Here is a 56,323-nt window from a genome sequence, read left to right on the forward strand (position 1 = left end):
CCCATTGCCGCCGAACGGTTAAAACAGGTTATCACCCAGTCGGCACAGCGCGCATGGGACATGAAAACGATCCGATGGCGGTTCTCGATGCTGACCTGAGGGTTCGTGGGGTCACAGGGCTACGGGTGATTGACGCAGCACTGATGCCCAACATCGTTTCAGGCAATACTAATGCAGCTGTGATGGCCGCCGCATCACTTGCAGTCGAACGTATTCTTGGCCAGAGCAAAGCCAGAACGGAAAAAGCATGAAAATAACGGCACTCAAGACATATATTGTCCCGCCACGTTGGCTATTTCTGAAGATTGAGACCGATGAGGGCGTCTTCGGCTGGGGAGAGCCGGTTGTCGAGGGCAAGGCGCACACTGTTGAGACCTGTGTTCACGAGATGGGTGATTACTTGATCGGCAAGGATCCGTTCCGGATTGCTGATCACTGGCAGGCTCTTTATCGCGGCGGCTTCTACAGGGGCGGCCCGATTCTGATGAGCGCCATTGCTGGCATTGATCAGGCGCTTTGGGACATTAAAGGGCGGGCGCTTGGTCAACCGGTTCATCAGCTTCTGGGCGGGCCATGCCGTGATAAGATTGACGTATATTCCTGGATCGGCGGTGACCGGCCCTCAGAAGTCGCTGCCAACGCCAAAGCAGCGGTTGCTTCGGGGTTTCGTGCACTGAAGATGAACGGTGCTGAAGAGCTTCAGATCGTTGATAGCTATGCGCGGGTTGATCAAATTGTTGCATCCGTCGGGGCGGTGCGGGATGCAGTTGGTCCTCATATTGGGATTGGTGTCGACTTCCATGGCCGGGTGCATCGGCCAATGGCCAAGTTGCTGATCCGGGAATTGGAACAATTCCGCCTCATGTTCATCGAAGAACCACTGCTCTCGGATCAGCTTGAGAGCATTGCCGAGGTGACACGTGGCAGCGCCACGCCGATCGCTTTGGGCGAGCGACTTTATTCGCGATGGGATTTCAGGCGCGTCTTCGAGGCACGGTGCGTCGACATCATTCAGCCCGACCTCAGTCACGCTGGTGGTATTTCTGAGTGCTACAAGATTGCTGCCATGGCTGAGGCATATGACGTGGGCCTCGCCCCGCATTGTCCTCTTGGACCAATCGCGCTGGCGGCATGTCTGCAAGTCGATGCCGTCAGCCACAACGCCTTCATCCAGGAGCAAGGTCTGGGTATTCACTACAATGAGAATAATGACATTCTTGACTATCTAGTTGATCCGTCAGTGTTTCGTTACGTCAACGGCAGTGTTGACATACCGCAGGGCCCCGGTCTGGGGGTTGAGATCGACGAGGCCGCAGTAAAACGGGCCGCGGAAGTGGGGCATCGCTGGCGAAACCCGCTATGGCGGCATGCCGATGGATCAGTAGCAGAATGGTAGGGGATAAACGATGACCGGAAGACTGACGGGTAGGCACATCGCCATTACCGGAGCGGCCCAGGGGATTGGCAAGGCAATTGCTGTTGCATGCGCACGGGAAGGTGCAGCGCTGTTTCTCACCGATCTTGATGGCTCGGGCGTCGCGCATGTAGCCGAAGAGTTGCAAGCTTCTTATCCTGAAGTGGCATTTGCTTCCGCTCAGATTGATATCGCCGAACGCGAGCAGGTGGCACAGGTCTTTTCTGAGGGAGCAGCCCGGCTCGGTGTGCTTGATGGCCTCGTGAACAATGCGGGTGTCAATGTTTTCCATCCTCCTCTGGAGACCAGCGAGGAGGAATGGAAGCGCTGTTTTTCGGTTAATCTTGAAGGTGCGTGGAACTGCTGTCGTGCGGTCCTTCCTGGAATGATTTCGGAAGGCGGCGGAGCAATCGTCAACATTGCCTCTACCCACGCCTTCACCATTATTCCTGGAACCTTTCCTTATCCTCTGGCGAAGCATGCGCTGTTGGGGATGACGAAATCATTGGGACTGGAATACGCGGATAAAGGCGTGCGCGTGAACGCGATTGCGCCAGGTTACGTCGCAACGCAAAAGGTCATAGACTGGTGGAATGCCGCACCTGATCCCGCTGCGGCGCGGGCTGAAACGCTGGCGATGCATCCATCAGGCCGCATCGCAGATCCTTCAGAAATCGCGAATGCAACTGTTTTCATGCTCTCCGATGAATGTCCTTTCATGACAGCCACGTGCCTGACCATCGATGGTGGGTTAAGCGTGAGACAGCATGGATAAATATTACTTAATATATATATAATACTACTTTATGATATAAAAAATAGTGCTATCTTTGACTGGGTATTCTAGGGAGGAAAGAATGAGTCCTTTTCATAAGATCTGTACCGCAGCGGCATTGGTTGCAATTTCGGGTGCGACTGTGAGCGCAGCCAATGCCGACTCGAAACAAATCACAATTGCCTACATCCAGAAGCAGGGCGACCAGCAGTACTTTGTCGATCAGGCACAGGGAGCTCGCGCCGAAGCGAAGGCACTTGGAAATGTGACGGTCAAGGTCGTCAATGTTCGCATGGATTCGAACGCTGCAATTAGCGCAATGAACGTGATGATCGGGCAGAAGGTTGATGGTATCGCGATTGTTGCGCCCGATCAGAAGATCGGTCCGCAGATTATCGACATCGCGAGCCAGGCCGGAATTCCGCTTGTCGCCTCTGACGATACGTTGCTCGACAACAAAGGTAAGGCCGCACCCTTTGTCGGTTTCGACGGTTACGACATGGGCCTGAAGGTCGGCGAAGCTGCTGGCAAGCTTTATGCGAAGGCCGGTTGGGATATAAAGGATACAGCAATTGCTGCTCTTTACAATCAGCAGGTTTCTGTTTGCCAGGACCGCGAAAAGGGCGCTGAGAACGGGTTCAAGGCATCCGGCATTAGTGAAATACCGCAGCTTATCAAAATTGGTACGGATAATTCGGTGGTCGATGCGCAGAACCGCATGGGCGCTGCTGTTACCGCGAACCCGCAGGTCAAACACTGGATCGTCTGGGGCTGCAACGATGAGAACGAGACAGGTGGTGTCACCGCTCTTTCGAATGCAGGCAAGGATACCAAGGATATTATCGGTGTAGGCCTCGGCGCTTATCTGACCTGTAAGGACTGGAACGCCGGACAAATCACCGGAAACAAGGCTGCCCTTTTCATTTCGGGGCAGGAAGTGGGACGTGCCGCTGTCAAGGTGCTGGTCAATTCGATCCGCTCTGGCGAACCTCTGCCATCGAAAACTGTCGCGAAAACCTCAATCGTGACGCCTGAAAACTGGAAGGCTGCAATGGGTGGTTGTAGCTGATCCGCCCGATCTGAGAAGGTCTTTAGGTAAGCCAACAGGATCGCTAACGCTGCTGGTGAGAGCGATCCTGCAGGAGGAGAAACTCAGATGATGTCAGCGACTGATCCCATCCTCAGGATGGAAGGGATCTCCAAGGCCTTTGGGCCAGTACAGGCACTAAATGGTGTCGAACTTAGCGCCCGTCGAGGCGAGGTGCTTGCTCTTATGGGCGAGAACGGTGCCGGGAAGTCCACGCTTCTCAGGATCATGACCGGCGCACACCAACCTGACTCCGGCAAGCTGCTTATGGCTGGTGAAAATCTGCGTTTCTCGGGTCCTGCAGATGCTCGTCGTTGCGGAATTCGTGTTGTTGCGCAAGAGCCTGAGATTATGGCTCAGCTCAGTGTTGCTGAGAACGTGTACGTGGGAGCACTGCCGCGGCGTGGATGCTTCGTGGATCGTAATGCACTGCATACCGCAGTTATGCGGGATATCGAAAATGCGGGTTTCACCGGTCTTATTCATCCGGATACCCGTGGATCTGAATTGTCTCCCGCTCAGCGTCAGATGGTTGAAATCCTGCGTGCACTTTCGGGCAATCCGCAGGTCATTGCCTTCGACGAGCCGACTTCGTCGCTTTCAGATCGAGAGACAGAGGCGCTTTTCGAGCTGATCCGCAGGCTTCAGGCTCAGGATATCGCGATCATCTACGTATCGCATCGCATGAATGAGATCTTCGCAATCTCATCACGTATCCTTGTGCTGCGCGATGGCAAGACCGTCGGCGAGCAGCTGGCGAGCGATACTGATGACCGCAACCTCGTGCGAATGATGGTGGGGCGTGACCTGTCATCGCTCTTTACGCGCTCGGAGCGTTCTCCCGGACGTGTGGTTCTGGATGTGTGCAACCTCGTCACCGAAGACGTGACAGATGTTTCATTCAATGTCCATGCCGGTGAGGTCGTGGTATTGTCGGGGCTCATCGGAGCCGGTCGGACAGAACTTGCCCGTGCGTTGATCGGTGACCTTCCAATAAAGTCAGGTAAAGTTAGCCTGGAGGGGAAGGAGTTACGGCTTCGATCTCCTCGTGACGCTATCCGGGCAGGCATATGCCTTGCGCCGGAAGAGCGAAAGAGCCAGGCGTTGCTCATGAAACGCTCGATCCGCGATAATATTGCGTTGGCAATTGTTGGAACGATCAGTCGTTTTCGGGTGGTTAACCGACGTGAAGAGCAACGTATAGCCGAACGTTATTCGAAAATGCTGCGCGTCAGAACGCCGTCGATGGATCTTGAGGTCTCAAAGCTTTCAGGCGGCAACCAGCAGAAAATCGTTCTGGCACGCTGGCTGGCGAGCCAGTCCAAACTTCTTATCCTCGACGAGCCTACCCGTGGTGTGGATGTCGGCGCGAAAGCGGACATTTATGCGATTATCGATCAGCTTGCGGCCGAAGGAGCGGCGGTTCTGGTCATCTCGTCGGAACTGCCGGAGGTGATCGGCCTCGCTGATCGCGTTGTCGTGATGCAGCGCGGCCGCATAACCGGCGAGATGCAACGCAGCGAAGCAACGGAAGAAAAAATACTAAGCCTCGCTATCCTTGAGGAGACAGCTCCATGACGACCGAAATCAATGAACCGGCCGAAGTGTCGCGTCATACCGCGGTAGCGCGGAAGATTCTCGATTTTGTTGGCGTTCAAAATATCAGCCTCATCCTGGCTTTGATCATTCTTGTAGCGGTCATCGGACTGCAGAACACCAACTTCTTTTACATGTCGAACATCGCGATTATTGGAACAACGGTTTCGATTGTTGGTATCCTCGCTGTCGTGCAGACGGTGATCATGCTGCTTGGTGGACTCGACATCTCGGTTGGCTCTCAGGCAGGCCTGACGTCCGTGATTTCAGCCATGGCGTTCACTGTTTCAGGTAGTGCCGAGGTCGGAATTCTTGCTGCGCTTGCTGTTGGATGCTTGCTTGGCCTCTTCAACGGGATTGTTGTGATTTACGGGCGTGTTAACGCGGTGATTGCAACGCTGGCCACATTCGCGGCATATCGTGGGCTTGCGAACCTGATTTCTGACGGAAGAGCGCAGGGGTATACCGGTGCGGATCCGATTTTTACGTTCCTCGCGCGCGGGCACTTTATTGGAATCCCGGTACTTATTTGGGTTTTGATACTGGTGGCTCTCGGAGTTCAGCTGGCGCTGCATTACACGGATGTTGGCCGTAACATCTACGCTATCGGTGGGAATGCGGTTGCTTCGCGGCTCGCAGGTATCTCTCTCAACCGCTACGTGATCGGCATCTACGTTCTGGTGGGTATTGTGTCGGCCATTGCCGGTATTCTGCTGACTGCCCGCACCGGATCGGGGCAACCGACTTCTGGTAGCTAGGGGCTTGAGCTTCAGTGTATCACAGCAGCAGCTCTTGGAGGCTGTTCTTTGCAGGGAGGCAAAGGCACAATCGTCGGCACCTTGCTTGCCGTAATATTGCTTGGAGTGCTGCAGAACGGTTTGATCATCCTGAACGTCAATTCGTTCTATCAGGACATTGCGCAAGGTGCTCTTCTCGTTATCGCAGTTGTCATTCAGCAACATCAGAGCGGTGATCGAGGCGTTGGTCTCCCAGGTTAAATTCGAAGTGTAGCATCACCATTGTCCCTTGGTCTATCTAACAAGCTCGCATCTTTTTCTTGCCGGTGCGATAATGGTGGGGCCGTAGAGGATTTTATGATTCAATTTTATCTTTGACCAATTGCACCATGTGGTGAGTATTCTTGATGACTGGCCTAGGAGGTGTCCCCATAAAAGTGTTTCGTTGAGGCAATAGATCTGATTCAACCTCCACCATAAGGAGGTTGTCATGCGCCGTCACGAACTGAGCGATGAGGAATGGTCCGTCATCGAGCCGCTGTTACCCCGCAAGAGCCGAGGAGTGAAGCGGGTCGATGATCGCCGGGTCATCAACGGAATCCTTTGGCGGCTTCGTACCGGTTCGTCGTGGCGCGACGTGCCGGAGCGCTATGGACCTCGAACGACGCTCTACAACCGGTTCTGCAGGTGGCGTGCATCCGGAGTCTGGGATCATCTTCTGGAAGCCGTATCAGCGGCTTACGACGGAGATATCGTTATGATCGACAGTTCCTGTGTCCGCGTTCATCAGCATGGTGCAGGGACGAAAAAGGGGGATCTGGAGATCCTTGCATGGGACAGTCCCGGGGCGGGCTGACAACGAAGATCCATGCGCTTGTTGACGCCGAGGGCTGCCCGATCCGTCTCGCCCTCACCGCCGGCCAAGCAGGCGACGCCCCGATGGCGACCAGGTTGCTGAAGACGGTCGAACCGGGTGTAACCGTGCTTGCAGACAAGGCCTATGACACGGACGACATTCGCGGCTTCATCACCACAAGAGGCGGTTGGGCAAACATACCGCCCCGTATCACTCGCAAAGGCACCTTCGCCTTTAGCTCCCAGGTGTACCGTCAGCGCAATCTTGTCGAGCGTTTCTTCAACCGAATCAAACAGATGCGTGGAGTTGCACCGCGCTATGACCGACGCGCCGATAATTATCTCGCCGCTCTAAAACTCGCAGCACTTCGAAACTGGATCAGAGCCTTATGAGTCCACTGCCTAGGGCGACCTTGAGAAAATTGCCGAGGAAGCCTTGCGCGCCAGTACCATATGTTTCCGCGCCGAATGAGGTTCGGAGCGTCTTGCCGACGGGCCAATACTCAATTTCGTGCCGGAGAGAAGATGCAAGTAGGTGCAAAGTTTCCGGGGTCCAGTTTTGGGTACCAGTTGGACGAATAGACGAAATCAGCCAATCCAGAATGGATCGAAACAATGTAATATCAATAACTTGAAAAGGAGTTGGCTGGGGAACCTGGATTCGAACCAGGACTAACGGAGTCAGAGTCCGTGGGTCTACCGTTAACCTATTCCCCAGCAATGCGGCCTGAGCGTGTCAAGCGGCGGGGGCTGTGCCCCGTTGGTGTGCGGATGTATAGCGTTTCGAGAAAAAGATGCAACAGGGAAAAGTGATTTTTTCTGGCTTTGCATGAACACCTTGTTGAAAACCGGCAAGGGCGGACCTTGCGCTTATCGACGAGTTTCTGACTTCGGCGCTATGCGCAGAGGGCCTGACCTGTTACAGTCTATCCAACTTTTTGAAATTAGCCGCGCAGACCTCAAAAGTCCCGCGCGATGAAAGGCATAGATGTGACGGACACAGGTCGGCAGCCTCCGCTGCCAGGGACGAAAGTCCCCTGATGGTTCCGGTAAACAGTCTCCCGCTTCAAAGCGGGACATGCCCAGGCGACGCAGGCGCCGTGGAAAAATGCAAGGGAAGGATGGTGAGAGCCATCCGACGCAGGACACATCTTCCCAACCGACAGGTGAAGTGCGTCCCCCCCGCGCAGGGCATGAGACTACCCGAACCGATAGGGCAAGCGCTCCATCCGCCAATAGTGGCCCGGGTGATACTGGAACTGCATCCGGAGTGAAGACTGCGGAGATACTCTCTCACGGCGGACGCTCGGGGGATCGCGGACTGAGCAATGGCCGCAATGACGGCTCTGTTGCTGGTGCCGGAAACGATGACAAACGCCCGGAGAGGCTTGGTTCAAGCGAACAGCATGGACCAGACGGTGCGGTTGTGTCGAATGCCGCAGGGAACGGTGTGTCCCAAGCAACACGCGCAAGGGCTGAGCCGCCGGTCATCGCGTCTCCGTCCGAGTCTTCCAAGATGGCATCCGGCGGTATGGCCGCGATGGCTTCTGCGACAGATGGCAGATCTCCTGCCACACCACCTCAGGATGCCCCCCCCCAGAAAGCCTCAAGACGTCGAGAGCGGTCAAGATCGCGGCGGCGACGTTCGCATGACCGCGAGACCATGGACCGTGACGCGGTCAGTCGTGTCGAATCGGATGCGACATCAACCAAGAACCGATCCGCCGAGACTAAGCCGGCGACGTCTTCGGATGAAAGCGGTGGGTGGACTGGGGAGACTGGTGCGTCACCGGGCGGAAAACCTGTGTCTGGTCGTGGGCGTCAGGCGCGCGAGAATTCACGGCGCAGGCGGCGGGGCGGTCGCCGTGCCAAGGCAAAGTTGGAAGCCGCAGAAGCCAGGGCCGAGCTTGCAGCCTCGTCTGAGGTTGCGGTGCCGACAGTTGAGATCAAGGACATACAATCGCCTCGCGAGTTGGCTGAAACGGCCGCCAACGCACTGGCAAAAACAGAGGCGCGCCCTGTAAATGACAGTGCCGCGCGCTTCGGGGCGAATGCCCCGCGTGCTGCTGGGAACCAGGAGCCGCGACCGGTTCGGTCCCGCCATGGAGCCACAGGAAGCGGTGGTGCTAGCCCGCTTTATGGTGCTCTCGATCTGGGGACCAACAATTGCCGGTTGCTGATTGCGCGGCCGGATGAGCGTGGGTTTCGCGTCGTGGATGCATTTTCGCGGATCGTTCGGCTGGGCGAGGGGGTTGATGCCAATCGCCGCTTGAGTCCGGGAGCGATGGACCGTGCTATTGATGCGCTGGCGAATTGTCATCGCAAGCTGGTGGAGCGCGGCGTTGAAAGATCGCGGCTGATTGCGACGGAAGCCTGTCGCGCGGCCGAAAATGGCGCGGAATTCATTGAACGGGTGCACAAGGAGACCGGTCTGGCCCTGGAAGTGGTCAACCGGGAGACGGAAGCGCGTCTGGCCGTGGCGGGGTGCGTGTCGCTGGTCGATCATGATGCGGATGGGGTCATCTTGTTTGATATCGGCGGGGGCTCGTCGGAAATTGTCTGGCTTGACTTGCGCAATCGCTGTGGTGCGCGCGGCTTTGCATTGACGCGTTTCGTGCGTTCCTGGGCAAGTCTGCCTGTGGGCGTTGTCAATCTGGCAGAGCGCCACGGTGGTGTGGACGTGACGCCAGCTGTGTTTGAGGCGATGGTGGCGGATGTGACGCATCATCTGGCGGATTTCTCGCTTGGCGAGGATCTGAGTCATGCCATTCGCACCGGCGCAGTGCATATGCTTGGCACATCGGGCACGGTGACAACACTGGCGGGCGTCCATCTTGGGCTGAAGCGTTATGATCGGCGACGGGTCGACGGCGCATGGCTTGAGAACGATGATGTGACGCTGATGATTGATCGTTTGCGCGAAATGCCTTACGAGGAGCGCGTTGAAAATCCCTGCATTGGTGCGGATCGGGCTGATCTGGTGCTTGCAGGATGTGCAATCCTGGAAGCCATTCGTCGGCGCTGGAGCTGTTCGCGCCTGAGAGTGGCGGATCGGGGATTGCGTGAAGGAATTCTGACAGAGCTGATGGCGGCGGATCGTGTCTGGTTGAGAAACCGGAAAGGTCGTCGCTCAGGTCGCAACAGAGGCAAGACATGAGCGGTTCTAAAAAAGGCACAGGTGATCGCGGCCTGCATATCAAGGTGAAGACCTCGGCCGGGCGACGCGAATCGTCAACGCGGTGGCTGCACCGCCAGTTGAACGACCCTTATGTGCGCCGGGCGAAAGCCGACGGCTATCGCTCGCGCGCGGCCTATAAGCTGATCGAAATTGACGACAAGCATCAGATCCTCAAACCTGGCTACCGGGTGGTGGATCTGGGAGCTGCACCGGGGGCTGGTGTCAGGTGGCTGCCAAGCGCGTTCAGTCCTCGGTTGATGCGCCCAAGGTCGTTGGCATCGACTATCTGGAAATGGATCATGTGCGCGGTGCCATGTTCCTGCAAAAGGATTTTCTTGACGATGATGCGCCTGATGCTCTGCGCGAGGCGCTTGGTGGGCATCGTCCGGATGTGGTCCTGTCGGATATGGCGGCACCGACCACGGGACATCGTCAGACAGATCACCTTCGCACGACGCATCTTTTTGAAGTTGCGATTGATTTTGCGCAGCGCAATCTGGTTCCCGGCGGGTCTTTCCTGTCCAAGGTGTTTCGCGGTGGTACCGAAAACGAGCTGTTGCAGGCTCTCAAGCGTGACTTCAAGTCGGTCGCACACATCAAGCCGCCGGCAAGCCGTAAGGAAAGTCCGGAGCTTTATGTGATTGCCAAGGGCTTCCGCGGCCGCGTCGACGACTGACGTTGACCGCCGATTGTTGCAAGGCAAAGAGATGCCCTGACACCTCCTGTCCTTGAGCGGCTGTGCCTTGTCGTGCGTATCCGGTTGAAACGGTGCGACCTTATGTCAGCTCGGTGGGGTATTTTCTGTACAAAGACAGGCTTTCCTTCCTGTCATTCGCATGTTAAAGATCCGCGCCAACTTCTCCGGCACCGCCGAAGCGACACCTTAGACGCAAGACCATCGGTTTTTGCGTCTTAATTGCTTATACACTAAGGGAAATTGGCAGATGGCCTCGTTCTTCAAACCGTCGACCGGTACTCACGCTCTCACCTTTGATGATGTCCTGCTTTTGCCGGGTCACTCGGAAGTTATGCCAGGTCAGGTGGACCTGCGCACCAAGGTGACGAAGTCGCTTGAATTGAACCTGCCGATTATCTCCTCCGCTATGGACACCGTGACTGAAGGTCGCCTTGCCATTGCCATGGCACAGGCTGGCGGCATCGGCGTTATCCATCGCAACCTGTCGCTGGACCGGCAGGCGGAAGAAGTCCGCATGGTCAAGAAATTCGAAAGCGGCATGGTCGTCAATCCGTTGGTCATCGGACCTGAAGCGACGCTTCAGCAGGCGCTGGACCTGATGAAAACCTACGGAATTTCCGGCGTGCCGGTGGTCGAAAACGGCGCATCCGGTGGGTATTTTACCGGAAAATTGATCGGCATTCTCACCAACCGCGACGTTCGGTTTGCATCAAATCCGGACCAAAAGGTTCAGGAACTGATGACGCATGAAGGCTTGGTGACCGTGACGGACGACGTCAGCGCAGGTAGAAGCCAAGCGACTGTTGCATCACCATCGCATCGAAAAGCTGCTGGTGGTCGATAAGGATTATCGCTGCGTTGGTTTGGTCACCGTGAAGGACATGGAAAAGGCCACGCTCAACCCGAATGCTTCGAAGGATCTGCAAGGGCGTCTTCGCGCTGCTGCAGCGACAAGTGTTGGCGCAGAAGGCATGGAGCGGGCCGAACGTCTGCTGGACGCTGGCGTTGATCTGCTGGTCGTCGACACGGCGCATGGCCAGTCGCAGCGTGTTCTGGACATGGTAACGGCGGTCAAGAAAATGTCCGGAAACACCCAGGTGCTGGCCGGTAACGTTGCAACGGGTGAGGGCACAAAGGCTTTGATCGACGCCGGGGCAGATGCTGTGAAGGTTGGTATCGGACCGGGCTCCATTTGCACGACACGCATTGTTGCCGGTATCGGCGTGCCGCAGTTGACCGCAGTCCTGAAGCTGTTGAAGTGGCGCAGAAGCTGGATATTCCGATCATTGCCGATGGTGGGATCAAATATTCCGGTGATCTGGCCAAGGCGATTGCAGCGGGTGCCGCGGCGGCCATGGTCGGCTCGCTTCTGGCTGGCACCGAGGAAAGCCCTGACGAAGTTTACCTGCATCAGGGACGATCCTATAAGTCCTACCGTGGTATGGGGTCCGTTGGGGCCATGGCGCGCGGCTCTGCCGACCGCTATTTCCAGGCCGAGGTTCGTGATACACTGAAGCTGGTTCCAGAAGGCATTGAAGGTCAGGTTCCCTATAAGGGGGCACTTGCCAGCGTTCTGCATCAGCTTGCCGGTGGTCTTCGTGCTGCCATGGGCTATGTGGGCGGTAAAGATCTGCTTCAGTATCAGGAGCGGGCGCGGTTCATCCAGATTTCGAACGCAAGCCTGCGCGAAAGCCATGCTCACGATGTGACGATTACCCGTGAGAGTCCGAATTATCCGAGCGGTATCTAAGCGCCTGCCGGTGACAAACAACATCATTTGATTTACGAGGCCCGGCCAGACCGGGCCTCTTTGTGTGGAGCAACATCGTATGAAAGATGGCGGTCGCCTGTCAGCAGCCATAGAAGTCCTGCAAGATGTGGAGGGTCAGCATCGGCCCGCCCAGCTCGCGTTGCGCGACTGGGGAAATGCCCATCGCTTTGCAGGCTCCGGCGATCGCACGGTTATCGGCAACCTGGTGTTTGACGCGCTGCGGCACAAGCTCAGCCTCGGGTGGCGCGTTGGCTCCGACAGCCCGCGTATGCTGGTCCTGACGACTTATGCGTTCACCTGGGAAAACGGCATGGAGCGTCTCGACGAAGTGCTGGCCAATGATCATCATGCACCTGAACCACTGAGCGACGACGAGCGAACTGCACTTGTGACGCTGCCGGATGGTGAGCCAGAAGCATTTCAAGCTGCCGATGTTCCAGAGTGGTTGTGGCCTTTCTTCGTCGAAGGGTTCGGGGAAACCGCGATTGCCGAAGGCCAGGCCCTTGCCTCGCGTGCGCCGATTGACATGCGCGTCAACACACTGAAGTCTGATCGTGACCGCTTGCTGAAGCGCCTGTCGCATACATCGGCCCGCGCGTGTCCTTGGGCGCCGACGGGGTTCGCATTGAGCCGCCGAAGGGGCAGGGGCGTTTGCCACATGTGCAGGCGGAAGAAGGCTATCGCAAGGGATGGTTCGAGCTTCAGGATGAAGCCAGTCAGCTTGTCGCACTTCTGGCCGGTGTTCGTCCGGGACAGCAGGTTCTGGATCTCTGCGCTGGTGGTGGTGGCAAGACGCTTGCCTTGGCCGCAGTGATGGAAAACAAGGGTCAAATTTACGCGTACGACGTGGATCGTCTGCGTCTTGCTCCGATCCATGAACGGTTGAAGCGGAGCGGTGTCCATAACGTTCAGGTGCGGGATCCGGCCAGTTCCAATCTGACCGATCTCGAAAACCTGATGGACCTCGTTTTCATTGATGCACCATGTACAGGTACTGGCGTGTGGCGTCGTCGCCCGGATTCCAAATGGAAATTGAGCGAGAAGGCTCTTTCCGACCGTCTGGAAGATCAGCGCAAGGTGCTGGATCTCGCCAGCCGTCAGGTCAAGCCGGGTGGTTGCATTGCCTATGTGACCTGCTCGATCCTGGAACAGGAAAACGGCGCACAGGTCGCTCGCTTCCTGAAGACCATCCGGATTTCACACAGCGCGATCTTGCTCCGGTTTGGGCCAAGGTTTTGCCGGAGCGTCAAAAGCCACGCTATATGAGCGAGCGAGGCGATGTGATGTTGACCCCGGCCAGCACACAAACAGATGGTTTCTATCTGGCCGTATTGGAGCGCAAGGCCTCGGCTCCGTCGATCTAAGTCAAACTCGGTTGAACCGACAGAGCCGATTTTCGAGCGGTGCTACCGCCTGAAACCTGATACGCCTCCGTGGATGTCCACGGAGGCGTTGTTGTTTTCAAGGTCGGTCGTGAGGGATGGTCTTCGTCCTTGATGTTGCACGACGCGTGACCGCGACAGTATGGTGTCACGAACGCACGACATGAAGACTTCGGCAAGAGGACAGACCATGACGGATATGACCGGGAAGTGCCTCTGTGGGGCAATTGGCTACGCACTGGCCAAGCCACCTGCCAGAACGACCATCTGCTCCTGCAGGTTCTGCCAGAGAGCGACAGGCGGAATGCAAATGATCTTGCCCGTGGCTCCGATGTCTGACTTCGCTGTCACACATGGCACGCCGCGCACGTACACGCATGTTTCTGAAGGCAGCGGCAAGCAACTTCAGATTCACTTCTGCGATCAGTGCGGAACAAAACTTTATATCACCTATGAAAGGTGGCCAGAGATGGTCGGCGTGTGTGGTGGCACGCTTGAGCACTCTGCTGCACTCAAACTTGATGCTGCGACCACCAAACAGATTTTCGTTTCATCCGCTCGGCCCGGAACCATTGTACGCGCTGACATACCTGCGTTCTGGGAGCATGCAGCGACACTGCATGGCGAAGCTGAGAAAGCGTTTTTTCTGAACCAGCCAACAGCAGTTGAGGACTTGAAGCGCGATTGAGCCGCAAGACAATTTGCTCGGGGATCAACTGGCCCTAACCTTAACCTACATCATGTGCAGGCCAGGTACTTTCAATCTCAGTTCTGGCTGCCATCGCTCGACAGCAGGTCATCCGTATCGCGGAAGGCATCATCATTGGCGGTCAGGCGACGCGATAATCCCAGAACACCACCACGTGGTTGATCCGGCATATCCTCAATGTCTTTTTTCTGCGCTGCCGCCCCGTCGTCGCCGCTGCCCGCCGATCGCCTGTGATGATGATCCTGAGGCTCGCTCTCGCCCGCCATGTCATGCGGATCCTGATGGGCTGCATGCGCTTCCGCATCCTCGGCGCGTTGGCGAGCGGCGGCTTCGTCCTTGATCTGCTGACGGGTCGCTTGCCGTTCAGCCATCTTATCCTTCACGCCGTCGACTTTTTCTTCAATCGTGGCCGTCAGCTTTTCGGTTAGGGGCTGTTTTTGCGCAATGGCGGTCAACACGGCCCGCGCCTGCGCCTGATGACCCATTGCCGCCAGAGCAGCTCCGAGTGCATTGCCGGTTCCCTTGCGATCAGGGGAACGGGTATAGGCGGAATAGGCATGAAAAAGGGCTTCTTCAGGCGCATTTTTCTTGCGGTAAAGACCACTCAGCGCCACCAACAGATCAGTCGGGTCTTTCGGATTGTTCTCCAATGCTTCTTCCAAAGCGGCCTGCGCGCCGCCCAGGTCTCCCCGCGCCTGACGCGCTTCGGCCAGAATACGCAAGGGGGCAACCGCTGACGTGTTCAGGTAATGCGCCTTGGCGGCCAGCGTTGCCGCGTCATCAAAGCGCTTGCGCCGCATTTGCAGCTCCGCCAAACCGAGCAGCGCTTCGTGATAGGTCGGATCAATCGCAAGGGCTTTGCGATAGGAGGCGGCTGCCGTGGCCCCTTGAGGGTCACGAGCCTGTGTGCGGGCATAAAGCGTCAGCGCGGCAGGGCTTTCCGGAATAAGATCCAGCAGCGCTTTGGCCGGTTTTGCAGCCGCAGCATCTTCCCCCTGATCCAGATGAATGCTGGCCAGACCATAAAGCGCGTTCTGATTGTCAGGCATCAGCGACAGAGCTTCGGCGAAACTTGCCACGGCACTTTCAAAATCGGCTTGAAGATACTGACAGGTGCCGAGATTGGCGCGCGCTGGCGCGTGGGTCGGCTCAACAAAGAGGATACGGCGAAACTGTGAAATGGCATCGTCAAGAAAACCTTGGCGCATCAGCAGCTTTGCTGTGCGGTAGGCAATATCCATATCGTCGGGCGCAAGCTCCATCGCAGTCAGATAGGCGTTCAATGCGCCTTCACTGTCTCCTGCGTGCTCGCACCGCAACGCGGTTTCGATGGCTTCGGTGGCCGTTGTCGTCATTGGGCAATCCAAATAGGGCCTGGTGGCCTTGAACATCGGGACAAGAAAAGTCTGGAACCGGGGCCTCGCATGAGGACGTGCCAGTCCTTCGAATCACGTACTAGTGTACGACGTCAATTGAGCTTATCCCATGGCAGCATACGTGCTGAGGGAATTGAGAGGGGGAAAACTGCTGCATCGCTTTAGTGATCGCACAGGCGAGCCGATGAATTTCGTGCCCTTAGTCAGGTTTGGGTGCGGGAACACCCGTGCAAAACCGCGGGGAATGATGCAGATTTCGGCTTCAATTTGCGCCGTGAAGCGGGTATAGGCTCTGCATGACTGACAGCATTCTCATCATCGACTTCGGCTCCCAGGTGACACAGCTGATCGCGCGCCGCTTGCGCGAGCTGAACGTGCACTGTGAGATCCACCCCTTCCAGAACGTCACGGACGCTTTTCTGGACAGTTATGCGCCCAAGGCAATCATTCTGTCCGGCGGTCCGGCTTCGGTGTTTGCCGAGGGTGCACCGCTGCCGCCTGTCTCTGTTTTTGAGCGCGGCGTTCCGGTTCTGGGCATCTGTTATGGCCAGCAGGCAATGATGTATCTGCTCGGCGGCAAGGTTGAGCGTGGCCACAAGACAGCCGAATTCGGACGGGCCTTCGTGCAGTCCAAAAACGGCAGCCTGCCGATCCTTGAGGGCTGGTTTACTGCCGCCGACGGGCGTGAGCAGGTCTGGATGAGCCATGGCGACCACGTCAGTGAGATCGCGCCGGGCTTTGAAGTCTACGGCACATCGCCGAATGCCCCCTTTGCAATTACCGCCGATGTGGATCGCAACTTCTATGCGGTGCAGTTTCACCCGGAAGTGCATCACACACCGAACGGCAAGACGCTTTACGAGAACTTCGTCGAGTTGTCGGGCTGCAAGCGCGACTGGACGATGGAAGCGTATCGCGAAGAGGCAATTGCCAAGATCCGGGATCAGGTGGGTGACAAGCGGGTGATCTGCGGTCTGTCTGGCGGCGTCGACAGTTCCGTCGCAGCCGTTCTGCTGCATGAAGCCATCGGCGATCAGCTCACCTGCGTTTTCGTTGATCACGGTCTGCTGCGGCAGGGGGAAGCGGAGCAGGTGGTCACCATGTTCCGCGACCACTACAACATGCATCTGATTGCTGCCGACGAGACGGAGCTGTTCCTGGGCCAACTGGACGGTCAGTCCGACCCGGAAGTGAAGCGCAAGATCATCGGCAAGCTGTTCATCGACGTGTTCCAGAAATATGCCGACCAGATTGAAGGTGCCGAGTTCCTGGCACAGGGCACGCTGTACCCGGATGTGATTGAAAGCGTCAGCTTTTCCGGTGGCCCGTCCGTGACCATCAAGTCGCACCATAATGTCGGCGGCCTGCCGGAAAAGATGGGTCTCAAACTGGTGGAACCCTTGCGCGAACTCTTCAAGGATGAAGTGCGCGAGCTTGGTCGCGAACTGGGGCTGCCAGAACATTTCATCGGTCGGCATCCGTTCCCCGGACCGGGTCTGGCGATCCGCTGCCCTGACGAGATCACCCGCGAAAAGCTGGAGATTCTGCGTAAGGCAGATGCCGTCTTTATCGACCAGATTCGCAAGCATGGTCTTTATGACGAGATCTGGCAGGCGTTTGTTGCCATTTTGCCGGTGCGCACCGTGGGTGTGATGGGCGATGGCCGCACCTATGATTTTGCCTGCGCCCTGCGTGCGGTCACCAGTGTTGATGGCATGACAGCAGATTACTATCCCTTCACGCATGATTTTCTGGGCGAGACCGCAACGCGCATCATCAACGAAGTCAAAGGCATCAACCGCTGCACTTACGACATCACCTCCAAGCCACCGGGAACCATCGAGTGGGAATGATTCAGGCTTGGCACCGACAGGTAGCCCCGGCAGAAAACACATCTAAGCCCGCGTCACTGCGGGCTTTTTTGTATTTTGGTGCTGCGCCGACTGGCACAGTCTGGCACGCCCAAGCAGTAAATTTTCATGGCATAAAAGATGGTATTCTTTGGCTTGATGCCATGAGGGTCAGATCACAAGCCTCATGGTAAAAAAACACACAAGGCATTGATACCAAACAGAATAGCCTCTGAAAATCACCCGTTTCGGATCATGGTATTTTGAGGCTGGGGGACGCCTCCTCATGCTGACCGATACCAAGCTGCGCAACCTGAAACCTCAGGACAAGCTCTACAAGGTGCTTGCCTCGGTGTTTCGAACTTCTCGGTCATAGCAACCTCCTCGATTGATGTCCCCCGATCTGGGCTGTTTCAAGAGACCCCCTCCATCAAACCAATGCGCTGGATGGATTTCGCGCGCCTCTGCATCGCCGCGAGGTCAAATCGGGCGCAGAGGCTTCTGTGATCAAGAGCTCCTGTCAAAATCGTGCGGTGTATCAGGCTCTATCAAGGGACAGGATGCATGAATCGGTCCAGCATGCGATATTGACGGCTGTATCGCAGGCCCCATGACATTTTGAGAATTACGAGCCCGCCGCTAAGCATGATCGGGAGCAAACAGATGACGCAGGTCGCGTCAAAGATCCGCGGAACGGTGAACGCGCCCTATGGCGCGAACCTGTCCGCGTGCCAGCTTGCTGCCTTTATCTCGGATATTGAGGCAGCGCAGTTGGCCATGGGTAAGCGGTGGCTGAGAGGCACGTTGTCGGCGCTGGCTTGCCCTGCGAGTTGATACCCATCTCATGATGGGGAGCGCGTTTCGCACTGGATGCTCAGACTGCGTTTCTCAGATCGCTCGGCGTGGAGATTTTCGAGAGCGGGCATCGGCGGTGGCCTGAGGCCGTGAAGGCGCGGGCCGTCGCAGAGACGCTGGAACCGGGCACGACAGTTAACGCGGGGGGAGGGGTTAAGCCTAACCAGCTGTCGGCGTGGCGATGCCTTAGCCAAGCAAGGGAGGCTGGTCCTGCCTGCCGCCGAGACCCCGGCGGAGCGGATTGCCGAGCTCGTGCATGCGCTCGGGGTGTCCTCGTGATGATGCCGACCACCGTGGTCTCGAACAGGTGTCGCAGCAATTGGCTGTCGCGGAACCGTCCATGCCGGTTCTTGGAAAAAGTCGAGTGATCCGGGATCCGGTCGCTGAGGTCCAGGCTGGCAAAACCAGCGATAGGCGAGGTTCAGATGCACCTCCTCGCAGAGCCGCCGTTCTGACCGGATGCCAAAGCAACATCCTACCAGAAGCATCCGGATCAGCAGTTCGGGGTCAACGGAAGGGCGGCCCGTGTGGCTGTAGAAGTCAGCAAGGTAGGCGCGAATGCCGGAGAGGTCGACGAACATGTCGAAGGAGCGCAGCAGGTAGTTCTACGGGACATGATCCTCGAGCGAGAACTCGTAGAACAGTGCCGGTTGCTCCTCCTGCCGCGGTCCCATCATCACTGATCCTCCCATTCCCTACAGGAATTGAATCAGCCGACGGCCCTTCGATCAAGGACGAGTTTTTCAACAAAATAAACCCAAACCAGTCATTGAAGGTTTGTGGCTTTCGCCCCCTTCTTTGGAGCTTATTTCAAGCAGCCCTTCAGGACGGTTTCTGACAACGCGCGAGACCAGTTCGCCTCGATCGACTGACCGAGTAAAAGGCGCATGTAAACCGCGCCTACCGACGCATCCAAGACCACAGCAGTATCGAGATCGGCGCGAAGCACGCCCTCCTTGATTCCACGCTGCAGGAGTGCGGCACTCTGCTTGCGAAGGGGCAAAGAGAATGCATCAAGAAAGACGCGCCTGGTCTCGACGTCGCTCTGCGCCTGCGCAACGACGGAAGCTGCAACGATGCCGACAGGACCGCTCAGAACCCCGGCAAGCGAATCCAACAGCTCTCTGAAGTCGGCGATTGGATCGCTTGTTTCTGCGTAGACGAGCTGCCCGCGGAAAACATCCATGAAGCTCTCCATCGCCAGCAAGCCCTTTGTTGGCCACCATCGCGCAATCGTACTGCGCGCGACGCCGGAACGCGTCGAAACGGCGTCGACGGAAAATTTTGCCAACCCTCTTTCCACAAGGATGTCATACGCCGCGTCCAGAACTGCACGCTGTGCCTCCTCGCTTCGCGGACGACCCACCCCACCTGCCGGCGTGCTGTTTTGCTGTGACCTCTTCACGCTTTTTGCCCTCTTTACAATCTCTCGATAATTACGCTACAGACTGTATCGTAATTATCTCGCCAAGGCCTCTGTGCAGGCACGTATGCCTCCCCGCCGTCTTCAAATCTAAATCTGGAGTTGTTCATGACCCAACCGATTTCTCAATCCACGCCTGTTGAGGCGCTTGAACTTGCGCGCGTCAGCGCCATGGTCGCCGCCGACATCGACGCCCTCGAAGACCTATTGCATGATGAGCTTGTGTTTGGCCATACGAATGGGCTTTCTGACGACAAGATCACCTACCTCGCCAAATTCAGGGCAGGCGCGGTACGTTATTTCGATGCAGATCATCGTGTTGAAGACACCAGGATATTCGGCTCGACGGCGCTGGTGAAGTCCCGGCTGGCCATGAAGGTAGAGCTGGCAACCGGCATCCTTGAGCTTAACGTCGTCGCTCTGGCCGCCTGGATTTTGGAAGGGAATCGTTGGCGCATGGTGGCTCACCAGCCAACGGTCATAAACGCCTGATCGTCAACAGCGACCGTCTCCGTGACCGTCGCGCCTGGATCCGACACAAAGCAATCCGAATTATAGGCAATTTGATATGGATTTCTCCAAGGCAACCATCTTGATCACCGGCGGAAACTCAGGAATTGGCCGAGGCTTGGCCGAAGCCCTTGCTGAGGCAGGCGCTCAGATCATAATCACGGGACGAAATGAGGCATCGCTTGCCGAAACGCTTGCCGCCAATCCTGCGATGACGGGATATCAGCTTGATGTCAGCCATACCGCCGGCTTGCAGCAGTTTGCGGCAATGGTCACTGAGCGGCACCCTTGTTTGAATGCCATCATTAATAATGCAGGTATGATGGCTATCGAAGACTTCCTGAACGCGCCCGCGAGGGGCGATATTGTGGAGCAGACGGTAGCCACCAATTTCCTCGGCCCTGTTTTCCTGACCATGGAGTTACTGCCATTTCTCCGCGCGCAGTTGGAGGCGGCGGTCATCATGATGTCTTCGGGGCTTGCGTTCGTGCCGCGAGCCGCAACGCCAACTTACGGGGCCACGAAAGCTGCCCTCCACTCGTGGACCTTGTCGTTGCGTCACCAATTGCGAGACACCAATGTCGAGGTCATCGAGATCGTCCCGCCGTTGGTTGCGACGAATTTCGCGCCAGGGACAGGCATCAAACCCCAACGCCATGGCTCTGGATGCCTTTATCTCGGAAGCCGTCAAACTTCTTTGTGCTGGCGAAACTCCGAAGGAAGTTCTCGTGCAACGGGCCTTACCTCAGCGAACTGCCGAAAGGAATGGACAGTTCGATGCGGTCTTTTCCATGATCAATCCAACTTAAATCTCGATCAAGCGCGAGTTTTCAATAAAATACGCCCCTTGCGTCGGTGCCGGTGGGCATGCTGCTCATTGCACAAACGCCACAGAAGACCTTAGTCTAACGTGAAGCGCTGCCATTGTTCGTAGTCTGCCATGACCGTCGAAACGCCAAAGGACTGTAACGACCCCGCTGAATTTGACGAAGATGTCTCCGAGCGCGCCAACAGAGAATTGGCGGCTTAACGCATCGCCTTAAAAATCGGCGAAGGCCTTCACCGGGTTTGAGACTTTATGCAAGATATGTTGCTTTTTATTGCTCTAGTTTGCCGTGTCAAACTGGTCAAGTCTTTCGAGTTTGGGCATTGCGACACAGCACAGTCGGTTATTGAGGCGGTCGAGACAATTGAAAACGCTTGCTGAACAGGATGATGTTCTCGACGCTGTTTCATGATGCGGAACTGAAGACCGAGCAATTGTGCCTGATGGTAAAATCCCTCGTCATGGTCCGCAAAGCGGTTTGACATGCCGGGGTGTGCATTGCAGGGTTTTGCATTTTGCTGAAATCAAAACTCGCTATCTGCCTTTTTCAGATCAAGTGAGATGTGGACCTCCTGTCTGGCGATCAGCGGGAGTGTGGATACATCCGTACTTGTCATTCAACCTTACTACATATATAGAAAGCTTAAATGTAGGCTGACGATTTTGCTCTCGTCAGCCGGCGCAGGAAAGGGAACTTCGTGGCTGAGACTGTTTTGACGATTACCTCTATTGAGGATGCCGATGTACCGCGGGTCGTGGCATTGTGGCATGCTTGCAATCTTGTTGCGGATTATAATGATCCGGCTGCCGACATTGCGTTTGCCCGTCAAAAAGCTGCTTCCGATGTCCTTGTCGGGCGGATTGACGACCAGATTGTGGCTTCGATCATGGTGGGGCACGATGGCCATCGGGGCTGGCTTTACTATGTTGCCGTCGATCCTGCCATGCAGAAACAGGGCCTTGGTGCGCAGATCATCAAGAGTGGCGAAGATTGGTTGCGCGGCAAGGGGGTTCCCAAGGCCATGTTGCTGATCCGGGAGACGAACCTCGGTGTGCGGGCGTTTTATGAAAAGCTGGACTACGAGGCAGCGCCGCGCGTGGTTATGCAACGCTGGCTGTAGGCATCAACATTCAAAGAACGTCCAGCCGCACCCGTGTCGAGGCGTAACGGGCAATGCCAAGATCAATTGGTATGCCATGCTGATCACAGAACAGGCTTTCCACTTCAATCACAGGATCTGTCCAGGACAACTCGAGGTGCGCCTGTTCGGTGTCATCCGGGGCATGGGCTGAAACAGTCACGGCATGGCGCTTGTCTTCGATGCCCAAAGATTTAAGCGCCGCGCGGATTGAGCCAAGTCTTTGATAAAGGGCAGGCAGGTCGGGGAAGCGCTCGGCGGGGAAACAATGGCGCGCCAGCACGATTGCCTTGCCGTTCGCCCGGCCAAGTGAATCTATGAAGGCGATGGGGGCATCGGGGGCGAGGCGCAGCGCATCGATGGCGTGTGTGGCAGCGCGTGTGCCGGGGGGCAGTGTGCCGCTGTCCAGAACATCAACGCTCGGTGTATGACCGTCGCGCAGGATATTTTCCCAAAACCGGCTTTCCGGACGCAACGCATAACGGATGGCTGTGTCTTCGACGAACGCTCCCTTGCCGTTGACCACGCGGATCAAGCCTTGCGACACCAATTCGGCAAGAGCGCGACGGACCGTGTTCTTGTTGACACCGTAGTGTTCTGCCAGATGAGCTTCGCTGGGAAGCTTCTCACCGGGGCCCGGATCGCCCGCCATCAGTGCGGATGCGAGGGATCGTTCAATCTGTTTCCAGACGGCTGTTCCTTGACGGCGTGCTTGTAATTTTTGCAAGGTCCGGACCCTGAGAAGATGTCGCTGATGGCTGTCCCATGCTTACGCGTCTGCACAAATGCTTGCAAGCAACAAGAGGTCGGACGCTCTCCAGCTTCATGGCTTGTTCCCCTCGCGGCGGAGGTCTTCAGGCCAGACAAAAGGCCCGGCAATGCCGAGCCTTCCTGTCATGTTTCTGGACTTTATTTATTCGTTGGCGCGGAGGTTGTCGAGGTTTGACCGAAGAGCAGTTTCTTGCCCTCTTCTGTCACGGCCGGGCGTGATGAAAAGGGCTCGCCCTTGGCATAGGCCGCAAGGGTGGCCGGGCGTGCGCCGATGGCTTCGAACCAACCTTTCAGGTGCGGGAAGTCGTCAAGATTTTGCTGCTGGCGTTTCCACGGCACGACCCAGGGATACGCTGCCATATCCGCAATGGAATAGTCGTCGCCTCCCAGATAGGGCGTTTCCGCCAGCCGACGATCCATGACCCCATAAAGCCGATTGGTCTCATTGACGTAGCGGTTGATCGCATAGGGCAGTTTTTCAGGCGCATAAACACCAAAGTGATGGTTTTGTCCGGCCATGGGGCCGAGACCACCCATCTGCCAGAACAGCCATTCGCTGACGGTCTTTCGGCCACGCGTGTCATTCGGCAGAAAGCGACCTGTCTTTTCCGCAAGGTACATCAGAATGGCACCGGATTCGAACACCGAGATCGGTTCGCCGCCATCTTCCGGGGCCCGGTCGATGATCGCCGGCATACGGTTGTTGGGCGAAAAAGCCAGAAACTCCGGCTCGAACTGCGCACCAGCACTGATGTCGATTGGGTGGATTGTGTAGTCCAGATCTGTCTCTTCCAGAAACAGAGTGATCTTGTGGCCATTTGGTGTTGGCCAATAGTAGAGATCTATCATCTGGGCGGGTCTCCTTGAGTGTCATGAGCCGGTAACAGGAGCCGACTTAAAGCGCGGAATGATCCCGGACGGCATCTTCCAAATCGGCTTTCAGCTTGGCGAAGCGTTCATCAACGGCAGCCGGATCCTTGCGGTTGAGAGCAATCATCTCTGCCCGCGTTTCACCGCCGCGGATTACCTCGAAAGCATTTGCTTCAATACCCTCGACGATGGCAGCAGCAACGGCAGACGCGGGTTCGCGGGAAAACCCGAGTTCTGGCCCGGCCTTGTTGCTTTCCATCATAGGCGTCTCTGTGGCCCCGGGATAGGCGGTCAGAACATGAATACCTTCGCCCTTCAACTCGCGGCGCAGGGCCTCGCTGAACAGGGACAGTCCCGATTTGACTGCTGCATAAGTTGCATAGAACGGTGCGCCAATCAGGGCGATGCCCGAAGCGATATTGACCACCATTGCATCGCCGCTGTCGCGCAGACTTGGCAATGCGGCACGGGTCAGCAGGATTGGCGCCAGCAGATCAACCTGCACCATGGCCTCGATATCGGCTTCGGAGATGGCGTCAAGCCGACCAGCGCGCACACCACCTGCATTGTTGACGAGAACATCCAGCCCGCCGAACATTTCGAGGGCCCGTGTCAGCGTGGTTGCGCGACCTTCTGCGGTGGCCACATCGGCCGAAATGGCGTAGACGGGCTTGTCCGGGCTGCCCAGATCGTCCAAAGCGCTCGCCAGCATTTCAACGCGGCGGCCGGTGATGATTACCTTGGCGCCTTGAGCCAGAAAGGTTCTGGCCAATTCGCGACCGATTCCGCTTGATCCACCGGTGACAAGAATACGTTTGCCGTGAAGGTTCATCAAAAAATCCTTAGCTGGCGATTGGGTAGTTGGATGGGAACAAGGCGCGACGGCTTTCTTCATCCTGCGTTGTCTTGAAGGTGTGATCCTTGCCGACTGCGCGCGCCCGTTCAACGGCTGGACGTTCATTGATCTTCATCATGAAACGCTTCAGATGAGGGTAGGGAGCAAGGGCATCTTCCGCGCCTTTCATGACACGGCCTGCCCGTTCGATCCAGCCCCATGCAGAAATGTCGGCAATGGTGAAACTGTCCCCAACGATGGTGTCACGTCCTTCCAGATGGTTGTTCAACACCTGGTAATGGCGTTCAACTTCGCGGCGATAGCGATTGACGGCGTAGTCCAGCCCCTCAGGGGCGGCATACTGGAAATGAACCGCTTGTCCGGAAAACGGGCCAAGGCCAGTACCAAGAAACATCAGCCACGACAGAAGTTCGCCGCGATCATTGGGGTCGCCCAGAAACTTGCCGGTCTTTTCAGCCAGGTAGAGCAGGATTGCAGTTGAATCAAAGACGCGGACATCCTTGCCTCCGGGACCATCCGTATCGACAATTGCAGGCACCTTGCCATTTGGATTGATGGCGCGAAACGCCTCACTGTGTTGCTCCCCTTTGCTTGTATCCACCGGACACAGCTCATAGGCAAGGCCGGTTTCTTCCATGAAAAGAGCGATCTTGGCGGGGTTCGGCGTCGGATGAAAATAGAAGCGAATCATCACGGTATCCTTTGAAGTAAGAGGCACAGACCGAAGTGCAGCGTTCTGCGCCAAGGAAGAGGCAGGTGTTTTGCAGAAGTTTTAAAACGTTCGTTCTATATTGCGGCGCAAGATGAGAAATGGCAAGATGCTTTTTGTTTCACACTGCATGGACAGGCAAATGGCAAGACCAAGGGAATTTGACGAGGAAGTGGTTCTGAATGCGGCGGTCCTGTGTTTCTGGAACCGCGGTTACGATGCGACGTCAGTTCGCGATCTGGTCGAGAAGACCGGAATCACCAGTGCCAGCCTCTACAATGCCTTTGGTGACAAGCGTGCAATCTATCAGCGCGCGCTTGAGTATTATGTCGAACAGAGTATTGCAGCGCGAATACGGCGTTGCGAAAATATGCCGCCCTATGAAGCCATCCTGTCATTCTTTGAGAGTATTCTGGAGCGGTCGCTGGAAGACCCGCAGCGCAAAGGCTGTATGCTCGTCAATGCAGCACTCGACGTTGCCCCCCACGATCAGGGCTTCCAGGAGATCGTGGCCAGCGTACTGGTGCGGATCGAGCAGTTTTTCCTAACCTGTCTCAGGGCGGGGCAAGCGGATGGGAGTATTTCCGCTGAAAGAGATGCGGAAATACTCGCGCAGAGCCTTCTGGGGGCGTTGATGGGCCTGCGCGTCCTGACCCGCGTTCGCCCGGAGCCAGAGTTGTTGCGCGGCGTTGTTGCTTGCGCGATTGCCCAGCTAAATGTCGACCACACCATGGAAACGGCCCTTCAGGCAAATTGAGAGTGCCGCCAACTTTCGCCCCGACGGGTGATTGCAAGCGGTTCGCTGTGGTTTTCCTGATCTTAGGCATTCGGTGTTTGCGTGGCGGCGATGCTGTCGTTTGATCACAAGAGGGGCATCAGATTTATTTCTGAATGCATCTCTTGAGAGCACTGCGCTTTTGTCAGTCCCCTTCCTCTTGTGACTGTCAAAATTGCCAATAAGGTCAAGGTGAAAGTCTTCGTTTGAAAACTTACATAAAATGTCGATTGTTATTTTCTCATGCTGTGTAGTTCCTTTTGCGTTTCATGATGCGGGTGCGAAGAAAGACAAATGACAAAGCGCAATACCAATTTCGCCAAAAGCTTTTTCAAAGACTTTATGCAAATGTCTGGAAATGCACTCTGAAATTCGCTACCAACATTTATGGGAATGCAATAACAGGTTGGGGAAATATTTTGTCAACATGTGTTGATACAACAAGAAAAAAGCCGGCAAAACGGCGACGGTCATCTTCTGGAGAAACGCGCGCACGGGTTTTGGCCTCAGCAGGGCCTGCTTTTTGCCGCAATGGGTTTGAACAGCTCGGGGTCCGTGAAATTGCCAAGATGGCGGAGACCGATCCGGCAATTGTCATCCGGCTGTTTGGGTCAAAGGAAGCCTTGTTCGACGAGATCGCGAATGATGCATTTTGCCTGGAGGAGGCATTTCGTCATCCGCTTTCGGAACTGGGAGAGGCTGTTGCCGATTTTCTCTTGGGAAAGAAGACAAAGACCGAAGAAGACTTTGATGTCTTTCACTTTCTTTTGCACTCGGCGGCAAGTCCGGTGGCATCGCCCATTCTCTCACGCCATCTGCATGAGGAATTCGTGAAGCCTCTGGCCGGCATTCTGGGCAAGGAAGAGGCGGAGACGCGGGCGGCCTTGTTAGCAGCCTGCGTGCTGGGCTTTACCACCATGCGATATGCTTTCGAAGCGCCTGCTTTGAACTGTCAGGACATCTCGTTTTTGCGGCGTCGTCTTGCGACGATCCTGCAAACGTGCATCTCCTGTCCCGTCTGATCCTGCCTGGCGCCACGCCATCTCTGGCGCAGCGGTGTCGGGCGGATACAGACGTGGCTTGGGGGTCTCTACGTCGCGTCAAACAGCGTCTTGAACTGATGTGGTTGTGAGCGCAGATACTGGTTGGCAGCCTTGATGGTTTCGCCAAAATGCGCGGCTGCGTGCCACGGCCAACGCGGATCATACAGAATGCCGCGCGCCAGAGCGATCATGTCTGCATCGCCCGTGCTGAGAATGGCTTCAGCCTGTTCGAATTCGGTGATCAGACCGACGGCCACCACGGGCATGGACACTGCCTGCTTGATGGCGCGTGCAAAGGGCACCTGATAGTTCGGACCAACGGCGATTTGTTGCTCGGGCGACAAGCCGCCACTGGAAGCGTGAATGGCATCACATCCGCGCGCGTCCAGCTCCTTTGCAAAGGCGAGAGTGTCGTCGATGGACCAGCCCGTTTCGACCCAGTCACTGGCTGATACGCGCACCGTTACCGGTTTGTCAGCCGGGAAAGCAGCCCGCACGATGTCGAAGATTTCAAGCGGGAAGCGTAACCGGTTTTTCAGCGACCCGCCATAATCGTCCTTGCGTCGGTTGGACAGTGGCGAGAGGAATTGGTGCAACAGATAACCATGTGCGGCGTGGATCTGTACCGCGTCAACGCCAAGCCGTGCGGCACGTTCGGTTGCATCCTTGAAACCGTCACGGATGCGTTGCAACCCCTCAGCATCCAGTTCGCTCGGAGCATTGTCGTCCGACAGGAAGCCGAGAGGACTCGGGGCTACCGTTTGCCAGCCATCTTCGTGATCCGGGGCGATCTGACGTCCGCCATCCCATGGTTTGGCGCATGATGCCTTGCGGCCTGCATGGGCCAATTGGAGGCAGATCGGCATGTCAGACCAGTGCTCGGATTCCCTCCAGCACCAGCCCCATGGCTTCTTCGGTTGCCTCATTGTAAAGCCCTACATCACCATAGGTGATGCGCCCGTCCGGGGTAACCGCTGTCGCCTCAACGGTCAGCACGGCCGCACCGGATTGGGCCAACGCACCCAGATGCATCAGATGCCAATCGTTCATTTCGCCGTCTTCGGCCGAATACTGGCACATTGGCGCAATCACAATGCGATTGGTCATGTCGAGCGACTTCAGCTTGAGAGGTGAAAAGAGGTGCGTTTTCATGTGTTCATCTCCGGCAGACCCTGTCTTGCGGGCTAAATGCCCGCGTTTCAGCCCGGAGATAGAGGTTGGCGCGTGTAAATGCGATGGGCAGATGAAAATTATTCAAGAAAATCATCATTTCCGACAGGAAATATGCCGTTGATCCCGTCCCTGTGACCGGACATCGGCACGCGAGACGGGATCCTGTATCAAGGCCCGTGACTTTGCAGTCTGAAGCCACAGTCTTTAAGCGAAATACCCTGCCTTGGCCATGTCATCGAGAAGCGTGGCGTGCTCAGGGTCCCAACCAAGTATGCTCCGTGTTTTGGTACTGGAGGCGGGAGCATCCATCATTGCAAAGGTGCCGAACCAGCCGAAGTGCTTCATGACCGCCTCGGTCGCGCGGCTTTCCAACGGCACGTCAAGGTGACGACTGATAGTCTCGGCAATGTCGCGAAAGAGAATCCGCTCCTCGCCAATGGCATGATAGCGCGCCAGTGGCATATTGTTTTCAAGGGCAAGGCGATAGATCTTGGCGGCATCGAGACGATGCACTGCGGACCAATGATTTTCAACATCTTGCGGATAGACGGAAACGCCGGTGCTTTTTGCGTGGCCGATCAGAAAGGGCACGAACCCATGATCGCCCTTGGCATGAACGGACGGAGCAAGACGCACAGCACCTGCCTTGACCCCCTGATCGCGCAGGGCATTGGCTGCGGCTTCCGACTGGCGGGGATACTGCGGACCTGGAGCAGGGGGCAGATCATCTTCTGTGACCGGGCGGCCTTTGGTGATGTGAGCCAACCCGCTGGTGACGAGGATCTGCTTCTCCGTGCCAATCAGAACGGATCCCATGGCTTCAATTGCTTTGCGATCATCCTCACAGTTTTCCGAGACCTGGAGAAGTCATGGTTGAATGCGGTGTGGATGATTGCATCAACCTGACCGGCACATTCCTTCAGGATGTCGAGGTCTTTCAAGGTGCCAAGCTGAACGTCGACGCCAAGAGCTTTGAGAGACGCGGCCTTGTCGTCCGTCCGCGCCAGCCCGAGCACCTGGCGGCCGTGCGCCAGAAGATCATCCACCACGGCAGAGCCGACGAAACCGGTCGCACCGGTGACAAATACACGCATGATAGTCTCCTTTTTCAGAAGGCCGAAGTTTGATGGCCTGTCGATACAAGCCGGACGTTAGTGGTTGATTGTCGGATGATCCATGCGATAAAGTCCGTGAAAATTTCGCAATCGTCCGGGAATGTCTTATGGATCCGCTTTCTGATGTGCTGTCTCTGGTGAAGCCGCGAAATTATATGTCATCAGGCTTTGACGCTGGCGGCGATTGGGCGATCCGGTTTACGGACCTTACCGGGCACATTAAATGCTATGTGGTGGTGGCAGGCGCGGCGTGGATGCAAGTGGACGGAATTGATGCGCCTGTCCGTTTGACTGCGGGAGATTGTTTCATCCTCGCTTCCGGGAGGTCCTTCAATATCGCCAGCGATCTGTCGCTTGTCCCACATGATGCGGTGGAGGTCTTTCGCAGTCATGGCGCTGGCAACGGCAACCTCGTTCGCCACAATGGCGGCGGAGATTTTTTCATTGTCGGCAGTCGGTTCGTTGTCGATGGTATCAGCGTCGATTTGCTGTTCGGAACGTTACCCCCGGTCATTCATCTCAAGGAGGGGGCGGATGGCGTTTTCCTGCGCCAGAGTGTCGAGGCGATGATGCAGGAAATGCGCGCTCCACAGCCCGGAGGCGATCTCATTCTCGGACATCTGGCGCAAACCATGCTGGTGCAAGCCCTGCGTCTTCATCTGACGAACAAGGATGGCGCACAGACGGGCTGGCTTGGAGCGCTTGGCGACCGGAAACTTCACGCGGCCCTGAGTGCCTTTCATGCAGCGCCCGCCCATCGCTGGACCCTTGCTGATCTGGCGAGCAGGGCTGCTATGTCCCGGTCGACTTTTGCAAAGCGTTTCAAGGAAATGGTTGGAAGTGCTGCGATGACCTACGTCACGCGCTGGCGCATGTTGCTGGCGGGAGAAAGGCTGCGCACCACCCAAGATCCGGTTGGGGATATTGCTTTGTCGCTTGGATATGAATCTGAAAGCGCGTTCAGCACCGCCTTCAAGCGTGAAATGGGGCAATCACCACGGCAATTCGCAGTGCGCCAGCGCGCACAGCGGACACTGGGAGGCACAGCGGACCTGCCACAGTATCAGGATGCCATTTAAGGTGACTTCGTCGGCAATGGTTCTCGCGATTGGTCATGAAAAAGGGCGCTGTGATCACAGCGCCCTTTCATGGTCAGCGGGTCACCGAACGGAATCCGTACGGGTTTTTCACGCAGCTTCAGGCTTTTCCAGCGTCTTCATATCGATCACGAAGCGGTATTTTACGTCGCTCTTGAGCATACGCTCGTAGGCTTCATTGATCTTTTGAATCGGGATCATCTCAACGTCGGAGGTAATGTTATGCTCTGCGCAGAAGTCGAGCATTTCCTGCGTTTCGGCAATGCCACCAATCAGCGAACCGGCAAAGCTGCGACGTCCCAGCACCAGGCTGAACACCTGCACGGGCAGCGGCTGATCAGGAACACCAACTTGCACCAGCGTTCCATCGCGCTTCAACAGGCGCAGGTACTCGTTGATGTCGTGAGGGGCCGCAACGGCGTCGATGATCAGGTCGAGGCTGCCAGCTTTTGCCGCCATCTGGTCGGCATCTTTGGACAGGACGACTTCATCTGCGCCAAGTTTCTTGGCGTCGCCAACCTTCGACTGGCTGGTGGTGAACATCACCACATGCGCGCCAAGAGCATGGGCGAGCTTGACGGCCATATGACCGAGACCGCCCAGACCGACAACGCCGACTGTCTTGCCAGGGACCGGCCTGCCAGTGGCGCAGCGGTGACCAGGTGGTAATGCCCGCACACAGCAGCGGAGCAACGGCCTTGGTATCGAGGTTTTCCGGAATGCGCAGGACGAAGTGTTCCTTGACGACAACGTGGCTGGAGTAGCCACCGAAGGTCTGACCACCAAGGTGTTTGTCTTCCGCATTGTACGTGCCGGTGAAGCCATTCTCGCAGTATTGCTCAAGATCCTGCTTGCAGCTTGGGCAGGTGCCGCAAGAATCGACCATGCAGCCGACGCCGGCCAGATCGCCAACCTTGAATTTGGTGACATTGTCGCCGACTGCGGTCACGCGGCCAATGATCTCATGGCCGGGAACATTCGGGTAAATCGTGCCACCCCATTCGTTGCGGGCGGTGTGCAGATCCGAGTGACAGACGCCACAATACAGAATTTCCATTGCGACGTCATCAGCACCCGGATCGCGGCGCGAGAAGGAGTAAGGTGCCAGATCGGATTTTTCATCTTGGGCGGCGTAACCTGTACAGGCAAACATGGCTTTATCCTTGTTGGCTTTGTTTGAAATATAAAGAGCAGGCGGCCCCTGAAAATGGAGGCCTGCACGAAGCGCTGCCCGAATGCGGTAGCCGAGGGGCGTTGACCCGATCGGGCGGGACCATTGTTTCGTGAAAACGGACGTTGGCAGGGATGTGGCAAACCGCAGATCTGGGCAGGACGCGATAAACAGGTTTTTTGCGGAACGCCAGAACAGAGAGTTGCCGACGATAGATGATCGGCGTTTTGTTCGGTGTGCCGGTCCTGTCTGCGATGTGCGACATCAATGGTCCTCTTGTGAACGCTCCGCATTTAGGTCTCTGCCGGCGAAATACAATGGCCTGAGGTCAAAACGGTGGCTTTCAGAAGCGTTTTTCTCGCGGCACGCAAAACACGCGGAGTGCACAAAAAAGCCCGCTCATCGCAAGAGATGAACGGGCTTTGTGTTATTGCGTAATGCAATGATCAGAAAGGGCGTGTTTCCATCAGGCCGTAGGCAATGGCGATAAAGACCACCTGCAAGACCACGGCTACAGTCGCACCGGATTTGTTGTTGCCAGCCAAGGCCCGTTTGCCGCGTGCCCCCATGATGCCGTGCAAGATGACGGCGAGCAGGCCGATCCATGGGAACAGCATTGACATCCAGGGTGTTCATGGCGACAAGCACAATCCCCGTCAGACCAACAAGGCCGGTAAACGCCATGGCGCCGATGTAAACCAGTCGCTTGGGCATGGTCAGCGCGTCCGGACCGGAGCGACTGGCAAAGACGATGATCGCCCAAACAACGGTGAACAGCATGGCGAGCGTGGCGAGACCGCTGTGGGCCCCGACAAAAGCAGCATAACTCATATTTCGCGTCCTCACTGAGGCCATGCCCTCGCGGGCATGTATCTCTTGCGGTTGGCAGGGACAGCAAACGCCCGGCCTCTCAAGCTTCGGTGTGGGCCGTCCCGGCAAGTGTCATCGGTAACTCTGCTTTTTCTATCACGCCCTTGTGAGAAAAAGCGAGGTCAGATCCTGTCTGCTGGCGTCCGTAGAGCCTATGCGACCCGGTACCCCAAAACCTTGCGCTCGCGCTCAGGCGTCAGGCCCATCTGTGCTTCCTGCAGGTGTGTCTGAAGGAGACGGGTCGGTCTTGGCTCGTCGTTCACGCTCAATAGCGTCGTGATTGCGGCGTGACTGCAATTCAATATAGATCCGGGCGATGTCGGGATGTGCGTCGCGGATACGGGTTTCAAGTGTGTGATTGGCCGCTTCGATGGCACCTGCCGTCATGTCGTCACGGAAATCAAGCGACAGAGCCAGCAGAATATCACTCGGACCTCGGTGCAGAGTGCGCAATTCATTGATCGAAATCACGCCGGGCAGATCGCCGATCATCTCACGGATAGAGGCTTGCATGTCAGGGTCGGCGCTTTCACCGATCAAAAGTCCCTTGGTTTCATAGGCAAGCAGAACTGCCGTGATCGCAAGAATGATGCCGATGACGACGGAGGCGGCACCATCCAGCCAGACAATGCCCAGAAGTTGCGAGGCGACAAGCGCGCTGAAGGCGACGATCAAGCCAAGAATGGCGGCCGTATCTTCGAAAAGAACCGTGAAGATCGTCGGATCTTTCGAATCCCGCACTGCCGTCAGCACGTGCTTGCCACCAGAGACAGAATTGAATTGTCGGAAGGCAATGAACCACGCGGTGCCTTCAAAGATGATTGCCAGGGCGAGCACCACATAGTTGACGATGGGGCTTTCTACCGGATGCGGTGTGATGAGTTTGTTGATGCCTTCATAGATCGAGACGCCGGACCCAATGGCAAAGATCAGAATGGCGACAATGAACGACCAGAAATACAGTTCCGTGCCATAGCCGAAGGGATGTTTTTCGTCAGCAGGCTTGGCAGCACGTTTCATGCCGTAGAGCAGCAATCCCTGATTTCCCGTGTCGACAAGAGAGTGGATGCCTTCCGAGAACATGGCCGAGGAACCTGTGTAGAGCGCTGCGGCAAACTTGGTGATGGCAATCAGTGTGTTTCCGGCGAGTGCTGCGAAGACAACCGTCTTGGAACCATGGGCGGACATCGGAACTTCCCTTTTTCGGACAAAAGCATGTCGGTTTGATCATATGGCAAGCCTGGATCGCGCACCAGACGCAAGGCTTCTCTTCATCAAACGTCAGGCCCGGCAAATGTATCCGGAAACATTTTGGTGTTCTTGAAACCACCATGTTTCGAGAGCAATGCTTGCATCCCTTTCAACCTCTGGACATCAGGAGACACGGTTTGCGCAAGGTTCATTATCTGGATGATTCACGGGCACATCGTATTCTCTGGCTGCTTGAAGAGCTTGGCCTGGAGTATGACGTCGAGGTGTATAAACGAGGCCGTGATTTGCGCGCGCCACAAGCGCTCAAGAGCATTCATCCACTCGGCAAATCGCCAGTGCTGGAAGACAGAGGCAGGTTGCTGGCGGAAAGCGGCGCCATTTGCACGTATCTCGTCGAGACCTATGGTGCAGGTTCGTCCCTGATGCCAGCTCACGGAGATCGTCATGAGTGGGATCATGCGTTCTGGATGCATCATGCGGAAGGCTCGGCCATGCCACTTCTGACGCAGCGGCTGTTGTTTCAGGTGTTGCCGAGCCATATGCCATGGCTGTTGCGCCCCTTTGCGCAACTGATCAGCAAAGGGTTTCTAGAGCAATCAAGCACGCCGGAACTGATGCGCTACGTTACTTACTGGAATGACAGTCTGGCGGACACCGGATGGTTTGCCGGCGACTTCTTTACTGCCGCCGACATCATGATGAGTTTTCCGCTGGAAGTGGCCAAGGGGCGGGCGGATCTGCGCTCCATCGATACATCGCATATCGATCGCTTTTTGGAACGTATTCATCAGCGGCCAGCTTATCAGGCCGCGCTTGCAAACGGCGGTGCCTATTGCTTCGGTGGTTGAGCGATGGACATTCTTCAGGTGTGCAGGATGAACGCCTTGACGCCGTCGGCGATGAACTGAACGGAGAGGGCGGCCAGGAGCACGCCGAGCAAGCGCGTGACCACAAGCTGGGCCGTATCGCCAAACAGGGATTCCAGCCGGTCTGCCAGCATGAAAGCGCCCATCACCAACGCCAATACGAACACGAGCATCCCGCCAAGCCCGATATAGCTGAGCGTATCGGGAGCCTGAGCTGACAGCAGGATAACGGCTGAAATGGCCGCAGGCCCGGCAATCAGCGGGATAGCGATGGGGAAAATTGCCACGTCCTGATCGTTGTCGTCCGGGGCATGATCATTGGCGACCTTTTCTGCTGTCGCCGTTTTGCGCTGCTGGCGTTTGTTGAACACCATTTCGATGGCAATGATGAACAGAAGAGCGCCGCCGGCCACCTTGAAGGCCCCCATAGAGATGCCCATCACCGACAGAATGCTTTGTCCGAACACGTAGAAGATGCCCAGAATAACCGCACCTGTAATCGTGCCGCGCATGACAACACGCATGCGTTCTGGGCGGCTGAGACCGGCTGTGAGCGCCAACACCATGGGGGTACAGGCCGACCGGATCAATGGTGACGAACAATGTGGCAAAGGCATTGATCAGGAAATCGGACATGGTCTCTTTATCGTTGCGATGCCAACAAGGGCAGTCAGGGGCAGAAGACGACAGGGGTAGCGGTTTTTCAACGGCCTGTTTCCCACGTAACACGAGTTTGCGAAACACCCAAGATCAGCCTGACCGCCCTGCGGACAAACCCGATGTGCGGGCCGGTCATATGGGAATTTTGCCGGCTTTTGGCGCAAAAACGTGTGTTCAAGCCGAAATCATTTTGTCTGCCTGTGAATTAACTTCGTAAATTATTGAAATAAATAGGTTTTTTATAACGTCTGGCGGGCTTCCGGATTTGGTTTGCATCCTTGAATCGGATATAAACCAGTCAGCTATAACAAGATCAAAGAGACGTGTCCTTGCCTGACTAGGATAACAGTGAAACTGACGGCGGCTTGCCTTCAGATATCAAACCGATATCCATCGTAGACGAGATGAAGCGCAGCTATCTCGATTACGCCATGAGCGTGATCGTGAGTCGTGCCTTGCCCGACGTCCGTGATGGTCTCAAACCGGTTCACCGCCGCATTCTGTTCTCGATGAACGAGAACGGTTACGAGTGGAACAAGCCTTATCGCAAATCGGCCCGTGTTGTCGGTGACGTGATGGGTAAGTATCACCCGCATGGTGACAGTGCGATCTATGACGCACTTGTCCGCATGGCGCAGAGTTTCTCCCTTCGCCTGCCGTTGATTGACGGTCAGGGCAACTTCGGCTCGGTCGATGGCGATCCGGCTGCGGCCATGCGCTATACCGAGTGTCGGTTGCAGAAGGTGGCTCACAGCCTGCTGGATGACATCGACAAGGAAACTGTCGATTTTCAGGAAAACTACGACAACTCGGAAAGCGAGCCTGTTGTTCTTCCTGCCAAGTTCCCCAACTTGCTGGTCAATGGCGCGGGCGGTATTGCTGTCGGTATGGCCACCAATATTCCGCCTCACAATCTGGGCGAAGTGATTGATGCTGCCATTGCCATCATGGAAAACCCGGCGCTGACCTTGCCGGAGCTGATGGAAATTGTTCCTGATCCGGATTTCCCGACCGGAGGCATGATTCTGGGTCGTGCGGGCATCCGCTCGGCGTTTGAAACGGGTCGTGGTTCGGTTGTCATCCGTGGCAAGGTCGATGTCGAGGAAATCCGCAAGGATCGTTTCGCGCTGATCGTGACTGAAATCCCGTATCAGGTGAACAAGTCTTCCATGATCGAAAAGATCGCGGAAGCCGTGCGTGACAAGCGCATCGAAGGTATTTCCGACATCCGCGATGAGAGTGACCGCTCGGGTATGCGTGTGGTGATCGAATTGAAGCGCGACGCGGTGGCCGATGTCGTGCTCAATCAGCTTTATCGCTACTCGCAGCTACAGTCCTCTTTCGGCTGCAATATGGTGGCTCTTAACGGCGGTAAGCCGGAACAGATGAGTCTGGCCGAAATGCTCGCCGCTTTCGTTCACTTCCGCGAGGAAGTTGTCCAGCGGCGCACACGCTATCTGCTCAAGAAAGCGCGTGACCGGGCGCATGTCTTGGTGGGTCTCGGTATTGCTGTTGCCAATATCGATGAAATCATTCGGCTGATCCGCACTGCGCCTGATCCTGCGACGGCCCGCGAACAGTTGATGACCCGCAACTGGCCGGCGCGCGACGTGGAGCCATTGATCCGCCTGATCGATGACCCGCGTCATATGGTCTATGAAGACGGTACCTACAAGCTGTCTGAAGAGCAGGCTCGCGCCATTCTGGATCTGCGCTTGCAGCGCCTGACGGCTCTCGGGCGTGATGAAATTGCGGACGAGTTGAACAAGATCGGTGCTCGCATCTCGGACTATCTGGACATTCTGCGCTCACGCGCCAGAATCCAGGAAATCATCCGTGATGAAATGCTGGCGATCAAGGAAGAGTTCGCGACGCCGCGCCGTACGGAAATCATCGAGGGCGGCCCGGACTTTGACGAAGAAGATCTGATCCAGCGCGAAGACATGGTCGTGACCGTGTCGCACAACGGCTACATCAAGCGTGTGCCGCTGGCGACCTACCGGGCACAGCGCCGTGGCGGCAAGGGGCGGTCTGGCATGGCGACGAAAGACGAGGATTTCGTCTCGCGTCTGTTTGTTGCCAGCACACATACGCCGGTGCTGTTCTTCTCCAGTCGTGGCATTGCCTACAAGATGAAGGTCTGGCGTCTGCCGCTTGGCAGTCCGACCTCTCGCGGCAAGGCCCTGGTGAATATGTTGCCGCTGGAACAGGGCGAACAGATCAGCTCCATACTGCCCTTGCCGGAAGATGAGGACACCTGGGCAGATCTGGATGTGATGTTTGCAACGACGCGCGGCACGGTTCGCCGCAACAAGTTGTCAGACTTCACCAACATCAATCGCAACGGCAAAATTGCGATGAAGCTGGAAGATGGCGACGGGATTGTCGGCGTTGAGACCTGCTCCGAGCATTCCGACGTCATGCTGACGACGGCCTTCGGCCAGTGTATCCGCTTCCCCGTTACCGATGTGCGTGTCTTTGCCGGGCGAAATTCGGTTGGCGTACGCGGCATCAACCGGGCGGATGAGGACACGGTCATCTCGATGCAGATTCTGCATCATATCGACGTCAGTGCCGAGGAACGCACCGCTTATCTGAAGTTGTCGCGCGCCATGCGGGGCGAAGCCGATGAAGTGGTGACAGGCGAAGACAATCTGCCGACGGTTGGGGAAGAGATCACTCAGGAGCGCTATGCACAAATGAGTGCTGCCGAGCAGATCATCCTCACCATTTCCGAAAATGGCTACGGCAAGCGCACCTCGTCCTACGAGTACCGGGTTACCGGGCGCGGCGGTAAGGGCATCACGGCCATGGCCGTGACCAGCCGAAACGGCAATCTGGTCGCTTCCTTCCCGGTTGAAGATGGCAATCAGATCATGCTTGTCACCAATGGCGGACAGCTTATTCGTTGCCCTGTCGAGGGGATCCGCATTGCTGGCCGCAACACTCAGGGTGTTATTGTCTTCAAGACGGCCGATGATGAAAAGGTCGTCGCTGTCGAGTGTATCAACGATGTGGACGATGAAGACGAGCTGTTGGACGGCGTTGAAGGTTCTGATGCAACTGCAATTGCTGATCCGGGTGCCGCTGAGAGTGCGTCTGGAGAGGCAGATGCATCGCAAGGCGACAGTGCGTCCGATGAGGCGAATGATGCTGATGAGGATGGCGCCTCGGATGAAGGCGACGACGACGCCTGATTGGCGCATTTCAGACGGGCCAACCACTCACCTTGGCCTGTCTCTTCTAGCAAGCGCTTGCACGTGATGGGTCTGATTGAAGACGCAAAAAAGGGCGGACACCGAGGTGTTCGCCCTTTTTATTTCCGCGGGGAGGAAATGTCTGAGCCGAAGGAGGAGGGGGCTCTTGTGGTAAAGTAAAGTGCTTTACCGGGTTGTTTCATAGCGGGTCAGCACGGTTGTGTTGGATTTGTTAGACGGAGTGCTGACCGTTTCGAACCGGATAGTCCGCAGATTTTTCTTGCCGCTGATCTTCTGAGCGCAAGCTGTGGACCAGTTGCCCCAGTTCTGCTGCTTGCAAGACAGGCTGGATTCGACCAGCAGATTGCCTTTGCTGCTCTCTGCGCCCTGAGCCGAAGCATTGGCAGACATGTCGAGGGGCGACAAGGTGGTGAAGGCGGCGGTTGCGACGCCAATGACTGCGATTGCCGTAACACCGAGAACCTGCAGCGCGGCCTTCGGGCTTGCAGCCTTTACTTGCGCGCGGAAGAAGTTCGTGTCGCTGTCGTTCAAAGTCTTGTCCATTGCACTATCGGAATAAGTTTTCATCGCCGTCATCTCCGTTTGCAAGATGAAATTCTTGACCTGAAAACCTGTGACCGGCCTAAAGGTTCCAAGAATTGTTAAGAGCTTGGTAATTTATCCGAGGAAGCGACGTCAGGAGGTTGCCGGGCGTGGATTGCTGCGCTTGTCTGACAGCTCTCTCTTGTCGAATGAAACGCAGCAAGTTAAATGACTGTTATGGCTCATTGCGCGATCTACACAGGGTCTTTCGACCCGCTGACATCCGGACATCTCGATGTTCTTCGAAAAGGTCTGGTCCTGGCGGATACGCTGGTGGTTGCCATTGGCGTTCATCCGGGCAAGCAACCAATGTTTTCATTCGAGGAGCGGCGTGACCTTATTCTCGGTGCGGTCTCCGCAAACCTGTCGGATGCTGATGCGCAACGCCTTGATATTGTCTCTTTTACAGGGCTTGCCGTTGATATCGCCCGCGAATGCAAGGCGACACTGATGATCCGGGGCCTGCGTGATGGATCTGATCTTGACTATGAAATGCAAATGTCCGGTATGAATGCCACGCTGGCGCCGGATATTCACACCATCTTTGTCCCCGCCAGTTCGGCCACACGTCATATAACGGCCACGCTGGTGCGTCAGATCGCCAAGATGAAGGGTGACGTTCGCGGGTTTGTTCCCGACAATGTTGCTCAGGCGCTGCGACGCAAACTGGACGTTTAGCCCGTCCAGATCTTGCTAGACTGACTGATTGGAGTTCTCAGTGTATCGACTTTTCTCTTTTGTGGCCGTTGTTACGGCCTTGCTGTTCGTGCCGGTGGCTGCCAACGCCCAGACCAGCCAGAAGCTGGATCCGGAAAACACCATCTATATGGATTTGAAAGATGGCCGCGTGGTCATTCAATTGCGCCCGGACCTGGCCCCCAAGCATGTTGCGCGCATCAAGAAGCTGACACGCGAAGGCTTTTATAACGGGCTGATTTTCCACCGCGTCATCGAGGGCTTCATGGCGCAGACCGGCGATCCCACGGGAACGGGTATGGGGGGATCCAAGCTGCCGGATCTGAAGGCAGAGTTCACCGATACGCCTTTCAAGCGAGGCACGCTCGGCATGGCGCGAGCACAGGATCCGAACAGCGCCAACTCGCAATTCTTCATCACCTTCAAGGCAACGCCTTGGCTTGATGGGAAATACACCGTCTGGGGCCATAGGTCGTTGACGGGATGCAATACGTCGACAAGATTGCCCGCGGTGAGCCGCCTGCGCATCCTGACAAGATCATCAAGATGCAGGTTGCGGCTGACGCTGACAAATAAGCCGCATCAACCTTTAACTGACCCGACGTCTGTCGGAAAACAAAAACAAACGGAGCGACACATGGCCGACATCAAGGACGCCGAAAACACCCTTCTCTTGGAAACGACCAAAGGGTCCATCGTCATCGAAATGAAGCCGGATCTGGCACCGACGCATGTTGCACGCATCAAGGAATTGGTGCGCGACGGTTTTTATGACGGCATCGTTTTCCACCGCGTGATCGATGGTTTCATGGCGCAGACCGGTTGCCCGAAGGGCACGGGCACGGGCGGTTCCGGCAAGAAGCTGAAAGCTGAGTTTTCCCAGGAAAAGCACGTGCGTGGCACCTGTTCGATGGCCCGCTCCATGGATCCGAACTCCGGCGATAGCCAGTTCTACATCTGCTTCAACGAAGCCCCTTGGCTGGATGGCCAGTACACGGTTTGGGGTCAGGTGATTGAAGGCATGGACAATGTCGACCAGATCAAGCGCGGCGAACCGGTTCAGGATCCCGACAAGATCGTGTCGATGAAAGTCGCCGCGGACGCATAATGGCGGTGTCTGACGACACATATTCAACACTGCGCGTGGCGAGGCCGACAAACGACCTTGCCACGCTGCTGCATTTCTATTGTGAGGCGGCGGGCTTTCAACTCCTTGCTCGCTTTGACGACCACGCTGGATTTTCCGGCCGTATCCTAGGTTATCCCGGTGCAAAGTGGCATCTGGAACTTGTGCAAGAAGAGGGGACTGAGGCGCCGCGTTGCAACAGCCCCGAACATCTGCTGGTTCTCTATATTCCCGACCAAAATGACTGGCAGACAAGCATTGATCGCATACGCCTGCATGGGTATAAGCCAGTGCCATCCCAAAATCCGTATTGGGATGTCGACGGGATGACCTTTGAGGATCCCGACGGTTATCGTCTCGTATTTCAAAGAAGGCCCTGGGCGCTCTGATGCACCGGCTCCGCATCTGACGGGTGTCGTGTTTTGCGCAAACGTCCGGTGAATGAACATCATGCGCGTAGACTTGTTCGATTTCGATCTTCCCAACGAGCGGATTGCCCTGCGTCCCGCCCGACCGCGTGATTCTGCCCGTATGCTGGTGGTTGACCCAGGCGCCAAAACGCCGATGTCCGACCATGGGGTGCGTGACTTGGTGAGTTTGCTCAACCCCGGCGACGCTCTCGTTTTCAATGATACTAAGGTGATTCCGGCGCAGCTTGAGGGAAAACGTGTACGCGGCGACATTTCGGCTGGCGTGTCTGCGACCCTACACTTGCGCAAGGCCGGGAATCGCTGGTGGGCCTTCGTGCGGCCCGCAAAGAAGGTGGTCGCTGGTGACGAAATCATTTTTTCCGATGTCACTGGCGATGCACATTTGAGTGCTCGCGCACTCGAAAAGAAAGATGGCGGTGAGGTCTTGCTGGAATTCTCAGAGACAGGGGCAAAGCTGGATGCGGCGCTGGCCAGCGTCGGCCATATTCCATTACCGCCCTATATCGCGCTGAAACGCGGCGAAGACGATCAGGACCGTGCTGATTATCAGACAATTTTCGCAGAGAAAGATGGCGCGGTGGCGGCACCGACCGCCGGATTGCATTTCACGTCAGAATTGTTGCAAGCGTTGGAAAGCCGTGGCGTCGAACAGCACCGTGTGACGCTGCATGTCGGAGCAGGAACTTTCCTCCCCGTGAAGAGCGAAGACACGGGCGACCATCAGATGCACGCGGAATGGGGCGAAGTCAGCGCCGAGACGGCTGCTGCCCTGCGCGCTGTGCGGGCGCGCGGCAACAAGGTGGTCAGTGTTGGCACAACGTCGCTGCGCATTCTGGAAAGTGCCGCTCAAGGTCCGGATGGCTTGCAGGCGTTTTCCGGTGAAACCTCGATTTTTATCACACCCGGTTACCGCTTTCGCGCCATTGACGCATTGATGACCAATTTCCATCTGCCGCGTTCGACACTGTTCATGCTGGTGTCTGCCTTCGCCGGGTTGAAGACGATGCGTCTGGCCTATGAGCATGCGATTGAAACCGAGTATCGCTTCTACAGTTATGGAGATGCGTCCCTGCTGTTTCCGCAAAACCATGATGAACCGGATACCAATGACCGTGACGCCGATGAGGGACGCTGACATGACCGACAAGACCACAGCCGCAGCCGCAGATCAGGCGTCGCCCAAGCCATTTGCCTTCAAGCTTTTGAAAACAGACGGCAAGGCCCGCCGCGGTGAAATCCATACGCCACACGGCGTCGTTCGCACGCCGGCCTTTATGCCGGTTGGTACGCAGGCAACTGTCAAAGCTATGTATCCGGGTCATGTTCGCAGCACCGGTGCAGATGTGGTTCTGGGCAATACCTATCACTTGATGTTGCGACCAACTGCTGAGCGGGTGGATCGTCTGGGCGGTTTGCACAAGTTCATGAACTGGCCGCACACGATTCTCACCGACAGCGGTGGTTTTCAGGTGATGTCCCTGGCGCAATTGCGCAAGCTTGATGAAACCGGCGTTCGCTTTCAAAGTCATATTGATGGTGCCCGCTATCACCTGACACCAGAACGGTCTGTTGAAATTCAGGGATTGCTTGGGTCCGACATCCAGATGCAGCTTGATGAATGTATCGGCCTGCCAGCGCCGCGCGAAGAAGTACAGCGCGCTATGGAACTGTCGCTGCGGTGGGCCGAGCGCTCCCGCGCGCAGTTTGAAAGCATGGGCGGACCGGCCAAGGGGCAGGGACTTTATGGCATTGTACAGGGCGGCGATGTCCCGGACCTGCGCATACGCTCGGCGGAGAGCCTGACGAAGATGCCATTTGAAGGCTATTCGGTCGGCGGACTGGCCGTTGGCGAGCCTCAGGATGTCATGCTCAAAATGCTGGACGTGACGACCGATGTGATGCCGACAGACAAGCCGCGTTATCTGATGGGGGTTGGTACACCGGACGATATTCTGGAAAGCGTTGCGCGTGGGATCGACCAGTTTGATTGCGTCATGCCGACGCGCGCTGGCCGTCACGGCCTTGCCTATACCCGCTTTGGCAAGGTCAATCTCAAGAACGCTCGTCATGCAGACGATCCGCGTCCGCTTGATGAAGCCTCTTCGTGCGAGGCGACCAACGGCGTCTACAGTCGGGCCTATTTACACCATCTGGTACGCACTGGCGAAGGGCTGGCAGCTATGCTGCTGACATGGAACAACATCGCTTATTATCAATTTCTGATGCAAGGCATCCGCGATGCCATTGAAGAAGATCGGTTCGCCGATTTCTACGCAGAGACCAAGGCCAATTGGGCGCGGGGCGATATTGACGCCATGTAAGCGGTGTTTGAAGCCTTCGCGCTGCGGTCGGTAAATAATCTTACTCCCCCCGTCCGAAGGCATTCGGACGGGCTTTGTCCAGGTCAGGCCACACAGTCACATTCAGGCGGCAGCGCCTATATCCGGCGCCAGAATACAGCCGGAAATGCGCCAAGAGCCATCCGGTTGTTGTTCGAACTGATAGAGCGCTTTCCAGCTTTTGCCTTGAGGCCCTTCCAGATACACGAGTTGCCTTGCCTTGGTCTTCTGTTCTTTCACCTTAGCCGAATGACAGGTTGCGCGACCGATAGACTGGTGCATAGGCTTGGCGCACCATTTGCATGAACAGTCCCGGCGTACCGAAGCGATGGCGCAGTTCCGGTGCTGCCAACGAGAAAGCGGTTGCCGCATCATCGCGGGCAAACGCCTGCATTTGGCTGCGGATCAGGGATTGGAAGGTCGTGCTGTCTTTGGCTGCGGCCAGCGTTGGCAAACTGGTGACGCCGAACAGCAAGGCGGTCAGAAGCGATAGAGATGTGAGGCGAGCGGCTTTGCGAAAGGGCATGGCGTTGAAGGCTCCGATTGCAGATAAGCATCATTCAGCCTAGCGCATTTTAAAGGTTTTGACTTCTTGGCAGATCTCTCATGAGATGAAACATCGGCTCACATCTGCGAAAAGGCAGGGTTTCGCCTGCCATTTCGACGTAGTTACAGACGCCACAGATCCACATCGTCCGGGGTCAAGTCCCGATCAAGCAACGCGGGCAAATCGGCAACAAGGCAGGTGCCTTTGCCCAGAAGGCCCGTTACCCGGTCCCAATTGTCTTGCGCAGCCCCACTGAACAGCGCGCGATGGGGCACAGCGATGACGACTGCGTCAGCTTCAGAAAGCTCATCAAGACCAGAGAGCGTCAGCCCGTATTCTGAGGCGACATGCGCTGCATCCGCCATTGGATCGTGCACTTTGACGTCGGCTCCGAAGCTTGCCAACTCTCGGACAAGATCGACAACCTTGGAATTGCGGGTGTCAGGCACGTCGGCCTTATACGTTACACCAAGGACGGAGATTTTCGGCGGCATCCGGCGGCCCAGCTTGACGCATTCCTGAATGATCTTGCCTGCCACGTAGGATGGCATCATTTCATTGGTGCCGCGCCCGGCGCTGATGACCTGCGGGGTCAAACCGATTTCATGCGCCTTGTGGGTCAGATAGTAGGGATCGACACCAATACAGTGGCCCCCAACAAGGCCGGGCTGGAAGGGCAGGAAATTCCATTTCGTTGCGGCACCGGCAAGCACATCCCGCGTGTCGATGTTCATGGCGTGGAACAGCATCGACAGTTCATTCATGAGGGCGATGTTGAGATCGCGCTGCGTGTTTTCGATGACTTTTGCCGCCTCCGCCACCTTGATTGTCGGCGCGATATGAATGCCAGCCGTGACAACGCTGCCATAGACGTCTGCCAGTTTGAGGGTGGTCTCAGGTGTGCTGCCGGAGACAATCTTGACGATATCGGCAAAATCTCGCTCTGTGTCGCCCGGATTGATCCGCTCGGGCGAATAGCCAACCTCGAAGTCCGTGCCAAATCGCAGGCCGGATTCCGCCTCCAGAACAGGGACCGCAATGTCTTCCGTTGCGCCGGGGAAGACGGTCGATTCGAAGACCACGATTGCGCCCTGTCGCATGATGCTGCCCACGGTCCTGGCCGCCGAGACGAACGGTGTCAGATCCGGGTGCTTGGCCTGATCCACCGGAGTCGGCACCGCGACGATAAAGATGTCGCAAGCGGACATGTCTTCTGCACGCGTTGTGAGCGACAGAGATGTCTGATCAAGGTCAGGGGCTTGAACAGACCCGGTGACGTCGTTGCCTGCCTGCAAGGCAGCGACCCGCGTTGCATTGATGTCAAAGCCGGTAACGGTATAACCCGCCTTGGCAAAGCCGATGGCAACGGGCAGGCCGACATAGCCAAGGCCGACGACTGCGATGGCCGGTTTGGCCTGAAGCTGTGCTGACATGATACAAAGGGTCCATGATGGGAGAGACAAGCGTAAAAAAAACCGGACGGATCGTGAAGATCCGTCCGGCATCGTCCTAGTCCCGATTGCCTGCCCTATGCAAGCCCGGGCAATGATCCATCCGGCGATGAACCTGATTATTCTGCGGCGATCTTGTGCCCAAGATACTGTTGCAGGAACGGCAGAAGCTCACTGGCAAGCTGTGGGTTTTCCATGGCGTAAGCAATGTTCGCGCTCAGGAAGCCTGCCTTGGAGCCGCAGTCATAGGTTTCACCTTCAAAGCGCAGACCGGTGAATTTCTGCTGACCCATGAGCGTCAACATCGCATCGGTCAGCTGAATTTCGCCGCCAGCGCCCGTGCCCTGATTTTCAAGCAGGTCGAAGATTTCCGGCTGCAAAATGTAGCGACCATTGATGAAGAGATTGCTTGGGGCCTTGCTCGGTTCCGGCTTTTCCACCATGCCGGTGATGCCAAAGGTTTTCGCCTTGGGGTCGCCGTCAACTTCAATGATGCCGTAATTCTGGGTCTGATCTTCCGGAACAGCCTCAACGGAAATGACGTTGCCGCCAGTTTCATTATAGACATCAACCATCTGTTTCAGGCAGCCCGGTTCGGACTTCATGATCATGTCCGGCAACAGCACGGCGAAAGGATTGTCGCCGATCAGCTCGCGTGCACACCACACGGCATGACCGAGGCCAAGAGGGGCCTGCTGACGCGTAAAGCTGACGGAACCCGGCTTCGGACGCAGCTTTTCGAGAAGCTCAAGAGCTTCCAACTTGTTGCGCTCCTGGAGCACATCTTCCAGTTCGTATGCACGGTCGAAGTGATCCGCGATCACATGCTTGTTGCGGCCTGTGACGAACACGATGTGCTCGATGCCAGCAGCACGGGCTTCTTCCACCACGTATTGAATGATCGGCCGATCAACAACAGTCAGCATTTCCTTTGGAACAGCCTTGGTGGCCGGGAGGAAACGTGTACCGAGACCTGCAACTGGCAGAACTGCTTTGCGGATGGGTTTGCTCATAGCTACTTTTCCGTCTTCCTTTTTCAGAGCCGCGCGTGGGGAAAGCAACGAAGGCCTGATAAAACTCTTGAATAGGCGACACATTTTCCGCGTAAAACGAAAGACGCGTCTACCTCATTAATGCAAGCGGGCCTGTGTGGTTCCAAATTTTACCAAGGCTTGCGAGGGTAAATTCAATGCAAAGCAGGCCGCATGATGGTCAACCCTTTCACAATAAGGCATCGTCCCCAAAAAAGCAGCGCGGCTTTTTGTCAGCATGCGAATTGTTGTTCGCAAATATTGCGAGTGCGGACCATTCGGGCTATGGATCTGTTCAAAATGTCGTGCACCTTCGCAGGTTTCAGCCTGTCGTTGCAAAAGCACGGCCTCTACTAGGGAACAAAGATGCTTGAACCTAACTCCGCCGTTCGTGTTGGGAATGTCACTTTCGACAATAGCACGCCTTTTAGCCTGATTGCCGGTCCGTGTCAGATGGAAAGCCGGGCGCATGCACTGGAATGTGCCGCTGCAATCAAGGAAATCACCGACGGGCTTGGAATTCAGGTTGTCTATAAAACCTCTTATGACAAGGCCAACCGCTCGTCGCTGACCGGCAAGCGCGGTGTCGGCATGAAAGAGGCTCTACCGGTCTTCGCCGAAATTCGGGAAACCTTTGGCATGCCGGTCCTGACCGACGTCCATGCGCCCGATCATTGCGCGGTTGTCGGAGACGTCGTCGATATTCTTCAGATCCCGGCCTTCCTGTGCCGCCAGACGGACTTGCTCGTGGCCGCAGCCAAGACCAATTGCGTCGTCAATATCAAGAAAGGCCAGTTTCTGGCCCCTTGGGACATGGCAAATGTCGTTGAGAAGGTGACTGGATCTGGCAATGCCAACATTCTGCTGACAGAACGTGGCGCAAGCTTTGGCTACAACACGTTGGTCAGTGACATGCGCTCGCTGCCGATCATGGCGAAGACCGGGGCTCCCGTTGTCTTCGATGCCACGCATTCTGTACAGCAGCCTGGCGGCCTTGGTTCTTCGACCGGAGGGGACCGGACGTTCGTTCCGGTTCTGGCACGCGCTGCCGTTGCCGTTGGCGTGGGCGGTCTGTTCATTGAAACGCATCCGGATCCGGACAACGCGCCTTCAGATGGTCCCAACATGATCGCGCTGAAAGACCTCGGCGCCTTGTTGAAGGAACTCAAGGACATTGATGCTGTGGTGAAGGCCGCACGCGCTGTCTGATTGAAATGTTGAGATCTCGTCACATTGACGTGGTCTCTTTCCTGCGGGACGCGTTCCCGCACCCCACCGTTGCCCGACGCCTCCCGTTTCGGGTTCGCGGTGGGATACGTCAAGTAGATGACTTGAAGCATACGGGCCGTATTCGGCCGGAAAAAGGAGTGAATCATGAGCGCCATTATTGATATCGTTGGGCGTGAAATCCTCGACAGCCGCGGTAATCCGACCGTTGAAGTTGATGTTTTCCTGGAAGACGGTTCCTTTGGACGCGCCGCAGTGCCGTCAGGTGCCTCGACGGGCGCCCATGAGGCGGTCGAGCTGCGTGATGGCGGTGACCGTTACAAGGGCAAGGGTGTTCTCAAGGCTGTTGAAGCCGTCAATGGTGACATTCTGAACGAACTGGCTGGCCTGGAAGCTGAAGATCAGCTCACCATCGACCAGAAGATGATTGAACTCGACGGTACCGAAAACAAGAGCCGTCTTGGTGCAAACGCCATTCTTGGCGTCTCTCTGGCGACCGCACGCGCTGCGGCTCAGGCCTGTGGCCTGCCGCTGTATCGCTACGTTGGTGGCTCGTTCGCACGCACGTTGCCGGTTCCGATGATGAACATCATCAACGGCGGCGCACATGCTGACAACCCGATCGATTTTCAGGAATTCATGATCATGCCGGTTGGTGCGTCGAGCATCGCCGAAGCCGTGCGCATGGGCTCGGAAACCTTCCACACGCTGAAGAAGCTTCTCGCCGATGCCGGCAAGAACACCAATGTTGGCGATGAAGGCGGGTTTGCACCGAACCTCGCCAGCACGGATGAAGCCATCGGCTTTGTCATGAAGGCCATTGAAAAGGCTGGCTACACGCCGGGCGAAGACATCTATCTGGCGCTTGATGCGGCTGCGACCGAGTTCTTCAAGGACGGCAAGTACGAGCTGGAAGGCGAAGGCAAGAGCCTGTCTCCGGACGAAATGGCCAAGTACCTCGACGATCTCGTCAATCGCTACCCGATCATTTCCATGGAAGATGGTCTGGCCGAAGACGATTGGGAAGGCTGGAAAGCCACGACAGACCTCGTTGGCAACAAGTGCCAGCTTGTCGGCGACGACCTGTTCGTGACCAACACCAAGCGCCTGAACCGCGGCATCAGCGAAGGCATCGCCAATTCGATCCTGATCAAGGTCAATCAGATCGGCACGCTGTCCGAAACGCTGGACGCCGTGGAAACTGCTCACAAGGCGGGTTACACCGCCGTCATGTCGCACCGTTCGGGTGAAACCGAAGATGCAACGATTGCTGATCTGGCTGTTGCCACCAATTGCGGTCAGATCAAGACCGGTTCGCTGTCGCGCTCCGATCGTCTGGCCAAGTACAACCAGCTGATCCGCATCGAAGAAGAACTCGGTCCGCAGGCTGTTTTCGCCGGCCGCTCGATCCTGAAACGTTGATCTGACTGATGGCCTTCGGCTCCTTTGGGGCCGAGGGCGTCAGTAAAAAAATGCTGTGAACACAAAAGGCCCCGCCGAAGTCATCAGCGGGGCCTTTTGTCGTTACCTCGTCGAGGGGCCGTGATCAGGCCGTCGCGCTGGCCGTGGTCTCTGCGTGACGGATAGCTGCAACAAAAGTTTCGGGCTGTTCGGCCCCGGAGAGGGCAAAGCGCTGGTCCAGAATATAAAACGGCACGCCGGACACACCCATCTGACGTGACTTGTCGACCTCGGTCTGAATGGCTTCGACGTCCTTGTCGGAATCAAGTCAGGTCGTTACCTGTCTGCGATCAAAGCCATGACGGGCTGCGATGTCTGCCAGAACGGATGTATCGGCCAGATTCTTGCCTTGCAGGAAATAGGCTGCGAACAAATCTTCGACCACCGCCGACTGACAGTCCGCTTCACCCGCCCAGGCGATCAGACGATGGCTGTCGAGTGTGTTTGGCGAAATCTTGATCTTGTCGAAAGCAAAAGTAATACCGATGCTGTCACCTTGCGCTGCAACCGTCTCATGCATCTGGTCAATGCGGCTCTGGTCACCAAATTTGTTGGTGAGATAGTCGTGCCGTGAAATTCCCTTCGCAGGAATAGTGCCATCAAGCTGGAACGGATGATAGCGCAGGGTAACATTAATATCATTCACCTCAGCCAGCGCAGCCTCAAGGCGTTTCTTGCCGATGTAGCACCAAGGACAGACGATATCGGAAACGACATCAATCGTCAGTGGGGTTGTGGATTTGGCCATGAGAAAACTCCAGAATTCAAGGGGCAGCGCTGGCAGTCTTACCGCATTTCCGTCTCAAGAGCCAATTACCGAAACTGACTGCGGATTTTGAAATTGGCCCTGGGGCGAGCGATACCGCCCGGTGGAGAAGATCACATCATGGTGTGGCTGAGGATAGCATTGATCCGCATGCGCATTGCCGCATGCGCCTTGGGGTCTTTGACCACGGCAACAGGCCCAAGCCCTTGAACCAGACCGACGAGGTCCTCCTCCCGGCAGGTGGCATTGGCGATGGAAAGGACGGTGGTATAAAGGTCCCCGGAGAGAAGTGTTGCCATGTTGGGGGCCTCGAAATTCTCCGGAAACAGCGACACAACCTGAGAGCCAAGCCCAAGCGGCTTTTGCTGCGCATCACTGAGATGCAGATACAAATCAAATTCGCTGCGCGGAAGACCGCCGCTTTCGATGTAACTGGCGAGCAGCCGATGGTTCTCTGCAAGCAGGCGGTCCGCCAGACGGCGCATTTTGCCTTCCTGCAGAAGTGTCGTAATGGCGGGGCGCAGCGTTGCCTCATCTTCACTGGCCAGAATAACGTTGCTTGCGCCTGCCTTGAAATAGAAACCAGCGTCCGCTGCTGTGTCGGTGAGGACGAGAATAGGCAGCGTACTGAAGCGCGGGTCGGCGCGTAGACGATACAACACCTCATGATTTTCGTGCATGTCGGCATTGAGCACACAAAGATCGAAACCACGCTCCGCCAGATAAATTTCGCCAATGCTCTGGTTCTGGTGCGCCAATCACCTCAATCGGATGCGCCGCAAAAGCATCACTGGACAGATTGGACAAGCGATGAAAGTTGCGCCCCTGACCGATAACAAGCATGCCGCCATGTCCGCGCAGATGGGGCGCGACGCCATAGTTGGGCACTCGGCCGAAAACCTTCCGCCGAATGCGCGCTTCCTGCCAGCGTAGCGTTGTGCGCTGAAGCGTATAAATCCGTTCGATGATCGTTGCGGGAGACACGTTTTTGTTGAGAAGGGCGGTAACACGCAGACCCTCCGGCACCGGCGTTGTCGCATCGTTCAGGCCAACGACCGGAACGTGTGACGGCACCTGCGACAGCTTGTCAAAAAGGGTCGCAAACTGGGCAGGTGAAAGACCCAACTCAGCCAGATGAACCAGATTGAGTAACACAAAAGCCGAGGCCTGCTCTGTGCTTTCCGGTTCTCCGCTCTCAACCAGGGGAGAGCCGGATTGCAGGAGCACCTCAAGGTCAATCAGCGGACAATCGGGCAGAAAATCTGTCACAGCATCGCCGAACGGTTGCCCGATACACAATCCCGGGCCGTTCCAGATCAACGATGTCTTGTCCATTCTTGGATCCTGTGTTGGTGGCTTATGCCACCTTGGTGGCCAGACGCTGGGTGCGCAATGTCAGGCGTTCACGGTCCAGAGTTCCATCTTCAGTGCGCGGCAGATTTTGCAGAACAAGAACCCGATAGGGGATTTTCGCCAGATCAATACCCTCAGCATCCAGAAAGGCGAAAAAGGCCTTGGCGTCCGGCATGGTGCCATGATTTGGGACAAGAGCGGCATAAATCCGCGAACCGATGACATCATCCTGAACCAAAAAGCAGGCGGCCTCTCTCAGGCCGGGGAATTTGGCATAAAGACCGTCGAGGGCTTCCAGATCGCCGGCACCTGCGGCATAGGTGCCGGGAACGCCAAACCCAATGATTGTTTCGGCTTCCCGGTTGACCTGAATGCCGGTTGCCACAAAGCCTTTGTCGTCGCTGACCTGTACTTCGGGCAGTTTGGACAGCACCCAGCCAGGCGTTGGCACACTGGCTCCTTTGACGAGTAAGGCGGTTGCTGATCCATCCGGTTGACCTGCGCTATAACCCGTTGTCGCCAGTTCGAGGAACGCTGTGCCGCTGGCGAAATCATGTTCGCCCAGACCAATGATGGCATTGCCGTTGCCGCCGCGACGGCGCTCGGCCAGCATGGCAAATTCATCGGCCACATGCAGATCAATGATCGGATGCTTGTGATTGAAGGTTTCAGGCATCGGCGCTGACACATTCCAGACAATGGCAAGGCGTGTGTCTTGCGGGCGGATGGTACGATCAAGCTGGCGTGCCAGCGGGCCGGGGGTCAGCACGTAGTCGGCGGCGACGTCATTGGCATGGCGGGCGAGATTGGCAAGTGAGCGCGGATGATGCAGGAACAGTGTTCCCGCACACAACAGCCAGGGCACGAGGCCGCCCCCGATGCCCGTCAGGCCAGACATGGAATAGGGCACCAGCAGGTGACTGCCGTCATGCAGCTCGGCTGTCTCAACGATATTTCGACCCACGGCAATCCAGTGATTGTGCGACCGGTTGAGGGGGAAATCCCGCGTGCCGGAGCGGTTCCACGACAGGGTCACGGTGTGATCCCCCGGATCGCTGCGATCCAATTCTTCAAAGGCCAGCTCATCGCCCATTTCTGCCAGCATCGGCCCGACGTCGATCAGCCCGTCAGGAATGTCTTTGCCCAACCCGAAGACGAACCGCATGGAAAAGATGTCGGCAGCCACATCGCGGGCCGTGTTGGCTGTCATGCGGGTTTCGACCCGATCCGCGGCGATGAGGCCTTTGGCTCCCAAGCCATTGAGCGCGGCCAGAACGTCGCTTTGGCGCCAGTGCAAAGGTAGCGGTGAGACCACAAGTCCGGATCGGATAGAGGCGAGAAAGGCAATCACCATGTCCGTGGTATTGGGCGCATGCAGGCCGACAACATGATCCGGCTGCAAGCCAAGCGCACGATAAAACGCGGCCTGACGGTCGACTTCATCACTGAGTTCGGCGTAGGTCAGGGACCTTGGTTCGCCGCCGGTCCACGAGGTCCGGTCCGGGGCATCAACGACAGCGATCCGCTCGGGATTGGTGCGGGCCGCAACCCGCAACAAATCATCCAGGGTCTTGGTACCTCAGGATCCCTTGGCGTGGTATCGCTGTGCGAGAGCGTCGGAAACTGCTTTCATTCTGCCTGTCCCGTTTGCATATCAACGACCGTCGCCTGTCGATGCAGACCACCACGTATCAAATTCGTGCCCGTAAAGTGAGTGCGTGGCCGGCGACTGAACGCGCTTCCAATGCGCCACCCAGTCGTCGGCAACATGGAAAAGCGGAATGGCATAGGCCCCTGAAATCAGCACACGGTCGAGAGCGCGCACCGCACTGACGAAATCGTCCTGCGAGCGCGCTTCGATCATCGCCTTGATCATTGCGTCGATGGCCGGACTTTTAGCGCCCACAAAATTGAAAGAGCCTTTCAGATCCGCAGCGTTTGAGCCCCAGCGGCCATATTGCTCGTTGCCCGGTGACAGCGAGGCCGTCCATGTGTTGAACACCATATCGAAGTCGCGGTTGGTGCGCCGATCTTCAAACTGGGCCGAGTCGAGTGTACGCACGCCAACGGTGATGCCCAACATGCGCGCTGTGCGGGCATAGGCCAGCGCCAGCTTTTCTTCATCCTCGTTCTTGGTGAGGATTTCGAAGCTCAAGGGCTTGCCGCTGGCCACGTTGATGAGCTGGCGTCCTTTTAACGCATAGCCCGCGCCTTGTAAGAGTTGCAGGGCCTGACGCAACACCTTGCGATCATGGCCTGAGCCATCGGTCTCTGCCGGATGCCATTTTCCAGCCATGACAACGGGCAAAACCGCCTTCGGATAGGGGGCGAGCAACTGTTTTTCGCTCGCATCAGCCGGCTTGCCAATGGACGACAGAATGGAGCTGTCCCAATACCCCTGAGTACGGGTATAAAGCCCGTAATACAGATTCCGGTTGACCCAGTTGAAATCAAACAGCATCGACAGCGCCCGCCGGACACGCGCATCTGAAAAGACGGGGCGACGAGTGTTGAAGGCAATGCCGCGCATATCCGCTGGAATACCCAGTTTGATATTCTCTTGAACGACCTTGCCCTCTTTGGCGGCTGGAAAATCGAAATCCGTCTTCCATCGCACCGGCTCGTTATAGGCAAGAGCATCGACAAGGCCTTTCTTGAAGGCTTCGTGCAGGCTCGTTTGATCGCGGAAATAATCGATCTGGATCACATCGAAATTGTCAAACCCCGCCTTGATCGGCAGATCCTTGGCCCAATAATCCGGGTTCTTCTTGTAGATCACCCGGCGACCGGGAACGATCTTGTCAAAAACATAAGGACCCGAGCCAATCGGCGGTGTCAGGGTCGACTTGTCAAAGGTGGCCGCATCCGTATGGGTCTTTGAAAACACGGGAGCCAAGGCCACCAGAAAGGGCAGCTCCCGATTGTCGCCATTGGCAAAATCGAGGCGAATGGTGCCTTTAGCCGGGTATTCGTATTTGACGATCTGCTTGTACCAGGAGGAAAATGGCGGACGTCCCTTGTCGGCGAGGATTTTGAGCGAAAAGGCAACATCCTGAACGGTGACGGGCGTACCATCTGAGAACTTTGCCTTGGGGTTCAGCTTGAACTCGATCCAGCTGCGGTCTTTAGGCAGCCGCACAGATTCGGCCAACAACCCATAAAGGGTGAAGGGTTCGGCATATGAGCGCGCCATCAGGCTTTCGATGACATTATTGCCGAACTCGCGCTCGTGCATGCCGCGGGCGCTGGTCCAGCCACCCTGAACAATATAAGAGTTGAGGCTGTCAAAGGTGCCTTGAACGCCAAGCTTCAGCGTCCCGCCTTTGGGCGCAGATGGATTGACATAGGGAAGGTGCTTGAAATCAGCAGGCATCGCAGGGTTACCGTGCATGGCCATTGCATAGCTTGCAGGCACCGGATTTTCAGATGTTGCGTTTGGCGGCACCGTGCCTGTTTGATCCGCATGGGCGGCAAGGGGCGCTGCCAAACAGAGAGCGGCGCTCAGGCACACCGATCGGATGCCCGCGAAGAGGCCGGAGGCCCGCAGTGATCCCGACAGTCTGCGCAGAGGCGCTGACCGGCGAAAAGCCGCTTTGGAACGCAGATGAAAATGCAAAGGGGCCAAGCCGCTACTCTCTCACTAAGCTGATCAAACCTTGATTCTGCTAAAAGTCTATCATATGCCAAAAAGCAAGCGGAGCTTGTCACAAGCTCCGAGGCACTTATTCAGAGATGAAACCAGTAGCTGTATTGTCTATTTTGCGAAGTGCAGAGACATCAACGCGTGTTTTTTTAAACACCGCGTTGCAATATGGTCACCGTATTGCCCAATTCGTCGCCCATGTGGGGTGCGGTTGGTCACAAGATGCTACGACCACTTGAACTTCTTAGTGAATTGGCTCAAGTACGGCATCAAGAATTGCAGACGAACGACTGAGGATGGTTCGAATGAATAAATTTATGAAGAGAGGCCTGATCGGCAGCGCTATGGTCGCGTTGACAGTCTCCTCTTGGGCAGGCACGGCATCCGCGCAGGACAGCAAGGGTCAGTCCCCTTGGGTAAAGGTCTGCAATACCGATCCGAAGGTCAAGAAACAGATCTGCCTCGTGACACAGGAACTTCGCACCAACACTGGTCAGTTCCTCAGTTCTGTGGCTGTTCGCCAGATCGAAGGTGAAGCACGCAAGACGCTGCTGATCGCTGTGCCGACCGGCATGCTGATCCAGCCGGGGCTGCGGGTTCAGGTCGACAGTGGCAAGCAGGAACAGGCCAAGTATGGCATCTGTTTCCCGAACGCCTGTTACGCCGAAATGGTCATCGACGACACTTTCATCAACGGCATGAAGAAGGGCGGCAAGCTCATCATCACGACGCTTAATCAGCAGGCCAAGGCCGTGCCGATGGCTCTGACGTTGAGCGGCTTTACCGACAGCTATGATGGCAAGCCGATGGATGTGGCCGCTCTCAAGCAGCGTCAGCAGAAGTTGCAGTCGCAGCTTCAGCAGCGCGCCAATGAAGCGCGCCAGAAACTGATCGACGCTCAGAAGAAGAGCGAGCAGGATTCCGGCAACTGATGAATTGATCTCGTCTGTTTCAGACAAGCAGGTCGTATCGACAAAACGCTCGCGGGAGACCTCCTGCGAGCATTTTTTTATGGTAACGTCAGAAAATCAGTCGCATCAATACGGGGCAAAGAGCCAAACGTTCGGCATTTTTGACAATCAGT

General features: G+C 56.4%; 52 protein-coding genes, 1 tRNA gene and 7 pseudogenes (2 of these 60 only partly in view). 34 read left to right on the forward strand and 26 right to left on the reverse strand.

All coding sequences use genetic code 11. The features are described 5' to 3' along the window. The 8 genes from AC0L7U_RS01215 to AC0L7U_RS01250 form a co-directional block, all read left to right on the forward strand. A protein-coding gene (locus AC0L7U_RS01215) for a GMC family oxidoreductase (protein WP_473693168.1) crosses the window boundary here: on the forward strand, positions 1–251 show its final stretch. 1,390 nt of this gene lie to the left of the window's left edge; only the last 251 of its 1,641 coding nucleotides appear in the window; its start codon lies beyond the left edge, outside the window; it ends in the stop codon at positions 249–251. Further along, positions 248–1,396, forward strand: a complete 1,149-nt coding sequence (gene dgoD, locus AC0L7U_RS01220; RefSeq protein ID WP_473693170.1) for a galactonate dehydratase — start codon at positions 248–250, stop codon at positions 1,394–1,396. The genes AC0L7U_RS01215 and dgoD overlap by 4 nt, the downstream gene beginning before the upstream one ends. A gap of 10 nt (positions 1,397–1,406) precedes the next feature. Beyond that, the gene (locus tag AC0L7U_RS01225) at positions 1,407–2,189 is read left to right on the forward strand and encodes an SDR family oxidoreductase (protein ID WP_473693172.1); all 783 of its coding nucleotides are present in this window, start codon (positions 1,407–1,409) and stop codon (positions 2,187–2,189) included. An 82-nt stretch (positions 2,190–2,271) separates the two neighbouring features. Further along, positions 2,272–3,258 carry a substrate-binding domain-containing protein gene (locus AC0L7U_RS01230; RefSeq protein ID WP_473693174.1) on the forward strand — a complete coding sequence of 329 codons (987 nt, stop codon included), beginning with the start codon at positions 2,272–2,274 and terminating at the stop codon, positions 3,256–3,258. A 204-nt stretch (positions 3,259–3,462) separates the two neighbouring features. Next, entirely contained in the window at positions 3,463–4,854 is a 1,392-nt protein-coding gene (locus AC0L7U_RS01235) for a sugar ABC transporter ATP-binding protein (RefSeq protein WP_473693176.1), read from the forward strand. Then, positions 4,851–5,630 carry an ABC transporter permease gene (locus AC0L7U_RS01240; protein ID WP_473693178.1) on the forward strand — a complete coding sequence of 260 codons (780 nt, stop codon included), beginning with the start codon at positions 4,851–4,853 and terminating at the stop codon, positions 5,628–5,630. Before AC0L7U_RS01235 ends, AC0L7U_RS01240 begins: the two co-directional genes overlap by 4 nt. Before the next feature lie 48 nt (positions 5,631–5,678). Next, positions 5,679–5,870, forward strand: coding sequence for a sugar ABC transporter permease (locus tag AC0L7U_RS01245; protein WP_473693180.1), 192 nt, complete (start codon positions 5,679–5,681; stop codon positions 5,868–5,870). A gap of 229 nt (positions 5,871–6,099) precedes the next feature. After that, a protein-coding gene (locus tag AC0L7U_RS01250) for an IS5 family transposase (protein ID WP_473693182.1) occupies positions 6,100–6,857 on the forward strand; the annotation gives its coding sequence in 2 pieces (ribosomal slippage) (positions 6,100–6,406 and positions 6,406–6,857; 759 coding nt in all). A gap of 250 nt (positions 6,858–7,107) precedes the next feature. Here AC0L7U_RS01250 and AC0L7U_RS01255 read toward each other — a convergent pair. Then, positions 7,108–7,181, reverse strand: a tRNA-Gln gene (locus AC0L7U_RS01255). Positions 7,182–8,127: 946 nt separating this feature from the next. Here AC0L7U_RS01255 and AC0L7U_RS01260 point away from each other — a divergent pair. The 6 genes and pseudogenes from AC0L7U_RS01260 to AC0L7U_RS01285 all read left to right on the forward strand — a co-directional run bounded on the left by AC0L7U_RS01260 (position 8,128) and on the right by AC0L7U_RS01285 (position 14,180). After that, complete coding sequence (locus tag AC0L7U_RS01260) at positions 8,128–9,621, forward strand: Ppx/GppA phosphatase family protein (RefSeq protein ID WP_473695601.1); 1,494 nt, start codon at positions 8,128–8,130, stop codon at positions 9,619–9,621. After that, positions 9,618–10,318 (forward strand): annotated as a pseudogene (locus tag AC0L7U_RS01265) (RlmE family RNA methyltransferase). The gene AC0L7U_RS01260 and the pseudogene AC0L7U_RS01265 overlap by 4 nt, the downstream one beginning before the upstream one ends. Positions 10,319–10,586: 268 nt before the next feature. Next, positions 10,587–12,089 (forward strand): annotated as a pseudogene (gene guaB / locus AC0L7U_RS01270) (IMP dehydrogenase). 79 nt (positions 12,090–12,168) lie between these two features. After that, positions 12,169–12,924: a hypothetical protein gene (locus AC0L7U_RS01275; RefSeq protein WP_473693183.1), complete on the forward strand. Its 756-nt coding sequence runs from the start codon at positions 12,169–12,171 to the stop codon at positions 12,922–12,924. Beyond that, positions 12,873–13,376: an RsmB/NOP family class I SAM-dependent RNA methyltransferase gene (locus AC0L7U_RS01280; RefSeq protein ID WP_473695603.1), complete on the forward strand. Its 504-nt coding sequence runs from the start codon at positions 12,873–12,875 to the stop codon at positions 13,374–13,376. Before AC0L7U_RS01275 ends, AC0L7U_RS01280 begins: the two co-directional genes overlap by 52 nt. Positions 13,377–13,691: 315 nt before the next feature. Beyond that, entirely contained in the window at positions 13,692–14,180 is a 489-nt protein-coding gene (locus AC0L7U_RS01285; protein ID WP_473695605.1) for a GFA family protein, read from the forward strand. A gap of 77 nt (positions 14,181–14,257) precedes the next feature. On the opposite strand, the gene AC0L7U_RS01290 is transcribed toward AC0L7U_RS01285, so the two are convergent. Then, complete coding sequence (locus tag AC0L7U_RS01290; RefSeq protein ID WP_473693185.1) at positions 14,258–15,556, reverse strand: tetratricopeptide repeat protein; 1,299 nt, start codon at positions 15,554–15,556, stop codon at positions 14,258–14,260. 317 nt (positions 15,557–15,873) lie between these two features. Here AC0L7U_RS01290 and guaA point away from each other — a divergent pair, with 317 nt between their 5' ends. The 3 genes from guaA to AC0L7U_RS01305 all read left to right on the forward strand — a co-directional run bounded on the left by guaA (position 15,874) and on the right by AC0L7U_RS01305 (position 18,650). Then, entirely contained in the window at positions 15,874–17,430 is a 1,557-nt protein-coding gene (guaA, locus tag AC0L7U_RS01295; protein WP_473693187.1) for a glutamine-hydrolyzing GMP synthase, read from the forward strand. Between the two features lie 660 nt (positions 17,431–18,090). Next, entirely contained in the window at positions 18,091–18,261 is a 171-nt protein-coding gene (locus AC0L7U_RS01300; protein WP_473693189.1) for a hypothetical protein, read from the forward strand. Between the two features lie 110 nt (positions 18,262–18,371). Further along, the gene (locus tag AC0L7U_RS01305) at positions 18,372–18,650 is read left to right on the forward strand and encodes a transposase (RefSeq protein WP_473695608.1); all 279 of its coding nucleotides are present in this window, start codon (positions 18,372–18,374) and stop codon (positions 18,648–18,650) included. Here the strand turns inward: AC0L7U_RS01305 and AC0L7U_RS01310 are convergent. Together AC0L7U_RS01310 and AC0L7U_RS01315 are read right to left on the reverse strand one after the other, a co-directional pair. Further along, positions 18,572–18,959 (reverse strand): annotated as a pseudogene (locus AC0L7U_RS01310) (transposase); the annotation flags it as partial. The gene AC0L7U_RS01305 and the pseudogene AC0L7U_RS01310 sit on opposite strands and share 79 nt — an antisense overlap. A 128-nt stretch (positions 18,960–19,087) precedes the next feature. After that, the gene (locus tag AC0L7U_RS01315; RefSeq protein WP_473693191.1) at positions 19,088–19,687 is read right to left on the reverse strand and encodes a TetR/AcrR family transcriptional regulator; all 600 of its coding nucleotides are present in this window, start codon (positions 19,685–19,687) and stop codon (positions 19,088–19,090) included. A 126-nt stretch (positions 19,688–19,813) separates the two neighbouring features. Between AC0L7U_RS01315 and AC0L7U_RS01320 the strand changes: the two genes are divergently transcribed. The 3 genes from AC0L7U_RS01320 (at position 19,814) to AC0L7U_RS01330 (ending at position 22,162) form a co-directional block, all read left to right on the forward strand. Then, a complete protein-coding gene (locus AC0L7U_RS01320; protein ID WP_473693193.1) occupies positions 19,814–20,197 on the forward strand; it encodes a nuclear transport factor 2 family protein in 384 nt (127 codons plus the stop codon). A 76-nt stretch (positions 20,198–20,273) separates the two neighbouring features. After that, positions 20,274–21,119 carry an SDR family oxidoreductase gene (locus tag AC0L7U_RS01325; protein WP_473693195.1) on the forward strand — a complete coding sequence of 282 codons (846 nt, stop codon included), beginning with the start codon at positions 20,274–20,276 and terminating at the stop codon, positions 21,117–21,119. Positions 21,120–21,739: 620 nt separating this feature from the next. Further along, a complete protein-coding gene (locus AC0L7U_RS01330; protein WP_473693197.1) occupies positions 21,740–22,162 on the forward strand; it encodes a GNAT family acetyltransferase in 423 nt (140 codons plus the stop codon). 10 nt (positions 22,163–22,172) lie between these two features. Here the strand turns inward: AC0L7U_RS01330 and phnF are convergent, their stop codons facing one another. From phnF to AC0L7U_RS01350, 4 genes are all read right to left on the reverse strand, one after another. Then, a complete protein-coding gene (phnF, locus tag AC0L7U_RS01335) occupies positions 22,173–22,832 on the reverse strand; it encodes a phosphonate metabolism transcriptional regulator PhnF (RefSeq protein ID WP_473693199.1) in 660 nt (219 codons plus the stop codon). 257 nt (positions 22,833–23,089) lie between these two features. Then, positions 23,090–23,800, reverse strand: a complete 711-nt coding sequence (locus AC0L7U_RS01340; RefSeq protein ID WP_473693200.1) for a glutathione binding-like protein — start codon at positions 23,798–23,800, stop codon at positions 23,090–23,092. Positions 23,801–23,846: 46 nt separating this feature from the next. Next, positions 23,847–24,653, reverse strand: a complete 807-nt coding sequence (locus AC0L7U_RS01345) for an SDR family NAD(P)-dependent oxidoreductase (protein ID WP_473693202.1) — start codon at positions 24,651–24,653, stop codon at positions 23,847–23,849. A gap of 10 nt (positions 24,654–24,663) precedes the next feature. Beyond that, positions 24,664–25,368: a glutathione S-transferase family protein gene (locus AC0L7U_RS01350; protein WP_473693203.1), complete on the reverse strand. Its 705-nt coding sequence runs from the start codon at positions 25,366–25,368 to the stop codon at positions 24,664–24,666. Positions 25,369–25,528: 160 nt separating this feature from the next. Here AC0L7U_RS01350 and AC0L7U_RS01355 point away from each other — a divergent pair, with 160 nt between their 5' ends. Beyond that, the gene (locus AC0L7U_RS01355) at positions 25,529–26,143 is read left to right on the forward strand and encodes a TetR/AcrR family transcriptional regulator (RefSeq protein WP_473693205.1); all 615 of its coding nucleotides are present in this window, start codon (positions 25,529–25,531) and stop codon (positions 26,141–26,143) included. 587 nt (positions 26,144–26,730) lie between these two features. Further along, entirely contained in the window at positions 26,731–27,183 is a 453-nt protein-coding gene (locus AC0L7U_RS01360) for a TetR/AcrR family transcriptional regulator (RefSeq protein ID WP_473693207.1), read from the forward strand. 68 nt (positions 27,184–27,251) lie between these two features. Here the strand turns inward: AC0L7U_RS01360 and AC0L7U_RS01365 are convergent. From AC0L7U_RS01365 to AC0L7U_RS01375, 3 genes and pseudogenes are all read right to left on the reverse strand, one after another. Continuing rightward, a pseudogene (locus AC0L7U_RS01365) lies at positions 27,252–28,356 on the reverse strand (NADH:flavin oxidoreductase/NADH oxidase). 225 nt (positions 28,357–28,581) lie between these two features. Then, a complete protein-coding gene (locus tag AC0L7U_RS01370) occupies positions 28,582–29,193 on the reverse strand; it encodes a Rossmann-fold NAD(P)-binding domain-containing protein (RefSeq protein WP_473693209.1) in 612 nt (203 codons plus the stop codon). After that, positions 29,178–29,471, reverse strand: coding sequence for an NAD-dependent epimerase/dehydratase family protein (locus AC0L7U_RS01375; protein WP_473693211.1), 294 nt, complete (start codon positions 29,469–29,471; stop codon positions 29,178–29,180). Before AC0L7U_RS01375 ends, AC0L7U_RS01370 begins: the two co-directional genes overlap by 16 nt. Positions 29,472–29,599: 128 nt before the next feature. Here AC0L7U_RS01375 and AC0L7U_RS01380 point away from each other — a divergent pair, with 128 nt between their 5' ends. Next, entirely contained in the window at positions 29,600–30,571 is a 972-nt protein-coding gene (locus AC0L7U_RS01380; protein ID WP_473693213.1) for an AraC family transcriptional regulator, read from the forward strand. 108 nt (positions 30,572–30,679) lie between these two features. Here AC0L7U_RS01380 and AC0L7U_RS01385 read toward each other — a convergent pair. The 3 genes and pseudogenes from AC0L7U_RS01385 to AC0L7U_RS01395 form a co-directional block, all read right to left on the reverse strand. After that, positions 30,680–31,742 (reverse strand): annotated as a pseudogene (locus tag AC0L7U_RS01385) (NAD(P)-dependent alcohol dehydrogenase). 417 nt (positions 31,743–32,159) lie between these two features. Then, complete coding sequence (locus AC0L7U_RS01390; protein ID WP_473693215.1) at positions 32,160–32,591, reverse strand: hypothetical protein; 432 nt, start codon at positions 32,589–32,591, stop codon at positions 32,160–32,162. A gap of 228 nt (positions 32,592–32,819) precedes the next feature. Beyond that, positions 32,820–33,818, reverse strand: coding sequence for a cation diffusion facilitator family transporter (locus AC0L7U_RS01395; protein WP_473693216.1), 999 nt, complete (start codon positions 33,816–33,818; stop codon positions 32,820–32,822). A 200-nt stretch (positions 33,819–34,018) separates the two neighbouring features. Between AC0L7U_RS01395 and AC0L7U_RS01400 the strand changes: the two genes are divergently transcribed. Next, complete coding sequence (locus tag AC0L7U_RS01400) at positions 34,019–34,690, forward strand: glutathione S-transferase (protein WP_473693218.1); 672 nt, start codon at positions 34,019–34,021, stop codon at positions 34,688–34,690. Positions 34,691–34,704: 14 nt separating this feature from the next. On the opposite strand, the gene AC0L7U_RS01405 is transcribed toward AC0L7U_RS01400, so the two are convergent. Beyond that, positions 34,705–35,274, reverse strand: coding sequence for a MarC family protein (locus AC0L7U_RS01405; RefSeq protein WP_473693220.1), 570 nt, complete (start codon positions 35,272–35,274; stop codon positions 34,705–34,707). A 498-nt stretch (positions 35,275–35,772) separates the two neighbouring features. Here AC0L7U_RS01405 and gyrA point away from each other — a divergent pair, with 498 nt between their 5' ends. Then, positions 35,773–38,565, forward strand: coding sequence for a DNA gyrase subunit A (gene gyrA / locus AC0L7U_RS01410; RefSeq protein WP_473695610.1), 2,793 nt, complete (start codon positions 35,773–35,775; stop codon positions 38,563–38,565). Positions 38,566–38,751: 186 nt separating this feature from the next. On the opposite strand, the gene AC0L7U_RS01415 is transcribed toward gyrA, so the two are convergent. Further along, a complete protein-coding gene (locus AC0L7U_RS01415; RefSeq protein WP_473693222.1) occupies positions 38,752–39,153 on the reverse strand; it encodes a hypothetical protein in 402 nt (133 codons plus the stop codon). A 192-nt stretch (positions 39,154–39,345) separates the two neighbouring features. Between AC0L7U_RS01415 and coaD the strand changes: the two genes are divergently transcribed. The 6 genes and pseudogenes from coaD to tgt all read left to right on the forward strand — a co-directional run bounded on the left by coaD (position 39,346) and on the right by tgt (position 43,742). Beyond that, positions 39,346–39,846, forward strand: coding sequence for a pantetheine-phosphate adenylyltransferase (coaD, locus tag AC0L7U_RS01420; RefSeq protein WP_473695612.1), 501 nt, complete (start codon positions 39,346–39,348; stop codon positions 39,844–39,846). Between the two features lie 148 nt (positions 39,847–39,994). Further along, positions 39,995–40,440: pseudogene (locus AC0L7U_RS01425) on the forward strand (peptidylprolyl isomerase). A 61-nt stretch (positions 40,441–40,501) separates the two neighbouring features. Beyond that, positions 40,502–40,972 carry a peptidylprolyl isomerase gene (locus AC0L7U_RS01430; RefSeq protein ID WP_473693224.1) on the forward strand — a complete coding sequence of 157 codons (471 nt, stop codon included), beginning with the start codon at positions 40,502–40,504 and terminating at the stop codon, positions 40,970–40,972. Beyond that, positions 40,972–41,379, forward strand: a complete 408-nt coding sequence (locus AC0L7U_RS01435) for a VOC family protein (RefSeq protein ID WP_473693226.1) — start codon at positions 40,972–40,974, stop codon at positions 41,377–41,379. The genes AC0L7U_RS01430 and AC0L7U_RS01435 overlap by 1 nt, the downstream gene beginning before the upstream one ends. Positions 41,380–41,440: 61 nt before the next feature. Beyond that, the gene (queA, locus tag AC0L7U_RS01440) at positions 41,441–42,556 is read left to right on the forward strand and encodes a tRNA preQ1(34) S-adenosylmethionine ribosyltransferase-isomerase QueA (RefSeq protein ID WP_473693228.1); all 1,116 of its coding nucleotides are present in this window, start codon (positions 41,441–41,443) and stop codon (positions 42,554–42,556) included. Between the two features lies 1 nt (position 42,557). Beyond that, entirely contained in the window at positions 42,558–43,742 is a 1,185-nt protein-coding gene (tgt, locus tag AC0L7U_RS01445; protein WP_473693230.1) for a tRNA guanosine(34) transglycosylase Tgt, read from the forward strand. 102 nt (positions 43,743–43,844) lie between these two features. Here the strand turns inward: tgt and AC0L7U_RS01450 are convergent, their stop codons facing one another. From AC0L7U_RS01450 to galU, 4 genes are all read right to left on the reverse strand, one after another. Further along, positions 43,845–44,000 (reverse strand): DUF4864 domain-containing protein, encoded by a 156-nt coding sequence (locus AC0L7U_RS01450; RefSeq protein ID WP_473693232.1) that lies wholly within the window; start codon positions 43,998–44,000, stop codon positions 43,845–43,847. A gap of 1 nt (position 44,001) precedes the next feature. Then, positions 44,002–44,286, reverse strand: a complete 285-nt coding sequence (locus AC0L7U_RS01455; RefSeq protein ID WP_473693234.1) for a DUF4864 domain-containing protein — start codon at positions 44,284–44,286, stop codon at positions 44,002–44,004. A gap of 143 nt (positions 44,287–44,429) precedes the next feature. Beyond that, complete coding sequence (locus AC0L7U_RS01460) at positions 44,430–45,740, reverse strand: nucleotide sugar dehydrogenase (protein WP_473693236.1); 1,311 nt, start codon at positions 45,738–45,740, stop codon at positions 44,430–44,432. 137 nt (positions 45,741–45,877) lie between these two features. Further along, positions 45,878–46,771 (reverse strand): UTP--glucose-1-phosphate uridylyltransferase GalU, encoded by an 894-nt coding sequence (galU, locus tag AC0L7U_RS01465; RefSeq protein ID WP_473693238.1) that lies wholly within the window; start codon positions 46,769–46,771, stop codon positions 45,878–45,880. A gap of 384 nt (positions 46,772–47,155) precedes the next feature. Here galU and kdsA point away from each other — a divergent pair, with 384 nt between their 5' ends. Both kdsA and eno read left to right on the forward strand, forming a co-directional pair. Then, positions 47,156–47,998, forward strand: a complete 843-nt coding sequence (gene kdsA, locus AC0L7U_RS01470; protein ID WP_473693240.1) for a 3-deoxy-8-phosphooctulonate synthase — start codon at positions 47,156–47,158, stop codon at positions 47,996–47,998. A 165-nt stretch (positions 47,999–48,163) separates the two neighbouring features. After that, entirely contained in the window at positions 48,164–49,438 is a 1,275-nt protein-coding gene (eno, locus tag AC0L7U_RS01475; protein ID WP_473693242.1) for a phosphopyruvate hydratase, read from the forward strand. A 124-nt stretch (positions 49,439–49,562) separates the two neighbouring features. Here eno and AC0L7U_RS01480 read toward each other — a convergent pair. From AC0L7U_RS01480 to AC0L7U_RS01500, 5 genes and pseudogenes are all read right to left on the reverse strand, one after another. Further along, positions 49,563–50,225 (reverse strand): annotated as a pseudogene (locus AC0L7U_RS01480) (DsbA family oxidoreductase). A 131-nt stretch (positions 50,226–50,356) separates the two neighbouring features. Next, entirely contained in the window at positions 50,357–51,001 is a 645-nt protein-coding gene (locus tag AC0L7U_RS01485; protein ID WP_473693244.1) for a PleD family two-component system response regulator, read from the reverse strand. Then, positions 50,907–51,578: a hypothetical protein gene (locus AC0L7U_RS01490; RefSeq protein ID WP_473693246.1), complete on the reverse strand. Its 672-nt coding sequence runs from the start codon at positions 51,576–51,578 to the stop codon at positions 50,907–50,909. The genes AC0L7U_RS01485 and AC0L7U_RS01490 overlap by 95 nt, the downstream gene beginning before the upstream one ends. Before the next feature lie 22 nt (positions 51,579–51,600). Continuing rightward, positions 51,601–53,151: an AMP-binding protein gene (locus AC0L7U_RS01495; protein ID WP_473693248.1), complete on the reverse strand. Its 1,551-nt coding sequence runs from the start codon at positions 53,149–53,151 to the stop codon at positions 51,601–51,603. 99 nt (positions 53,152–53,250) lie between these two features. Continuing rightward, positions 53,251–55,011: an extracellular solute-binding protein gene (locus AC0L7U_RS01500; RefSeq protein WP_473693250.1), complete on the reverse strand. Its 1,761-nt coding sequence runs from the start codon at positions 55,009–55,011 to the stop codon at positions 53,251–53,253. Between the two features lie 533 nt (positions 55,012–55,544). Between AC0L7U_RS01500 and AC0L7U_RS01505 the strand changes: the two genes are divergently transcribed. Then, positions 55,545–56,171 carry an invasion associated locus B family protein gene (locus tag AC0L7U_RS01505; RefSeq protein ID WP_473693252.1) on the forward strand — a complete coding sequence of 209 codons (627 nt, stop codon included), beginning with the start codon at positions 55,545–55,547 and terminating at the stop codon, positions 56,169–56,171. A gap of 147 nt (positions 56,172–56,318) precedes the next feature. Here AC0L7U_RS01505 and hspQ read toward each other — a convergent pair whose 3' ends face one another. Next, positions 56,319–56,323: the final stretch of a heat shock protein HspQ gene (gene hspQ, locus AC0L7U_RS01510; protein WP_473693254.1), read on the reverse strand. It continues 319 nt past the right edge of the window; only the last 5 of its 324 coding nucleotides appear in the window; the start codon falls outside the window, past its right edge — the gene reads right to left on this strand; its stop codon occupies positions 56,319–56,321.

The sequence above is a fragment of the Roseibium sp. 10G30-5 genome (assembly GCF_055809635.1).

Excerpts from the sequence above, each read along its gene's own strand:
- dgoD (WP_473693170.1), top strand. The coding sequence starts at position 248 with ATGAAAATAACGGCACTCAAGACATATATTGTCCCGCCACGTTGGCTA.
- AC0L7U_RS01225 (WP_473693172.1), top strand. The coding sequence starts at position 1,407 with ATGACCGGAAGACTGACGGGTAGGCACATCGCCATTACCGGAGCGGCC.
- AC0L7U_RS01230 (WP_473693174.1), top strand. The coding sequence starts at position 2,272 with ATGAGTCCTTTTCATAAGATCTGTACCGCAGCGGCATTGGTTGCAATT.
- AC0L7U_RS01235 (WP_473693176.1), top strand. The coding sequence starts at position 3,463 with ATGGGCGAGAACGGTGCCGGGAAGTCCACGCTTCTCAGGATCATGACC.
- AC0L7U_RS01240 (WP_473693178.1), top strand. The coding sequence starts at position 4,851 with ATGACGACCGAAATCAATGAACCGGCCGAAGTGTCGCGTCATACCGCG.
- AC0L7U_RS01260 (WP_473695601.1), top strand. The coding sequence starts at position 8,128 with ATGGACCGTGACGCGGTCAGTCGTGTCGAATCGGATGCGACATCAACC.
- AC0L7U_RS01275 (WP_473693183.1), top strand. The coding sequence starts at position 12,169 with ATGAAAGATGGCGGTCGCCTGTCAGCAGCCATAGAAGTCCTGCAAGAT.
- AC0L7U_RS01285 (WP_473695605.1), top strand. The coding sequence starts at position 13,692 with ATGACCGGGAAGTGCCTCTGTGGGGCAATTGGCTACGCACTGGCCAAG.
- AC0L7U_RS01290 (WP_473693185.1), bottom strand. The coding sequence starts at position 15,556 with ATGACGACAACGGCCACCGAAGCCATCGAAACCGCGTTGCGGTGCGAG.
- guaA (WP_473693187.1), top strand. The coding sequence starts at position 15,874 with ATGACTGACAGCATTCTCATCATCGACTTCGGCTCCCAGGTGACACAG.
- AC0L7U_RS01300 (WP_473693189.1), top strand. The coding sequence starts at position 18,091 with ATGACGCAGGTCGCGTCAAAGATCCGCGGAACGGTGAACGCGCCCTAT.
- AC0L7U_RS01320 (WP_473693193.1), top strand. The coding sequence starts at position 19,814 with ATGACCCAACCGATTTCTCAATCCACGCCTGTTGAGGCGCTTGAACTT.
- AC0L7U_RS01325 (WP_473693195.1), top strand. The coding sequence starts at position 20,274 with ATGGATTTCTCCAAGGCAACCATCTTGATCACCGGCGGAAACTCAGGA.
- phnF (WP_473693199.1), bottom strand. The coding sequence starts at position 22,832 with ATGGCGGGCGATCCGGGCCCCGGTGAGAAGCTTCCCAGCGAAGCTCAT.
- AC0L7U_RS01340 (WP_473693200.1), bottom strand. The coding sequence starts at position 23,800 with ATGATAGATCTCTACTATTGGCCAACACCAAATGGCCACAAGATCACT.
- AC0L7U_RS01345 (WP_473693202.1), bottom strand. The coding sequence starts at position 24,653 with ATGAACCTTCACGGCAAACGTATTCTTGTCACCGGTGGATCAAGCGGA.
- AC0L7U_RS01350 (WP_473693203.1), bottom strand. The coding sequence starts at position 25,368 with ATGATTCGCTTCTATTTTCATCCGACGCCGAACCCCGCCAAGATCGCT.
- AC0L7U_RS01355 (WP_473693205.1), top strand. The coding sequence starts at position 25,529 with ATGGCAAGACCAAGGGAATTTGACGAGGAAGTGGTTCTGAATGCGGCG.
- AC0L7U_RS01360 (WP_473693207.1), top strand. The coding sequence starts at position 26,731 with ATGGCGGAGACCGATCCGGCAATTGTCATCCGGCTGTTTGGGTCAAAG.
- AC0L7U_RS01370 (WP_473693209.1), bottom strand. The coding sequence starts at position 29,193 with ATGGGATCCGTTCTGATTGGCACGGAGAAGCAGATCCTCGTCACCAGC.
- AC0L7U_RS01375 (WP_473693211.1), bottom strand. The coding sequence starts at position 29,471 with ATGCGTGTATTTGTCACCGGTGCGACCGGTTTCGTCGGCTCTGCCGTG.
- AC0L7U_RS01380 (WP_473693213.1), top strand. The coding sequence starts at position 29,600 with ATGGATCCGCTTTCTGATGTGCTGTCTCTGGTGAAGCCGCGAAATTAT.
- AC0L7U_RS01390 (WP_473693215.1), bottom strand. The coding sequence starts at position 32,591 with ATGAGTTATGCTGCTTTTGTCGGGGCCCACAGCGGTCTCGCCACGCTC.
- AC0L7U_RS01395 (WP_473693216.1), bottom strand. The coding sequence starts at position 33,818 with ATGTCCGCCCATGGTTCCAAGACGGTTGTCTTCGCAGCACTCGCCGGA.
- AC0L7U_RS01405 (WP_473693220.1), bottom strand. The coding sequence starts at position 35,274 with ATGGTGTTGGCGCTCACAGCCGGTCTCAGCCGCCCAGAACGCATGCGT.
- gyrA (WP_473695610.1), top strand. The coding sequence starts at position 35,773 with ATGAAGCGCAGCTATCTCGATTACGCCATGAGCGTGATCGTGAGTCGT.
- AC0L7U_RS01415 (WP_473693222.1), bottom strand. The coding sequence starts at position 39,153 with ATGAAAACTTATTCCGATAGTGCAATGGACAAGACTTTGAACGACAGC.
- coaD (WP_473695612.1), top strand. The coding sequence starts at position 39,346 with ATGGCTCATTGCGCGATCTACACAGGGTCTTTCGACCCGCTGACATCC.
- AC0L7U_RS01430 (WP_473693224.1), top strand. The coding sequence starts at position 40,502 with ATGGCCGACATCAAGGACGCCGAAAACACCCTTCTCTTGGAAACGACC.
- AC0L7U_RS01435 (WP_473693226.1), top strand. The coding sequence starts at position 40,972 with ATGGCGGTGTCTGACGACACATATTCAACACTGCGCGTGGCGAGGCCG.
- queA (WP_473693228.1), top strand. The coding sequence starts at position 41,441 with ATGCGCGTAGACTTGTTCGATTTCGATCTTCCCAACGAGCGGATTGCC.
- tgt (WP_473693230.1), top strand. The coding sequence starts at position 42,558 with ATGACCGACAAGACCACAGCCGCAGCCGCAGATCAGGCGTCGCCCAAG.
- AC0L7U_RS01455 (WP_473693234.1), bottom strand. The coding sequence starts at position 44,286 with ATGCCCTTTCGCAAAGCCGCTCGCCTCACATCTCTATCGCTTCTGACC.
- AC0L7U_RS01460 (WP_473693236.1), bottom strand. The coding sequence starts at position 45,740 with ATGTCAGCACAGCTTCAGGCCAAACCGGCCATCGCAGTCGTCGGCCTT.
- galU (WP_473693238.1), bottom strand. The coding sequence starts at position 46,771 with ATGAGCAAACCCATCCGCAAAGCAGTTCTGCCAGTTGCAGGTCTCGGT.
- kdsA (WP_473693240.1), top strand. The coding sequence starts at position 47,156 with ATGCTTGAACCTAACTCCGCCGTTCGTGTTGGGAATGTCACTTTCGAC.
- eno (WP_473693242.1), top strand. The coding sequence starts at position 48,164 with ATGAGCGCCATTATTGATATCGTTGGGCGTGAAATCCTCGACAGCCGC.
- AC0L7U_RS01490 (WP_473693246.1), bottom strand. The coding sequence starts at position 51,578 with ATGGACAAGACATCGTTGATCTGGAACGGCCCGGGATTGTGTATCGGG.
- AC0L7U_RS01505 (WP_473693252.1), top strand. The coding sequence starts at position 55,545 with ATGAATAAATTTATGAAGAGAGGCCTGATCGGCAGCGCTATGGTCGCG.